Raw genomic sequence first — 57,671 nt, 5'->3', positions numbered from 1 at the left:
AGGTCCTTCATTGTTTTCTACTTTTACTTTCTTTTTAATAGCAATACTCTATCCCTACTTCTCTTTTACAGATATTTCTGAGTTTCGATAGCCATAGAAGGCATAGATGAGACTTCCCAGCGCTAGGGCAATTCCAAAGGCCTGCCAGGTTTCCTTGGTGTACTGAGTCATAAAGGATAGACAGATGACAATGGACAAGATTGGCGTCAGAGGTACTAGAGGTGTTTTGAATTCTCCAGCTTTGGGCATTCCTTTATCTTTCCGCAATTTCAAGACTGCCACAGCTAATAAAATCAGATAGGCCAAGGTGCAGATATTGAGGAAAGAGGCGATGCTAGCCAAGGGGAAGATACCAGCACAGACAGCTGAGGCAATCCCTACTAAAATCGTTGCATTCTTTGGCACCCGACTGGTCTCTGTCAATTTCTTGAAAGAACGAGGCAAAAGACCATCACGCGCAATACTGTAAATCATCCGCGACAGGGCGTAGGTCATGGAGATGCAGACTGTAATCAGTGTCAAAATAGCGACGACAGAGATATAGTTAGCTGCCCATCCAAGTCCGACGCTGCGCAGGGCAAAGGCCACCGCATCTGAGACATCCAGCTTGCTATAGTGGACAATCCCAGTCAAGACCAAGGTCACCAAAATATAGAGAATGGTCACAATGCTCAAGGACAAAACGATCCCGCGCGGAACATTCTTTTGGGGCTCTTTGATTTCATCAACTGCCATGGAAATAGACTCAAAGCCTAGAAAAGCAAAGAACATGAGTGAAGCCCCGGCCATGATACCGACCTTGCCGCCATAAATTTCTCCGAAGCCAAAAGGTGCAAAGTTAGACCAATTTTCTGGCTTGATGAAGAAAAATCCTGCAATGATAAAGAGTGCCAAGGCTGAGAATTTCAAAACCACCAAGGCTGAGTTGAAGCGCAGGGCTGCCTTTGAGTTCAAAAGGACAACCCCTGTAACAAAGACCAAGACTAGAATAGGCAGCAAGTCCACGTAAGTACCTGCTTTTGGATTGAAAGTACCATTCAGAGCTGCTGGCAGCTGGATACCAAAGCCGCTCAGCAATCCTTTCAGATAAGAGCCCCAGCCAGAGGCAACACCTGAAATAGCCGTCATGAACTCCATGATGGTCAGCCAACCAGCCAGCCAAGCAGGAAATTCCCCCAGAACCGCATAAATATAACTGTAGGCTCCGCCATTGGCCGGAATCCGTGAGGCAAACTCAGCGTAAAAAAGTGCCGAAATACTCACACAAAGGGCTGAAATGACAATCGAAACGGTCAGAGCAGGCCCAGCATATTTGGCCGCTCCGGTCCCTGTGATGGTAAAAATCCCAGTTCCCACCATTGCTCCAATACCAAGCAAAATCAGATCTGGAATTTTTAAATGACGGCGCATGCCCGTTCTATCCTTGCTGGCATCTTTTTTTCTAAATATATTCATCTATTTCTACTCTCCTAATTGCATTAACGTCCTATTTTATCATATTTCCACGCTTTTAGGAATCTTTCTCAGAAAAATACCGAAAAGAAAGGCTGAGAGAAATCTCAGCCTAGGTTTTTAACATAGATGAAAGGTATATGAAGCCTGTCTCTGCTATCACATAGCCACAATTTTACGATAGCTGCGAGAAGTAATGAGAAAGACACCAACATATACTGCAATAAACAGAGCGCAGACGCCGAGAGTCACCACTAACATAAGACTTGCGTTGAGTACGCCCAACATCTGTAAAATGAGACTGAGCATGTGATAGGCAAAAGCCAAATGAAGGAAGGCAAATATTAGGGGCAGGAAGAAGACAGTCTGTACTTGTTTACGAATGGTCTTTCTAGTCTGCTGCTCGTCTAAGCCGACTTTCTGCAGGATGATGAAGCGGTCACGGTCTTCGTAACCTTCGGAAATTTGCTTGTAGTAGATAACCAGCACTGTTCCCATCATGAAGACAATAGAGAGGAAAATCCCTATAAAGAAGACACCACCCAGCATACCCTTAATCTCAAGTATGCCAATCACACCAGTCTGACCGTGGACACCTCCGGCACCTTCTGGCAGGGACTGGTTGTAGTCCGCCATTTTCTTTTGATAGATTGTATCCAGCTTAGCCTTTTCATCTTCTGAAGCTTCAATATCCAGACTACCATAGAGTACAGGATTAATAGCTTGCTGCTCCATCTGATGAGCTAAGAGTTGACTAGGATCCTTGGCTACTAGATACAGCCCTTTAGGAATGATGATATTATACTCATCTGGAATCTTGTGAAAGATAAAATCTTCAGACAGGACTTTCTTGATCGTCAAGTTTTGGCCAGCCAGCTGCAGAGGCTGCTTATAATCCAGATCCACTCCCTTGTTAAAGACAGCAATCTCATTTTCCTGCAAAGACAGATCCTTTCCTGTCAGCTTTTCGTAATCCTCGCTGGAAAACATCAAGATATAGGTATTGGGTGACACAGTCCATTGTCCCTTAGGATAAATATCTAGGCTGTTACCCTCTTTTTTCTTGACACCCATTGAATAAAACTGATAGGTCTCCTGTTGCTTGACCTTCAGCTGATTCTCTGCTACAAACTCTGTCAAGACCTGATCCAGCTGTTCTTTTTTTGCATTCACACCGCCATTGATAGAGAAATCATGCGGAAACATAAGTTTCTGCATAAATTCCGCGCCAGAATAGATGTTCATACCGGCAGAGAAGGTCACTAGAACCATTGTCGATAGGATGGAAATAGTAGCCAGCCCCACTGCATTTTTCTTCATCCGGTAAATAAGATTTGAGACGGAAATCATATTATTGGGCTGGTAGTAATACTTTTTGTTCTTTTGCAGAAGCTGCAAAAAGACTGTAATACCAGCGTTAAAGAGCAGGTAGGTTCCTAAAATGACCAAGAGGACTGCTCCAAAAAAGATGAAGATTGCTTCCATAGGATTACGCACGGTCTGAGCCAGATAGTAGCCGTAGAGCAGAGCTGCCAGACCAATAAAGGTCTGTGGCAGTAAAAATCGGCTCTTCTTCTCTCCGCTGGCCTTTTCCTTAGCCATCTTCAGAGAATCAAAACGCAGAATTCGCCAACCATTAACAAAGACCAAGCCTGCAAAAATAAAGCCATAGAAAATAAAAACAAGAATCAAGACCGGTAGCTGGAAAGTCGAAACCAGAACCACCTTGGTACCCATGAGCTTGAGCAAAAAGGCATAAATCAGCTGGTCAAAGAGAACACCAATAGTCAGCCCCAAGCTTACAGCCACTAACCCGAAAATCAGAAGCTCAATAAAGGTCATAACAAAGAGATGGCGTTTATTAAGACCTAGCATACCATAAAGCCCCAGCTCCTTGGAGCGATTCTTCATGACAAATTGATTGGCATAAAAGACAATAATTCCAGCTGTGATGTTCACAATAACAACCCCTAGAACCAAAACGAGGATAACAGAGCTGGCACCTGTCATTTTGGATAGATTGGGATTAAAAGCCAGGGAGTTGAAAATATAAGAAATGGCTACAGCCACACAGGTAGCCAGTGCAAAAGGATAATAGAGACGGCGGTTCTTAATCAGATTGGATACCGCCAATTTTGCTGCTAATCGAAACACTAGTCTTTCACCTCACTTGCCATAACTGTCAGAGTATCGGAAATCTCTTGGAACATCTGCCGCTCGGTCTTGTCTCCTCGGAAGATTTGATTATAAAGAATCCCATCCTTGATAAAGAGCACCCGCTTGGCGCGGCTAGCTGCTGCCGTTGAGTGGGTTACCATGAGAATGGTTTGACCGCGGGCATTGATGTCGTCAAAAACATCTAGCAGGGCTGCTGAAGACTTGGAATCCAAGGCTCCCGTCGGCTCGTCCGCCAGCAGAATCTCAGGGTCTGTGATGATGGCCCGAGCCACTGCAACCCGCTGCTTTTGACCACCGGAAATCTCATAAGGAAACTTCTCTTGCAGCTTGTTAATCCCCAGCTCATTGCAGGTCGTAACCAGCTTTTGCATCATCTCGGTAATGGGACGGCGAGATAGGACCAGTGGCAGGAGAATATTATCCTTGACTGATAGGGTGTCCAACAGATTAAAGTCCTGAAAGACAAAGCCTAATTTCTCTCGGCGGAAGCTGGAAGCCTGGCTGTTTTTGATGGTTGCTGTGTCAGTTCCGTTGAGAAAGACGCGGCCCTCAGTCGGCTTGTCCAGCATGGCTAGGATGTTGAGCAGGGTGGATTTCCCGGAGCCCGACTCCCCCATGATGGCGACATACTCGCCTTTTTCTACCGTAAAGTGAATGTCTTTCAGTGCCTCTACTTGGCTGCCCTGAAAGCGGGTTTTATAAATTTTTTTCACATGTTGTACGTCTAATAATGTCATACTCGAACCTCTTCTTTATTTAACTTGATACTACTATCATACCGGAAAGACAGACAAGTTTCCATAACCTAATCTTTCATTTTGCCTGCCAATCTTACATTTTTGTCATCTTGTGCTCCAAGTCGGATCAGAGAAAAGTCAACTGACCTTTCTCTTACCTTTGAATAACGGAATCTCTCAGTGACTGTACTGCAGCCAGAAATAATACTGACTGGAAGCACAGCCTAGGCTAGTCTTCTCGATTTCTTCCTTGGAAATCTTTTGAGCTTTAGGTTTACTTTGGCGATGGTTATAAAGATTGATTTTCATAGCGGGCCTCCTTCTTGAAATCTGATTATTAATTTGGAAGATAGTTATCTTCTTTTTCTTTACACTTATAGGATACCGAATTCCCAGGCTAGATGCCATAAGATAACCTTTCATTTTAGACTTTAAACTTACATTTTTGTCACTTAGAAAAATAGTTTTCGATTGCTCTTAAACTGCGTCAATAGCCATAAATTCAACGATGTATATTGGCTTCTTTCGTCAAGAATAAAAAACCGGAATTTGTTTCCGGTTTTCATGATATATTTCCTCAATTTAAAGATATAGTAGTTTTCTTCCCAGAGGAGGTTCAGGCTTCTGTCAATACTATCTTGAATAGGCTTAGGCTATTCTTACTGCCCTTCATCCCCAAATTTACCAGTATGAAGGTGGATAATAGTGTCATGACCAGGGAGAGGAGGCAGCCCGCCAGAGTCCTTACGGCTGAACACTTCAAGCAAGCCTGGTGTCAATTGAGAATTTTTCAACTGCTCAGGGCTAATCTCATGGACAATTTCTGCTCCTCGTCCCGTCTGTACTTTATAGCCAAACAGCGGGTCAATCAAGGTACCACGGCCGATTGCAACTAAATCAGCAGTCGTATCCTCAATAGCAGCTTCTGCATCTTCCTGACTAAAGACACCACCGATTGTAATCAGTTTGGTTTGCTCATCCATCACTTCCTTAAAATGATCTGCATAGCTCTTGTCTGATCCTGCAGGTTTTGAATCATAGCCAGCCAAAAGCGACAAATGGATGTAGTCTAGTTCGTGCTTGACCAGCTCCTTGACCAAAAGCTTGGCTTCTTCATAAGTATAGCCCACTTGATCTTCATGGATTTCATCTGGACTAATTCGATAGCCAATAATAAAATCTTCCGGCGCGTACTTGGCCGCAGCACGCTTCACTTCCTCGACTACTGCCAAAGGAAAGGCCATACGTTTTTCCAAAGTTCCGCCCCATCTGTCCTGACGAACATTGGATGTGCTAGAAAAGAATTGCTGCAGCAGATAGTGGTTGGCACCATGGATTTCTACTCCTGAAAAACCAGCTTGAACTGCACGTTTGACTGCCCGACCAAAATCCTTGATAATTTCAAGGATTTCTTCATCAGTCATTTCTCTCACTGGATATGGCAGGAAAGAAAAATCTAAGGCACTGGGAGCCAATACTTCCTCACCCTTCAAAGCACGGCCTGAAGCTGCTATCCCACCATGATGAAGCTGCAAAATCGCTTTATTGCCATCTTTTTGAAGGGCAGCAGCTAATTTTCTCTCCCCTTCGATGTGGTCATCAGAGTAAATACCTAATTGAACTGGATAGCCAGTCTGGTAACAAGGCCCTCCTGATGGACTGACATAATGAAATTCAGTAATCAAAAGACTGGCTGCCTGAGAGCGTGCTCCGTAGTATCGCAAAGTATCATCAGACACAAATCCTCCTTCTAAGCCACTGAAAGTATACATAGGGGAAAGCACCAAACGGTTGGTTAATTTGGCACCGTGACGCAATTGAATCGGGTCTACAATTTGTTTAGACATAGTAAAAATCTCCTTTCTTATTTGACAACTATTATAGAAGATTCAGAGGCAAAAACAAGGGCTTTTCAGTAAGTGGTATTAACCATCAGGTATCCGGTAAGAAAAGGATGGTCACCTGCATAAAAAAACAAGCGTCAATGTTCATTGACACTTGTTTTCTGTTTTATTTTTTGAAACGGATTCCGAAATAAACCCCACAACCAACTATGATAATCAAGCCTATAGCAAGTAGCGTAAAGCTGATTTCTGTACCTGTGAAAGGCAGAACTTTCTTCGAGTTCCCCTTATCTCCAGGTTTATCTTGATTTGATTTTTTCGGATCTGGTTCATCTGTTTTTTTAGACGGATCCTTGTCTGGGCCAATCGGTTTCGTTTGGTCAGTTACGACTAACGTCCCATCCTTGTATTCAACTGTATTTCCATCAGCATTTACAACTGTTACTGTGCCATCGAGATTCACTTGGAACACAATGTCGGTAACAGCTAGGTAACCGGTTGGGGCTGCAGCTTCATGGAAGGTATATACTCCAGGAGCTAATCCAAGCTCATGCGATGTATTTGCTTCTGAAGTCCATTTCGCTACAGGATTGCCAGTTGCCTCTTTGCCTTGGAAAATTTGAATCTCTGCACCAGCAATTTCAGTACCGCCAAGGTTGACCTTACTAAATGTCACCTTACGTGGAAGATCATCGTCCTTGTCGGTAATAGTCACTGTTGAGCCGTTGGTTACGACCTTGTTCTCTTCACCCTTGGAGTCTTTCTCTCCGACATTGGTCACTTCCACCGTTCCATCATGTTTGACTTGGAATGTGATGTCCGTTACTTTGAGGTAACCCGTTGGAGCCGCTTCCTCATGGAAGGTGTAAGTGCCAGGCGCCAAGTTGATATCCTTAGACTTACCAGCTTCAGAAGTCCAGCTTTCGACTGCTGTGCCTTCTGCCTTGTTGCCCTTGTAAATCTTGATTTCAGCACCGGCAATCTCAGTACCGCCTAGATTGACTTTACTGAAGGTTACCTTACGTGGAAGATCATCGTCTTTATCCGTTACTGTAACTTTAGAACCATCGGTTACAACCTTGTTTTCTTCACCCTTAGCATCTTTCTCGCCAACGTTCGTCACTTCCACTGTGCCGTCATGTTTGACTTGGAAAGTGATATCGGTCACTTTGAGGTAACCGGTTGGAGCTGCTTCTTCATGGAAGGTATAAGTGCCAGGTGCTAAGTTGATGTCCTTAGACTTGCCAGCTTCAGATGTCCAACTTTCGACGGCTTGACCTTCGGCTTTTTCGCCTTTGTAGATCTTGATCTCTGCACCAGCGATTTCTGTTCCGCCTAGGTTGACTTTACTGAAGGTAATCTTACGCGGTAGGTCATCGTCTTTATCCGTTACTGTAACAGTTGAGCCGTTGGTTACGACCTTGTTCTCTTCACCCTTGGAGTCTTTCTCACCAACATTTGTCACTTCTACTGTGCCGTCATGCTTGACTTGGAATGTGATGTCCGTTACTTTGAGGTAACCGGTTGGAGCTGCTTCCTCATGGAAGGTATAAGTTCCCGGAGTCAAGTTGATGTCCTTAGACTGATTAGCTTCAGATGTCCAGCTTTCGACTGCTTGACCTTCTGCCTTGTCGCCCTTAAAAATCTTGATTTGAGCTCCTGCGATTTCAGTTCCGCCTAGGTTAACCTTACTAAAGGTAATCTTACGCGGTAGGTCATCATCTTTGTCAGTCACCGTAACAGTTGAACCATTGGTCGCAACGGTGTTAGATTCACCCTTAGCGTCTTTCTCACCGACATTGATCACTTCCACTGTGCCGTCATGCTTCACTTGGAAAGTGATGTCGGTTACTTTGAGGTAACCCGTTGGAGCCGCTTCCTCATGGAAGGTATAAGTGCCAGGTACTAAGTTGATGTCCTTAGACTTACCAGCTTCGGATGTCCAGCTTTCGACTGCTGTGCCTTCTGCTTTATCGCCCTTGTAAATCTTAATCTGAGCACCGGCGATTTCTGTACCGCCTAGGTCGACCTTACTGAAAGTAATGGCTTTAGGACTGTCGTCGTCTTTATCCGTTACGGTCACTTTAGAACCAGCGGTCACAATCTTGTTGTCTTCACCCTTAGAGTCCTTTTCACCGACATTGGTTACTTCTACTGTTCCATCCGTTTTCACTTGGAAAGTGATATCTGTTACTTTAAGGTAACCGGTTGGCGCTACTTCCTCATGGAAGGTGTAAGTGCCTGGAGTCAAATTGATATCCTTAGACTTGCCAGCTTCAGATGTCCAGCTTTCTACAGCTGTGCCTTCTGCTTTATCGCCTTTGAAGATCTTGATCTCCGCACCTGCGATTTCTGTACCGCCTAGGTTGACCTTACTGAAAGTCACCTTACGCGGTAGGTCATCGTCTTTATCCGTTACAGTCAGAGTTGAACCGTTAGTTGCAACGGTGTTAGCTTCACCCTTAGCGTCCTTCTCGCCAACATTGGTCACTTCCACTGTGCCGTCATGGTTAACTTTGAAAGTGATGTCGGTCACTTTGAGGTAGCCGGTTGGAGCCGCTTCCTCATGGAAGGTGTAGGTGCCAGGTGCTAAGTTGATATCCTTAGACTTACCAGCTTCGGAAGTCCAGCTTTCTACTGCGTTTCCTTCGGCTTTCTCGCCCTTGTAAATCTTGATTTGAGCACCAGCAATTTCAGTTCCGCCAAGGTTGACTTTACTGAAGGTCACCTTACGCGGAAGGTCATCATCCTTATCGGTTACTGTAACAGTTGAGCCGTTAGTTACGACCTTGTTCTCTTCACCCTTAGCGTCTTTCTCTCCGACATTGGTCACTTCCACTGTGCTGTCATGTTTGACTTGGAATGTGATATCGGTTACTTTGAGGTAACCGATTGGGGCTGCCTCCTCATGGAAAGTGTAAGTGCCAGGTGCTAAGTTAATGTCCTTAGACTTGCCAGCTTCGGATGTCCAGCTTTCGACTGCTTGACCTTCTGCTTTCTCGCCCTTGTAAATCTTGATCTCAGCACCTGCGATTTCAGTACCGCCGAGGTTGACCTTACTGAAAGTAATGGCTTTCAGACTATTGTCCTCTTTATCGGTTACAGTAAGAACCAAGCCATTTGCTTCAACAGAATCTGTTGCTCCTTTAGCATCAACTGTAATGGTACCATCGGAATGAACTGTGAATTTAATATCTTCTACAGCTACAAACCCAGCAGGAGCATGACTTTCTTTCAGAGAATATGTCCCTGGAGCTAATTTTACTACTTTAGATGCGTTTGCTTCGGATGTCCACTCTGCAAGAGGTTTAGCTTCAGGACGAATCCGACTGCCTTTGTAGAGTTTCAGTTCCGCACCAGGAATCTCCTTCCCGTTTGGATCTACTTTTTTGATAGTCACATCACGTTCTGAGTCGTCATCCTTGTCTGTTACCTTCAAAGTTGCTCCGTCAGTCACAACCTTGTTGTTTTCACCTTTGGAGTCTTTTTCTCCGACATTGGTCACTTCCACCGTACCGTCATGTTTGACTTGGAAAGTGATGTCAGTTACTTTGAGGTAACCAGTTGGAGCCGCTTCCTCATGGAAGGTGTAAGTACCAGGCTCCAAATTGATTTCTTTAGACTGATTAGCTTCGGAAGTCCAGCTTTCAAGAGCTTGACCCTGAGCCTTGTTGCCTTTGAAAATCTTAATTTGAGCACCAGCAATTTCAGTACCGCCTAGGTTAACCTTGCTGAAGGTAATGGCTTTAGGACTATTGTCCTCCTTGTCGGTAATCGTCAGAATTGAACCCGCTGCTTGAACGGTATCTTCTGCTCCTTTTTTCACAAGAGTAACAGTACCATTAGCACCGACAGTAAATGTGATATCTTCTACATATTGATAACCAGCAGGAGCATTAGCTTCAGTCAGTGTATAGGTTCCTGGAGACAGTTTTATCACTTTAGAAGTATTTTCTTCTGAAGTCCAGTCTGCCACAGGAGCTTCTTCCTGATCAACATGATCACCTTTATAGATTTTCAGTTCCGCACCTGGAATTTCTTTCCCATTTGGATCTACTTTTTTGAAAGTCACATCCTGCTCGGTTACCGTCTTCTTATTGACGATCTCGCGCGATACAGATTTGTCTGTTCCAAAATCCTGGGAACCAATCTTAATTTCCTCAGTTAATTTATCATATCCTGTAGGAGGAGTCACTTCACGGATGGTATAATCATCACGCAACAAGTCACCCAAGTTGGCATTCCCGTTAGAATCTGTGGTTAATTTTCCGACAACTGCACCGCTCCGATCACGAACAACTTCAAATTCAGCACCTTGCAGATTCTCACCATTTTCATTCACCTTATGGAGCTTAATGGTGAAAACATAGCCTTCTCCAACACCGCCAGCAATCTGATAAGAACGATTTTCAGATGATGTCGTTGTTTGACCACCATTATAGGTCATGGTAGCACTGTTGGAAACGCGCTCACCATCAACAAGATCGTAATCTGCTTTTGTCTTATAGTCCAGCAAATACCCGAAACCATCCATGTCGCCAAGATCAATCGTGAATCCATCACCAGCGGCATTCTCCGTGATTTTTGATTGGAAATTAGCTGTCACGTCTTCTGTTGAATCCCGCACCCAATCTCCATTATTCCAACGCCAAGCAATTTTATAGACCCGAATTGAGTCTCTCATGATTTTAAAATTAGGCGAGGTAATCTTGTCAGTTATCGTTACATCGGTATAATGCTCCATATTGCGGTTAATCGCAATATTATAATGAACTTCATTCTTACCGTCTTCTGCTGCCTGATAAGAGCTCTTTTCAATTTTTGAGTCATATCTTTTGGGCGGTCCATTATAATGGACGATTCCCGGATACAACATCCGACCTCCTACGGTAAATCCACCATTCAAGTCACCTTCTTGTCTCACAACATCATGGTCAACTCGTGCATAGAAGAAGAATTCTCCTTGGACACCAGACTTTTGCTCAACATAATTTGTATAGGTCAAAGTAATGGTCTTGTTGGTTGAATCCAAAAATCCATTTGCCACTACGTTATCCGAGCTGTCCTTAAGTTCAATAGCTGAAGAGTTCCCAAAAGCATACTCAGAAGGCAAGGTGATTGTTGTCGTATCACCTTGATGTACTTGGTTATCCGGTAAGACAAACTTTGCGTAAACTCGAAAAGTTTCCCAAATATCAACCCCCTGCGTCAAATCACCACCTGAAGAATTCTTCAGACTCATCTCCGTGATAGCATTACCAATCTCAGCTGCTTGCACCTGAGTCAGTGGAGCCAAAGATGGTAGAATTACTCCTAAAAAAAGAATAATAAGGTGGAGCAATGCTCTAATCCTTTTGTTCATGCAATTTTCCTTTCTCACAATATTCAGTTTTAAATGTACAATGTAATTGTATACTAACTGAGCTTCCCCATCTTGTCAGTGCCCACTTTTTAAAAAGCGAACATTTATAGATACATTACATCTACATTTTATCATACTATAAGAAAAATGGCTATACACAAAAGGAGATTTTTTTAACATTTATTAACCTTTTTGTCATTTAGAAAAGGTGGAACTAATTGTCTGATGACTAGTGATAGAGAATCATCCAGACTACGGTTCTCATTATCGGCAATCCAAACAAATCGTTCTTGAATTTCAAATCCTGTACCCGCAGCATAACCCATCAGTAATATTAATGTTAGATTCTTACTGGAATAATGTAATAGGCGAAATCTACTAGAAGTTTAGCAGGCCCTTCGATAGATAGTTAGAAATCAAGGATCCTAAAACAAAAGTTCAAACTCCTTGGACATACTCATGGAAATATTCTATCCTTATTCAGGAAAGGATTTTCAAGAATATAAATTCTTATATCCACCACCATTGATAAAGTGACCAGTAAAGAATGTTGACCACGATGGTCATAGCAGATAGACTGGTCAAGGCTATCAGGAAGAGACGGCCTTTGCTCAATCCTTTTCTAGCCTTTGTCAGGAGTGGATAAACTGCACAGCCTGCCAAGACTAAACCTAGACCAGCAAAGACCATAAAACGCCAGCTAGCCAAAAAACTCACATCATTGACAGCTATTGCGCTGAAGAAAAGAGCGAAATTCACACCAAAAGCCAAAGCAGCCAAGGAGGTTAGATAGGTCCAAAGCCGGAGTCGTTTTGGAGTTTTAGACCGTTCTTTCCTGAATATTAAACGGAAGAAATCTAGAACACTACAAAATAAGAGTTGAAGCAGACTATAAACAACTGCAATTACCGCCAAAATCAGTATTACCTGCTCTTGCAGCACATCTGTATCCTCCACCTTGAAAGTGTCTGCGTAGGCCGTTGTCACTTTTTCTGTTTCCCCTTGATGACTGATAACCGCATATTTCTGTGCCAAAAGCGGGTTCTCCGCAGATTTCTCCGTAAATTGGGTATAGGATAGAGCTTTGGTAATGGAGAGAGGACCTGAAGCAAAATACCGTGCCGGTCTGTAATACCCAGCCTGAAATGTATCAAAAGTCGCTGCATCCGTCTCTTTCTTAGCACCAAAAACTAGTGTTGGCATATCATAGTTATACACTTGCTCATGATCTTGATTAGTCATAATAACCATGCCTATCCCGTTTTTTAAATCCAGAAGAAGTTGGGAAGAATAACCTATCGAATTACCACTATGACCCACGACCGTCGTGCTATACTCTTGAGTCCAAAAACCATGCATATTGAGTGGTGTATCTGTTCCTGGATAGACTGAAGTCGCTGTGTAAAGGGTCTCCCAAGTCTCAGGCCGCTGAAGGAGCTTTTCTTTTTTCAAAAGAGCCATGGCAAACTTCTGGAAATCCGCCATAGTAGAGACTGCCTGTCCCGTCGGATAGAGACCTAGATAAGAATAGGCTGTTCCCAACGATGTCTGTCCATCCGCATTGTACGAAACTTCTTCTAGCCGTTTCTGATAAACCTTAGAATTTTCTTTAAAGTCGGATGATAGAGCAGTATCCATCATACCCAATGGTTGGAAAATATGCTCATGGACATAGGCCGAAAAATCCTGACCAGATACTCGCTCAACAATATAAGCAGCTAAACCTGCACTAAAATTAGAATATGCCGTCATGGTACCTGGCTCATAGGATTGCTCAGGCTGATTTTTTGATAGAATCTCCTCAATGGATAAGCCTTTATCTTCCCTAACTCCATGAGTTGACTCGCTAAAACCTGCCTGATGATTCATGAGGTGGAGCATAGTGATGGGCTTGTCGTAGCGCAGTGTCTTGAGGAATCCCTCTGGCAGATAGGTTTGGATGTCTGCTTCCAAATCAATCTTGCCCTCTTCCCAAAGTTGCATAATCGATACCCAGATTGTTAGTTTACCGGTCGAACCCCACTCAAAGACGCTATCATTATCAACCTTTATTCCCTTCTCCTTATCCATATAACCAAAATTTCCCTGATAAATGTTTCCGTCCTTATCAAAAACAGCTGTTGACATACCAGCTGTGGTATCTTCATGTGCTTTGACAAAGTCCTCTATTTTCTGGCTGATTTGATTGCGCTCTGTGCCAGATGGCAGATTCTGCTCCTCAGCCAAGATAGTAGCCGGTTGAAATATGCCCCAGCTTGTCAACAGTAACAGAAAAATCGCAGTTATTTTTTTCATACAATATTCCTTTCTAAAAAGTATGATATTAGCCCTAAAATCATTTCTCTATTTGGAGAAAATCAAAAGGGCACCCCCTATTATGCAAAAAAGAAGATAGGCTTTCCATAACCTAACCTTTCATTTCAGCTTTTAAACTTACATTTTTGTCACTTAGCATGAAGGAATATTTTTCTAACAATTAAACTGTGCCGAATGTTTCTTTTATTCAGAATCAAAAAAACCGGAAACAAAATCCGGTTCTAATTATTTATTTCCTAAACGTCAGGGTATAAAATTTCCCATCCCAAAGGAGTTTTAACTCCTTATCCCTAACCCCTGCCGGTATAACGGCCTCTAAAAAGATGAGAATTTTTCAATTGTAATTCACCTGACTGCCTATCTATATCTTTTGCTAAACCATAGGCTTTATAGAGGACTAAAAGACTAAAAGCAAGCTCAAAAGCTAGAATTATCCGACCCCAATAAGTCTGATTCGCTGGCAGATTCCACAAGAAATGTAAAACAAAAGGCAGCATAACACAAAATAGGCCATAAGCAAATACAGATTGATTCTTCTTATGATAGTATAATATCAGTGCAAGACCGAAAGTAAGCAAAGATGTATATAGCCCGTGAGACATAAAAGCCGGAACTAAACGGCTTATGACTTGTGATAGAGAATCAGCCAAACCACGGTCTACATTATTAGCAATCCAAACAAATTGTTCTTGAATTTCAAATCCTGTACCCGCAGCATAGCCCAGCAGCAATATTGATTTTAGATTTTTTACTGGAACAAAGTAATAGGCGAAGACTACTGCTAGAAGTTTGGCAGGCTCCTCAATAGGCGGAGCAACAACAGAGTCCTGAATGATATTCACCCAGGAAGTCTTAGGAAAGTTACTTTCTAATAAATAAGTCAGTCCCCTATCAGCCGTACTAGATAGAAACTTCGACAGGAAAAGTCCGCCTATCAGTGCTAATAAAATAGCTGCCAAGGGGGTCTGCCATTTTTTAGCCAAAAGAAAGAGCAAAAGAAAGACTGGAACAATATAGAAAATTTCTAATAAACTAGCTACTCCCACTATCCCATAATCAGTACCTGACAAACTATAGGAGATATAAGGTTCTGTAACGACTCCTAGTCCAAGTATCACTAGAAAAAAGTAAATAAAAAGAATAAGTCTTTTCTTCATTCCTTTACCCCCATTCTGAAATCAAGGAAATGGTTGTTACCAATGTTTAAGTCTTGTTTTCGATCAAATTTTTTGGCAAAATGAAAAGCTTCGTAAAGAACAACTAAACTGAAAGAAACTTCAAAAGCAATCATAAGGGGACTGAAGGATAAGTGACCGTTTGGTAAATTCCATAGAAAATGCAAAACAAAAGGCAAAATGAAACAAAATATTCCTTTATAAAATACTGATTGATTCTTCTTATAATAAAGTAGCATGAGTATTAAGCCAAAAGCCGTTAAAGTTGTATAAAGCCCGTGAGAAGTCAAAGCTGCGAAAATTCTCCCCAGAGCCTGAGAAATGGAATAAGCCAATCCTTTATCTAAATTTTTAGCAATAAAAGTGAACTGCTCCCTAATCTCGAATCCTGTCCCTGCCGCATAGCCTAGCAACAGTATAGATTTTATATTTTTCACAGGCATAAAATATATTGCCCAAACAACAGCTAATAACTTGACTGGCTCCTCAATAAATGGGGCTACTAAAGAATCTTTAAAGATATTAAAGAATGAGTGGCTAGGAAAAGTTGACTTTAACCAAGCAAAAATGCTCTCATCACCAACTATAGCAAAAAAACTGGATAAAAATAAGCCACCTACAAAAGCTAGCCAAAGAGCAACAGAAGGTGTTCGCCATTTGCGAGCCAAATAGGCCAATAATATTATAATAGGAACAATATAGAAGAGTTCAAGCAGACTCACTACACCAACAATCCCATAATCTTTTGCAGACAAACTATAAGATAAGTAAGGATTCATGGATAATCCTAACCCAAGACAAATCAAGGATAGGTAGCTAAATAAGACAATATTTTTCCTCATAAAAAGCCTCCTTTTCAAGAAAAACTACAAAAAGACTTATTCGAAAACGAATGATTATCATTTTTTTGCTTAAAATTCATCGAATTTATCCTCTTGAAAATAATGTAGTTGACTGCTTGTAGATCAGATTCTTAAAATCAACCGTCAAAAATTTTTGAATGAAATAGTAAAACATATTACTAATTTCATTCTAGCAAAATATTAAAATTTTAATCTTACATAAATCTTACGTTCCAAACTTATAATCTTACAGTATTGTAAGATTGCAAACATAAGCAATTCTAATATAATCTGTCATTTCATTTCCGGTGTCAATTTATTGTAAAAAGTTTAAACTTTCTTTAATCCCTCATATTAAATATTCTAGAATACAAACATCAATTATTTTTCAAAAAATTTGCAGTTATTTTTTTCATACAATATTCCTTTCTAAAAAGTATGATATTAGCCCTAAAATCATTTCTCTATTTGGAGAAAATCAAAAGGGCACCCCCTATTATGCAAAAAAGAAGATAGGCTTTCCATAACCTAACCTTTCATTTCAGCTTTTAAACTTACATTTTTGTCACTTAGCATGAAGGAATATTTTTCTAACAATTAAACTGTGTCGAATGTTTCTTTTATTCAGAATCAAAAAAACCGGAAACAAAGTCCAGTTCTTCTGATTTATTTCCTAAACGTCAGGACATAAAATTTTCCGTCCCAGAGGAGTTTCAACTCCTTCTCCTTGACACCGGCCGGTATAGCGGCCTCAATTTCTCCCAAATCAACGGTAGCGTCCTTAAAATAGTCCTTGCTGAAGTGGTTCTTCTTATATTGCTGGTCCACATAGTCTGCCGTCTCGTCTGAAATCATAATCTTAGTTCCTGGCTTAGCCACCCGCAGCATTTCCTGCATAGCCTTGGCCTTATCGCTAAAGAAATTAATCCCACCGATATGATAAACGATGTCAAAGCTATTATCCGCAAAGGGCAGGTCCTCTGCACAAGCATGAAAGAGCTGCAGATTGGTCTTCTTGGCGCAGGATTTCTGGCATTTTTTCAGCATGCCTATGGAAATATCCGCCCCGACAAAGTCTAGGCTTTTCAGTTCAATATTCTTAGGGATGTAGCGCAGGTCGTGGCCTGTTCCGATAGAGACATAAAGAATTGACAAATGGTTCTTCCATTCTAATTCTGCCATCAGATCTCTTCTCAACTTGTCGACTGTCTTGCCATAGAGAAGGCCGCCAAGCCATTTCTCACTCATATCATACCAGCGAGCAAAACGATTGTACATGTTCATATACTTGGCATTGTCCCCTGAGACATAGTCCGGATTCAGCGCCAGATAGATGTCTCCGTCTTTTTGAAGATCCTCTAACTTCAATCTTGGCTTCAGCTTCTCTTGTATTTTTGTATCTGTCATATCTTCTGTCTCCTTTTTCTATTTGCCATTTATTATAGAGGATTCTGAGACAAAAACAAGAGGTTTTCCGTAAGTGGCTGCCCAGCATGAGTAACTGGAAGAAATTGCTAAGTAAGCTGCAAAAAAACTAGACAAAAAATGTGCAAACAAAAGAAGATAAAGCATTCTGCTCTATCTTCTCTTTATTTATTTGCTCAGTCGAGTCTTACGGTAAAGTCCTAAAAGAGTCAGAACTACCAGACCAGCAAGAACTAGTCCAAGGCTTTCAGCAGAGCCAGTCGCAGGAAGAACTTTTTTAGATTTTCCTTGACCGTCTGCTGCTTTATCAGAATCAGATGATTGATTTGGTTTAATACCGCCTTGAACTGCTTTATCAGGCGTACCAGGTTCAGCTGGTGCCACTTGGTCAGTAATGAACAACTTGCCATCTGTATATTCTACAGCATTGCTATTGGCGTCTAGAACTGTTACAGTGCCATCTTCATTGACTTGGAAGACAATATCAGTCACAGCCAGATAACCTGTCGGAGCCGCTTCCTCATGGAAGGTGTAAACACCTGGCTCTAGGTTAATTTCTTTAGATTTGTCAGCTTCTGAAGTCCAAGATGCGACAGGACTGCCCTTGCTTTCCCGCCCCTTGAAAATTTGAATCTGAGCACCGGCAATTTCCTCACCAGCTAGATTGACCTTACTGAACGTTACCTGTTTATCCGTTGGAGTTTGAATTTGCTTATTGACCACATTGACTGCAACCAATCTGCTATCTCCAGAATCTCCAGATGCCGGACTGCCTACGTTCAAAGTCTTACCAAAATCCGTCGGACTAATCGTAATATCCTCTGTCAGGCGGTCATAACCTGCTGGAGCAGTCGTTTCACGCAGGATATAAGTGTCGCGCAGAAGATTACCAACTTCCGCATTCCCATCCGCATCTGTCGTGATTGTGCCAACCACCTTATTGGTCGCTTTCCGCACCACTTCAAAGACTGCACCGCTCAGAGAAGCATTAGACTCATCTGTCTTGTGAACCTTAACCTTGAAGTTATAGCCTTCGGACTTTCCGCCAGCAATCTGATAAGAGTACTCGTTGGTGACAGACACTGTCTCGGTATTGTTGTAGTTCATGGTAGCCTTATTTCCTACAACCTCTCCATCAGCCAAATCATAGTCGGCCAGCGTCTTGTACTCAACTAGGTAGCCGAAGCCTTCTACATCTCCGAAGTTGATTGTCAAGCTATCGCCTTCAGCGCCAAAGGTCATCTTAGACTGGAAGTCTGCTGTTACATCTTCAGTCGAATCACGCGCCCAATCTCCATTATTCCAGCGCCAAGAAACCTTATACACTCGCACAGAATCTTGAACAATCTTAGCGTTTGTATCACCCAGCTTGTCCGTCACAGAGACATTTTTGTAGTTCCCCATGTTGCGGTTAATGGCTACATTGTAGCGGATTTCATTCTTAGCATCAGCGTCCCATTGAAAAGCACTTTTTTCTAGCAGGGACTCATACTTTTTCGGAGGTCCATTATAGTGAATGCTGCCGGCTGGAATCCTATTATTGCCTACCGTGAAAGTAGCTGGAATATCCCTTTCCTCTGTGACAACCTCGTGGTCAATCCGCGAATAAAAGAAAAACTCGCCTCTGACACTGGATTTCTGCTCCACATAGTCTGTGTATGTCAGTGTGATGGTCTTGGCATCGCTATCCAGGACTCCATTAGCTACCAGAGCTCCGTTTTCATCCTTAAGCTCAATAGCTGAGGAATTCCCAAAAGTAAATTCATTCGGCAAGCGGATCACTGTCGTATCACCCGCATGGGCTTGGTTGTCCGGCAGGGCAAACTTAGCATAGACACGGAAAGTCTGCCAGATATCAACACCATTGGTCAGCTGCTCACCAGAGTTAGTGGTGAGATGCATCTCAGTGATGACATCATTAAGTTCCGCCGCCTGAGCCTTAAGGGTTCCAGCTAGGAAAGGCAGGAACACGCCTAGACAGAGAATGATGAGCTGAAACCATACTCTCAGTTTTTTATTCATGCAATCTTCCTTTCTCACAAGTAAAATTTGTTTAAAAGCACAGCGTATTGGCAAGCCAGTCGAACAAGCCCTTTTCATGTTCTTCTGCCTTTTTGACAAACACTGGAAAGACAATACTAATTCATTGTACCATACTAACTATTAAAAAACTATAGGAATGCTCACAGGGTTTTATCATAAAAAGAGAGTGGGACAGATATCGGGAATTCGTTAGAATTCGATTTCGTCGTCCCACCTCCGCACAGTTGAGTAGGGCTGTAAAAGCTGATGAAATCAGCGTAGTAGAGCCCACTCAACCACTGCGTCTTGCTCGACAATCCAAAGACAATTGAGAGGCTAGGACTTTTGTTCCAGCCTCTATTGATACGTAAAACAGGCCAAAAGATGACCTAAAATCATTGAACAACTTCAGCTCTTCTATTTTGACAAAAAGTCAATCTTTCTGTGACGCACTGGAAGTTGCATCTATCTGATTCTGATCTGTTTCTTCTTGTTTGGAAGAATTTCTTTCCGTCTTATCTGAAGTGTCAGGCTCTTTCTGTACATGCCCGCAGGCCGTTAGGATAAAGACAGAAATCAGAGCCAGAAACAAGCTACCAATTTTCTTGAACCTAGACATACGAGTCCTCCATTTATGCGAAACTTGATGAGACTAGCACTTCGCCAAAAATGCCTGCACAGTCTTGACATCTTCTGGACTACCGCCTCGGTCAATATCACAGATATGCTGGAGCCCATATTTTTCAATAATCAAGGCAGTCGCCCCGCAGAAGGTCCGGCCATGTTTAACAGAGTCACCATTGTTAACAAAACCTCTAATCAGCCCAGGATGTTTCTTGATAAAGCGTTTGGTAGACCAGGGAATTTTCCCAGCACCAGCATTTCGAGTAATGAGAATACAGGGCTCTTCCAGTTTCTCCTTGATGGTCTGGGTCGGATAACCCAGTGATTCTGCAAATCGTTTACCAACACCAGTATTTGAATCATAAACTACAATCATCTTCATCACCTACTTTCTTAAAAAAAGGATAGCAAACCAAGCCGCAAAGCCTAAAACCACAACATCAGAGATGAGCATAAGCATGAACTCCAAATCTGGCATCATGTGAATATAAATCAGCAATGACAAAGCTGTCAAAGCCAGTGCTATCAGCTTAGCAACTACCGGCAAGCCCGGAATCAAAGCTGCTCCGATTAGGACAATGATGAGACCTCCGACTAAAAATGACTGAAAATCCACACTTAAACTAAAACCAACTGTCACACCGCCGTAGCCAATGATCAAAAGACCAATCGCGACTAGACAGATACCCAAAATAGCCATTCCACTCATGGCAAATCCTCCTTGCTTGTTCATTCTTTTCCTCACTTTCTATTTTTTTAAATGAACACTTCTAAATATTCATTCAAAACCTTCTGAAAAATAATTCACTTTATCTAATTAAGTTGCTTTCCATTTCCGAATCACAGGACATAACCCATCACCTCCTTTGTTCATGAATGAATGATTTTATAAATTCATTCGTACCTGCTTTTAAGAAAAGGAATTTCCTCTATTTGGAAAAAATCCCCTTAACAAAATATTTCACTAAAGTCTCAAGACTATCGAAGTAGCCTGAAAATTCCTGCTCTGTGACATGCATGTCTATGTAATAAATCAAGTCATAAACCTTCATAATCTCAGCTATTTTCTCCTTCGAAAAACCCTCTTCCTGCAAGCGCTGGCTGAAGGTCTGAATCAGAAACTGATGAAAGGCATTGGACGCTCGTCCGGAATCCTGATTATAGTAATCGTGCAGAAGCTGAGAAATGCCTGGCTTGTTCCACTCAGCCAGAATTTTATTGGGTGAAATCAACTCAAAAGTGACTGCAAAAAGCTGTTCAACGATTGCCTCGGGCTCGCCCTGCCAATCTACGCGTTGCATGATTCCCTCACGTATACGGTTATTTTCAGCTACATAAACCTCCAAGAAGATAGCTTCCTTGGACTCATAATACTTGTAAAAGGATCCGACAGCCATCTGACTTCTCTTAGCAATATCAGAAATTCCAGCTGCCTTATAGCCTTTTTCCGCAAAGACTTCCCTAGCCGCAGCCAGGAGCTCATTTTTTTTATCCATTTCTATGCCTCTTTCATGAATGAATTAAACATTCCATTCATTCATATTTTAACACATTCTTGCCATTTGTCAAGCATTTATGCTATACTATACAAAAAAGATAGTTTGCTAATCAAATTATTTTTTTATACTATATTTTAGAGGTTGAGCTATGCTCAAGGAAAGACGTAACCAGGGTACCATCGCCCTACTGGTAATTACTTTTATTTTTCTAGTTGTTGCTGCAGTAATGGGCTTTATCCAATACCAAAAGGTCAACACCAAGACCGCCTATGACCGAAATAGCGAGTCGGGAGCAGATTCAGCAGTCTATGCTGAAGTGTCATATATTTTCCCAGAGGCCCTGATTGAAGTAGAAGATAATACTCAAGTTTGGCTGGTTGCCTACCAAGACGGATATGTTGGTCTGCAGGCTAAAAAAGGGGACAAGCAGATTGCCCAGCTCTTGGAAAAAGAGAAAAAGGGTGAGCTGGAAAAAAATCCTGTCCGAATCGTTGGCTCCTACGTTAATGCTAACTCCCCTAAAAAAAATCAGGGATATATCTCTAATTATGGCAGCCTCGTTCGCGGTCTCCTAGCAGACAATCCCGAAGTCATCACAGTAATGTCAAGCAGCTCCTATATATCTATCACAGAATTTGAATCTGACAATCTTGCATCCATGTTCTACATTCTGTTTTTGCTTGGACTCTGTGTTGTCTTTGTCGTCATTGCAATCATCGGCCGCAAGAAAAATATCGCTGCCTACGAAGAAATCTATGCAGCCTATCCAGAGGCCAAGGACAATCTCAATATCCTGCTGGAGCAAGCTTCTTTCCACGACGATGTGCTGAAAATTGCTGTTTATAAAGACCATCTCATTACCTACTATCGAGGTTTCAAGGCAATTGATCTCAAACAGGTCGTCCATCTCTACCACCACATTCTCACCATGCATCGCGGCTTCGTTGCTTCAAACAGAAACTCAACCTTAGTTGCTATTCGAAACAATCAAAAGAAATACCAAATGCCTTTTAAGAATATTGGTAAAACAACAGACACCAAACTCCAGTCAACCTTTGACTATCTCTACAACCACTTCCCTCATATCCGATTGGGAGTGTAATATCACATAAAGAGGCTGGGACAAAAGTCCTAGCCTCTCAATTGTCTTTGGATTGTCGAGCAAGACGCAGTGGTTGAGTGGGCTCTACTACGCTGATTTCATCAGCTTTTACAGCCCTACTCAACTGTGCGGAGGTGGGACGACGAAATCGAATTCTAACGAATTACCGATTTCTGTCCCACTCTCTTTTTAGATACAAAAAGACAGGAGCAGGATACGATCCAGCTCCATTTATTTTTATGATATGCTTGTCAGAACATTTTTTAGTAGATTAGTTGCCTTCTTTTTCCTTTCTGCGCCTAGCCAAGGCGCTGTTAATCTTCTTGGTCTTAAGATTTGTATCCAAGTAACGAAAGAGCCATACAAAGAGATAAATCAGAATAAAATTAAACCAGAAATGCCAGTTGGCAATTAAAAATCCCCAGTTATTGTAGACCATGAAGCAGCATACCAAGACTGCGACAGCGACAAAATGCAGTAACATCGAGACTGAAAAAGAGAAGCGGTCTTCAAGAGTTTTTAACATTGAACTGATGAGTCCGATCAAGCCGCTCATCACCATGACACTGATGATATTACTTGTTGTGGGCGGATGTTTTTGAATAGAGAGAGCAAGGACAATCAGATAGACTGCACTCCCTGTCTGGATGCCCATCAATATAGCGTGTAGACATTTTTTTATACTCATCACTTACCTCCTAGATTCCCAGATATTCCATCAAGAGTTTGACATAGCGACGGCTGACTTCGGTTTTGATTTGATTGGTAAGCTTGGCCGTCATATTGCCAGAAAAGCTGTCAGACAAGGACTCCAAATGGTCAATATTGATGACAGCATGCCGGGAAACCTGGATAAAGTTCGAGCTGCTAATCCGCTGCTGAAAGCGAGTCAAGGTCTCTGTCGTCTGGTAAATGCCTTCTCTACTGTAAATCATCAGAGTTGTCTGGTTGATGTCTGCTAGGATAATATCTTCTGTCCTCAACATGACCAGTTTATCGTCCGACTTGATAGGCAGGACACCACTTGGCCCAGCCTTATACTGCTCTAAATAATCTAAGATGGCCTTGGCTTCTGCCCCTAGCTGGTCTGCCTTGACCACAACCAGCGGATCCTTGGATGAAATGGTTGGATCTGTTTCAAATTTTGCTTGCAAGAGGAAGCTCCCTATTCACATTCTATTGTAGTTTCAGCCGGCGGATGGCAATCATATTTTGCACCATCCAAATAAGCGCTATTGCAACTAAAACTATTCCAACTATATAGAAAGTTTCTGTCCTTGTCAAGAGCTCCTGCCATTCAATGCGAATTCCCATTGTTTTTTCAAAAGCTGCTTGTGACTGGCTGCTATTAGTAAAAGTATCTGCTAGACTTTCTTTCATAAGAACCTGTCTGAAAAGAGATGCCATGTAGTTAGAAGGCGTAAGCTTCATCAGGTTTTGCGCCATGTTCGGCAAGGTTCCAATGGGGATATAGGTACCCACTAGAAAACCAGAAGTTGCTCCGACTACTGTCGCCAATTTCCCTAAACTATCCACTGATTTGAAGCATTGAACAATCAGAGCATTTATCAGTGTAGCCAAGAGGCTGTTTAAGAGCATCAGAATAACCAGGTAAGGAAGGATTCCCCACTCAAAGGAAATGTTATCCGCCAGCGTAAAATAGCTGAGCATAAAGGCAAACATAATGACCTGCATCAAAAAGCCGATAATAACAGAGCTGACAAGATAACTAAGCTGCAAGCCCCATGGTCCCAAGTCTGTGATAAAGAGGTCGTCTGTCACCTTCCGCTCCCGGTCTTCGACCTGTCGGGAGAAAGCTGCCAATGTGGTCGTTAATCCTGTAACTGCCAACACGCCGCCAATCAGCCACATGTCCATCAGCTGGCTGGAATGGCCTTTGTAATTATTTTTCAAAAAAACGATATAAAGCACAAAGGGAATAATGGCTCCGAAGAGGGACAAAATTACCCCACTGCGGTTGCGGAAATAAAGTAAAAAATTACGTTTTATCAAAGCGAGCATATTAGCGTACCTCTCTTCCTGTCAGTGCCATAAAGGCATCGTCCATGGTTCCGGGTTGGAATTCAAATTGTTCAATATAGGGACCAGCCTGAGCCAATAAGGTCAGAGCTTCTTGAGTCGTTTTAGGGTGGAGGAAAAATTCCCCTTCCTTGACTTGCTCCCAAGCGCAGCCTCTTGGCAAGCTTTTCTCTAAACTTGCTACATCTTGACTCAAAATCCGCAAGACATTACGGGCGTAGTTTCCCTTAATCTGGTCTGCGGAGCCCTGAGCAATAACCTGACCATGGTCTACGATATAAATCTTATCCGCATCATCAGCTTCATTGAGATAGTGGGTTGTCAAGACAATGGTCATCTGCTCTTCTTTCTGAATTTGCTTGAGCAGGCTCCAGATACTCTCCCGAGTCTGGATATCCAAGCCTGTCGTCGGCTCATCCAGAAAGAGCAGGTCGGGACTATTGAGCAGGGCTCGCGCAATGTCCACCCGACGCTTTTGACCACCAGACAGCGTTCCATAAGGCTGCTTGGCAAAGGCTGATAAACCTAGCTGAGAGACCAAGCGCTCAATTCTACCTGACGGCATCTCCTTGTACTGCTTGGCTCTGATGGTCAGATTTTCCAAAACTGTCAGCCGGGCGTCCAACACACTGTTTTGGAAAACCACACCCAACTTAAGCTTTTCAGCATAGCAAATCTGCCCTGATGTCGGCCGCAAGAGACCTATCAGCATCTGGATAGTCGTAGACTTGCCTGCGCCATTAGGGCCTAGAATAGCTGTAAAACTGCCTCTCTCAATCTGAATATTCAGATCATTAACTGCCACCTTATCGCCATAAACCTTGCTAAGATTTTTCGTTTCTACTAACATGATCTTTTCTCCTTTTCTTTACTTCTGAGACTATGATAGCAAGTCTTTTTTGAAAAATCTCAACTTTTTGGACAAGCGGTAAAATGAGGGAGATGAGAGGTAAAAATCCAGACATCAAAAAATCCCCGACCAGAGGTCAGGGATTTGCTCTTAGCGGGCGACAATCTTGCGGTAGCTGCGTGAAGTCAGAAGAAAGACCAGAATATAGGTCAGGAGGAAGACTCCGCAAGTTGCAAGTGTTGTTTGGATTAAGAGAGGAAGATTGGTCACACCTAGTAGGGCAACTATCAAGCGCAACATATGAAAGACCGCTGCTACATGTAGAAAAGCAAAGATGAGAGGTAGGAAGAAGACAGTCAAGATTTGCTTTCGAATGGTACTTCTAGTCTGCTTTTCATCTAAACCAACCTTTTGCAAAATGATAAAGCCATCTCGGTCTTCATATCCTTCAGAGATTTGCTTGTAGTAAATCACGAGAACAGCTCCTAGAAGGAAGATAACGGAGAGGAAGACACCGATGAAGAGCAAAGTTCCAGTAAGTTCTTGATAGCTCTTTTCTGCGCTGTAACGGTCACTAGCCATTGCGAAGCTACCATCTTGAGCTTGTTCCTGATCCAAAGTGTCCCTCAACCCCAGTTGGACTTGCTCGACAAACTTTTTACTGCCCTTAGTCTCTGAAGCAACTCCAATGTAGTAGTAATGATCCACATCAAGATTGACCTCTTTGCTATCATTGACCACCATATAGAGCCCCTGTTCCATGGTCACATCGTTTGGATTAGGGATTTCCCCATGCGTGAAATTCGACGATAAAAGCTGCTTAATCTTCCAGTCTTTACCATTCACTCGGAGAGGCTTGTCCTTATTTAAGGAAATATTTTTCCCGTAAACTAAGGTTTCATCGTCTGCTAAGTCTATCTTTTCCCCTGTCATTTTTTCATAATCCTGACGATTGATGACCGTAATCGTGCCGGCAGACTTGGTCAAGATACTTGTATCCGACTCCAGCTCTCTTTGCATTGGAACTGTCACATCATTACCAGCCAGTTTCGTGATGAAGGCTGATTGGTAGAGATAGGTAGTATAGCTTGGCTTCTTCAGACCTGTGTCCTGAGCAACTTGCTGAACCTTGTCCAACAGAGCCTCCTTCTGATCGGTCGATTTCGGCAAGACGACGCTGACATTGTAATCCTTTGGATGCAAGGTAGTAATATAATCCTGACCTCCAACATAGATATTGATTGTACCAACCAGAGTCACTAAGAGCATGGTAGATAGAATGGAGATAGTTGCCAATCCTGCTGCATTTTTACGCATCCGCGAGATGAGATTGGAAACAGAAATGAAATTCTGCGTTTTATAGTAGTAACCTTTGCGCTTTTTGAGAAATTTCAATAGTGTAATTGAACCTGCATTAAAAAGCAGATAGGTTGCTAGGATAACCATGATCACGGCTATAAAGAAATTGCCGATAGCAGCGACAGGCTTGGTAACGGTCAAAGCCATATAATAAGCCACACCCATGAGCAGGAGACCCAGCAAGGTTTGCAGAAAAAGGAAGCGTCCCTTCTTCTCGCCAGCTTTCTTTTCTTTCATTAGGTTAAGAGAGCTATAGCGTAGAAGTCGGGTAGAGTTAAGCAACAAAATCACCGCAAAAGCGATACCTAGACTGATTAGAGTCATCCCGACGTTCTGCCATTGGAAGGTCGAGTCAAGAACTGCCGGCATTCCCATCAATTTCAAAAGGACTGCGTAGAGCATCTTATCTAAAGCTAGGCCAGACAAGATACCCAGACCAACTGTAGCCAGATAAAAGACACAGAGTTCAAAGAAGGTCATGACTAACAGATGCTTTTTCTCCATACCCAGCAGACTATAGACTCCCAACTCTCGGGAGCGGTTTTTCATGACGAAACTATTAGCATAGGTAATGAGGATAAGGACGGCAATCTGAATGACATGGATGCCAAACTGCAAGGTCATGCGAGCTGCCGAACCGCCATAAGAGGCCTCCATATTGGGGCTATAAGCCAGTGAGACAAAACTATACAAAATCGCTGTTGCCAGTACCGTCGCCAAAGCAAATGGATAATACAAACTGCGATTTTTAACCAGGTTTGACAAAGCTAGTTTACTCGTTAGTTTGAACATAATTGCCCACCTCACTTGCCATAACTGTCAGAGTATCAGAAATCTCTTGGAACATCTGCCGCTCGGTCTTGTCGCCGCGGAAGATTTGATTATAAAGAATCCCATCCTTGATAAAGAGCACCCGCTTGGCGCGGCTAGCCGCTGCCGTCGAGTGGGTTACCATGAGAATGGTCTGACCGCGGGCATTGATGTCGTCAAAGACATCCAGCAGAGCTGCCGAAGACTTAGAATCCAAGGCTCCCGTCGGCTCATCCGCCAGCAGAATCTCAGGATCTGTGATAATGGCCCGAGCCACTGCAACCCGCTGCTTCTGACCACCGGAAATCTCATAAGGAAACTTCTCTTGCAGCTTGTTAATTCCCAGCTCATTGCAGGTCGTAACCAGCTTTTGCATCATCTCGGTAATGGGACGACGAGAGAGAACCAGAGGCAGGAGAATATTATCCTTGACCGACAGGGTGTCTAGCAGATTGAAATCCTGAAATACAAAGCCTAATTTCTCTCGGCGGAAACTGGAAGCCTGGCTGTTTCTAATGGTTGCCGTGTCAGTTCCGTTGAGAAAGACACGGCCCTCAGTCGGCTTGTCCAACATGGCTAGGATGTTGAGCAGGGTGGATTTCCCAGAGCCTGACTCCCCCATGATGGCGACATATTCGCCTTTTTCTACCGTAAAGTGAATGTCCTTCAGTGCCTCTACTTGGTTTCCTTGAAAGCGGGTTTTATAAATCTTTTTCACGTGCTGTACGTCTAATAATGTCATCTTTAATCCTTTCTGTCTAGCAGGCACCTATCAAAGCCCTGCTTTTAGCAGTTTTATGAACTGCCTCCTAATTGATAAGTCTATTTTATCTCAATACCAACCGCCCTGCCATAACCTAAGCTTACATTTTAAAGTGCAATCTTACACTTTTGTAAGATGAGATGAGCTTTATTTTACCCAAAAGGCAATCAAAGCAATTAGCCAAAGGTGGGCTGGATAGAATATATAGAAGAAATATTTGCTCCACTTGCTGTTGGATCCTCGCTCACCATTGTAGAAGTGCAAGAGAGGAAGAACACTGATAAAGAGCCAGTCTGAGTTATAGAGCAGCATTGATAGCGTGTCCTGCAAGGTTGGATAAATTTGGATACTCATGGCAAAGAGAATTCCCGCCCAAACTACATAGGACAAGTTTCTGAAAAAGACTTGATTTCTAAAAAGGTAGGTCAAGAGCATGAATGGAAGCAGAGCCATGCCGCCTTCGCTAAAGAGAAGCCCAGCCAGCAAGACTAATACTCCTGCCGTCAGCCGCAAACCACGCTTCCTATCCTTAGCAGCTCCGCCATTGTCAGAAAAGCCAAAGAAAAGACTCAGCATGAGAATCCCGCAGGCCAAGGTCAGGAAGATATTGTGAGTGAGATAGATGCCCTTTTCCTGAAAGAGGAGCGTCAGGATACAGTTTCCTGTCTGCATCAGGGCCGCCCAAAAGAAGAGCCGCATATTGTAAGCCAGGCGGTTGCGAGTGTGGAGAAAACCTTCCACTGCCATGAAGGCAAATGCTACTCCGACACAGCGGGTTAGGGCATGCAAGACGCCATCCCAGCCGTCCGGCACTAGCCCTGGTATCTGGCTGATATGGTCAAAAACCATAAGAAATGCCATGAAGAGCTTCAACTGAAAAGCATTTATACCTTTTGATTTCATTTTTCTGTCTCCTTCTTATTTCTTGACTCTATGATAATAAAAAAGAAAGGCTGGTACCATAACCTAACCTTTCATTTGCTAGTTTTATTCTTACAATTTTGTCACTTTTAAAAATCTTGCAAAGCATCTACCTAAATAGCACAAAACCTAGTGGCTTTTATGAAAACTTTCTTCCGTCCGCAACTGTTCTAAAAAGGCTTTGACTGCTTGTCTGTCTGCTTCCGTTCCAGAACCCTCAATATTACGAATGTGGCGGAGGCCATACTGCTCCACTATCTTATCCGTTGCCCCGCAAAAGGTCCGCGGATAACGCTTCTGATTGCCATTGATGACAAAGCCTTTGATTAGATGTCTGTACTTTCTGATGAAGCGCTTGGTCGTCCACGGAATCTGGCCTGCTCCGCTATTTCTGCTGACTAAAATACAGGGTTCCTCCAGCTTTTTCCAGACTGACTGGCTAGGCATTTCCAGACTTTTAGCAAACTTTTTACCCAAACCAGTCAGACTATCATAAACCACTACTAGCAACTTTCTTCCTCCTACTCAAAGATCAATTTCTTCTCAGGAAAGGCGATGGAAACCGTCGTTCCCTGACCAACTTGAGAGTCTATAGCAATCTTGTGTCCCAGCTGGTCAGCAATTTTCTTGGACAGATAAAGACCTAAGCCTGATGACTGCTGGGTCAGACGACCGTTGTAGCCTGAGAAACCACGCTCAAAAACCCGCAGCAAATCAGCATTTTGAATGCCCAGACCTGTGTCCTTGATGTAGAGGCTGCCCTCATGAAAATAAATCTCTATGCTGCCTTCTTTGGTGTATTTAAGACTATTGGACAGGACCTGCTCCAAAATCACTAGAAACCACTTTTTATCAGTGACAATCGTGTGATCTAGGTCATGAAGATTGAGACTGAGTCCTTGCTGAATAAAGAAAAGAGCGTATTTCTTGACCACTTCCCTGACCAAATCAGCCAAATTTTCCTGCTTCAGAACTAAATCGTCATGGAAGCTTTCCAGACGGAGGTACTGGAGCACCAGATGAACGTAGGACTCGATCTTGAAGAGCTCCTGCTCCAACTGAGACTTGGCTTCCTTATCCTGCAAATCTCCAATCAAAAGTGAACTGGCAGCAATAGGAGTCTTGACTTGATGAACCCAAAGAGTGTAGTAGTCCAGTAAATCATTGTATTTTTCCTGCTCAACCAAGAGCTGATTCTTCTGTTCGTACTCCAGCTCCTCCACTCTTTCCTGCAAGAGCTTTTCTAGAGGAGTCTGAGCCTGAGCAGCGACCTGCAGCTTCTGGCTGCGATAGCCCTTAAAGGCCGTCCAAGCATCTGCTCCGATAAACAAGAAAGACAGAAAAGCCAGCAAGAGCGCGACATATTCCAGCAGACTGCGGTAAGTATCAAAGACAAAGGCAAAGAGCAGAATAAAGCCTAGCAGAAGAATTAGCAGAGCTAGAAAAAATCGCCGTGAATAAAGGTAAAATTTAAAAAAGAAAAATTTATCCTGTGTGTCCATTGATGAGACCGTATCCTATTCCTTTTTTGGTTTCGATGAAATTCTTCAGTCCGTGCTCTTCAAGCTTCTTACGCAGGCGAGCGACATTGACTGATAGGGTATTGTCATCGATGAAAAAGTCGCTGTTCCAGAGTTCCTTCATCAGATCATCACGCGCCACAATACCATCTGAATGCTCGAAGAGGACCCGCAAAATCTGAAATTCGTTCTTGGTCAAGGTCACCACTTTCCCATCAAAAACCAGATCTGTCGACTTGAGATTAAGAATGACACCTTGGTGCTCCAAGAGGCTCTGGTCGTTTCCAAACTCATAGGAACGGCGCAGCAAGCCCTGAACCTTAGCCAGAAAGACATTATTGTCAAAAGGCTTGGTCACATAGTCATCTGCCCCCATATTGATAGCCATGACAATGTCCATGGACTGATCGCGGGAAGACAGAAACATGATAGGCACTGTTGAAATCTTGCGGATTTCCTGACACCAATGATAACCGTTAAATAAGGGCAGGCCGATATCCATCAGCACCAGATGCGGCTCCTCTCGGACAAAGACAGTCAGCACATCCATAAAGTCCTCGACTGCCACTACCTGAAAGCCCCATTGTTCTAGCATTTTCTTAATCATTTGACGGATGACTGGATCATCTTCTACTAGTAAAATCTTGTGCATCTTTCCCTCCCGATTTCTTGCTAGTTACATTATACCAAAAAATGCGATTACTTGTTTATCATCCTCAGTCTAAGGTAGGATTTTTCTGAAAAAGAGAAATTCTATCAGAAAAATATGCTATACTAACTAGTAGAAATTGGAGATAAACCATGAGCAATATTTTTACTTACCTTGAAGAAGTCCAGCATGACAGCATTTATGATAGACCTTTCAATGAACTGGATCTGCTAATTCTGACAGAGCTAACCTACTTGCCTTTTGACCAACTAGTGCATGAAGACATGTCCCCCTACTGCGACTGCCGGCTGCTGGATTTGGCCGACCAAGTACCGCGCGACCTCTCCATGATGGTCAGCAAAAACCGACTGAAACTGCTAGATTTGGCCGCAGCCTCTACCCGCTTTAAAAATCTAAAGCTGATGGGCTACGTCAATGACGTTGACCAAGATATCCAGAAGCAATTCGCTGCCCTGATTTTCAAAATCAAGCCTGATACCTATGTCCTGGTCTTTCGCGGTACGGACGACTCCATTGTCGGCTGGAAGGAAGACTTCCACATGACCTATATGGATCAAATCCCTGCTCAGAAAATGGCTGCACGCTACCTGCAGAAGGCCTTAGAAAATCTGCCCGGTAACTTTATCCTAACCGGCCATTCCAAAGGAGGAAACCTGGCTTCCTATGCAGCCAGTCAGATGGAAGAATCGCTCCAAGACCGTATTGAAGCCATCTACAGCTATGACTCTCCCGGTCTCAATCACTCTGTCACCGAAAGCGATGGCTATCAGGCTATGGTTGAAAGGATGAAACGCTACCTGCCTCAGAACTCCATCGTCGGCATGATGCTGGAAACACCTAAGGAAGCTAGGATTGTCAAAAGCAGTGCCATCGGCGGCTTTGCCCAGCACGATACCTTTTCGTGGAAAATCAAGAGAGACTCTTTCCTATTGCTGGATACACTAGATGCAGAGAGCCTGCAGATAGACAAAACGTTTAAAAATTGGGTGAGCACCGTTTCAGATGAAGAACTTAAAGACTTTTTCGACCTCTTTTTCGGACTGATTTTGGATGCTGGCATCCAGTCTGTCGACGAACTGTCCAATGTTGAAAACTTTAACAAAGTTCTCGATATCCTGAAAAATGCTCAATCTCTAACAGACCAAGAACGTGACATGCTGCTGCGCTTGTCCAAGCTCTTGCTGGATATGCGTGTCCAAAGCTGGAAAGACTCCATTAGCTTTCCTAAGCCTACTGCCATTGGCAAGGATATCCGAGAAAACCTATCACGCTGGAGTAAGCAGTTGCCTTTCGGCCTGTCTGAGACTGACAAAAAGGAAGACACTGCCGCAGAGGTTCAAGAGTAAAATCACAAATCTCTTCTATAGCTTGGCTAAGGGAAATCTTGACCTATCATACCAAAAACAAAACAAGCTCTTATCTTGACAGCTTGTTTTTTCTTTGTTAGAATGTAACAAATCCATTTACAACTAAATAGTGATAAAAATCAGAAAGGAATCCATCATGAAATCTATCAAAGGAATCGCCCTTATTGCTGTTAGCATAATCCTGACCATCTATGCTTGGGCTTCGGCTGGAATGACCAACTTTATTGTACCCGGTCTGGCCTTGACCACCCTTTCGCTGACCTTTTTACTTGCGACTCGGAACGCACTTTTGGAAAAATGGTTCCATGGCATCGAAAAGATGTATGCTTATCATAAGTTTACAGCTATCTTTTCCGTCGTCCTGCTTGCTCTCCACAATGTTGCTATGGGTGGCAGTCTCTGGGGCTCTCATCTGGCAGCCCAGCTTGGGAACGTCGGCATCTATCTATTTGTCAGCATTGTTCTGGTGGCCTATCTCGGCAAGCACATCAAATATGAGGCTTGGCGCTGGATTCACCGCTTTGTTTATTTGGCCTATATCTTTGGTCTCTTCCACGCCTATATGCTGATGGGCGGTCGACTCCTAACACCGACCTTGCTAGGCTTCGTAGTCGGATTCTACGCTATCATCGGTTTAGCTTCTGGCTTTTATATCATCTTCCTCTATCAAAGTTTGGCCTTTCGCCATCTGGGAAAAATCATGCAGGTCAAACGCCTCAACCACGATACCGTGGAGTTGAAGATCCAACTCAGTCAAAAGCTAGACTATCAGTATGGGCAGTTTGCCTTTGTCAAGATTTTCCAAGAAGGATTTGAAAAAGCACCGCATCCCTTCTCTATCTCTGGCGGTCATGACAATATCGTCTACTTTACTATCAAGAACTCTGGAGACCACACTAAGACACTTTATGACAAGATCCAAGAGGGAACCAAGGTCACTATTGACCGAGCATACGGCCATATGATTCTTGAGCAAGGCCAGGAAAAGCAAATCTGGATTGCTGGTGGGATTGGCATTACTCCCTTCATCTCCTATATCCGTGAAAATCCTAATCTGAATCGTCCAGTCAGCTTCTACTACGCTTATACTGGAGCTGAAAATGCTGTTTACCTAGATCTCCTCAAAGACTATGCGGCCAAGAATCCGCAGTTTGACCTTCATTTGGTCGATAGCAAGGTCTCTGGCTATTTGGACTTCAAGAATTATCCTTTGGACGACAAAACTACCGTCTTCATGTGCGGACCTGTCAAGATGATGGATAAACTAGCCAACGAATTTAAAAAGACCAATCCTAAAGCAGATCTGGTCTATGAAGGTTTTAAGTTTAAATAAAGAAACCAAAAAGAGGAGTTCAATCCTCTTTTTTAGTCTATTTGGATTCAATAAATTTTGAAAAAGATAAAATTTCTATCACTCAATATCCAAAAATAGACTTTTTAAACTACAAGAATAGACGGAAAAAATTAATTCCAATCAGAATGAGCAAGAAAATAGAAAATCCGATAAACAAATATTTAAAATACTTTTCATTGCTGATGCAGCGCTCAACATACGCTTCTTCAGGATTCTTAGGATTATAGTAAACGGCCATATTTGAGCCGACGGGAAATATTTTTTCAAGTCTAGACTCCTATCCGAGCCGTAAACATAGTCACTTGAAAAGACATCTTTTTGGATTTTTCCTGAAGATGCAGGGATAAACTGTTTATACTCAAGTCTTTGTCGATATTGTTTTCCACGGACAGTATAATCTACAAGAGGCAAGGCTACCTGTGGTGGCTCACCATGGCGAGTATAGATGGAACTGTTATACCCTACTACTTTGCCTGATATTAAAGATGTAGATTTACTTCTAATAGAAATTTCTTTTCGATAGTGAAGATAGAGTGGAAAAACAATAACTAGCCATAGTAGCCCAAGCACCACAATCATAATCATAGGATTCATTACTATTTCCTTCGTTGCTTTGATATTCAATATATTGTAACAAAATTTTCACCGATACCAAATCCTCTATGATATCCTTTTGGTCTCAAAAAATATCGTTTTTCGATATATTTTTCTTGAAATACAATAAAAAATAGATTATAATAAGAATAAAAGGAAAAGAAAATCTACTGCCGGCTGATTTTCGATAGAGGTAAGCATCATGAAAAAGATTGAATTAAAAAATAATTCTTTACTCAAAGATATCGTTACTCTACTGAATCTTATCATAGTGGGTTATGCTGCTATTCTGGTCTTTCTTACTATCCTAAGTGTGATTTCTTACATCGGTCTTTCCGACAGGTTGGGAATAAAGCTCAATGTTCAATTTCTGCCCTCAGTTGATTTTTCAAATTGGTGGAGTATTCTAGCCTTTGTTATAAATCTTCTCACAGCTTCTTTGACTATTTATCTCATATATCTTGCTCGTAATTTTATCAAAAATTTGATTGGTGGAAAGATTTTTGATTCATCGAATACCCAACTAGCCAATCGGGCATGGAAAGTCTTTCTGGCTCTGACCTTTCTTTCCGTTAAAGTTGCTGCATCAGGCAATCCCATCACCCTCCCCTTCTCTTTTAACGCCAGTGTGAGCTTTACACCTCTCTTGGGCGCTCTGATTATTTGGCTGATGATGAAAATTCTAGAAAAGGGGATTGATATAGCTGAAGAAAATGAATTTACCATCTAGGAGGCTGCTATCATGATTATCGTTAATCTTGATGTCCAGCTGGCCAAGAAAAAGATGAAACTGGGTGAACTGGCCGATATCATCGGTATCACAAACGCCAACCTTTCCATTCTCAAAACGGGCAAGGCCAAGGCTATCCGATTTAGCACCCTCAATGCTATCTGTCAGGCCCTTGATTGCCAGCCTGGAGACATCCTAGAATTTACAGATGATGAAGAATAAAAAAACTCCCGTCCTAGCCGATTCCATTCTGCTAGGACGGGAGTTTTTATTTGCCTATTCAATCATTTGTGTTTCGGCTAGTTTCTTATACCAGTGAGCGGATTTCTTCGGATAGCGTTCCTGAGTTTCAAAGTCTACGTAGAATAAGCCGTAGCGTTTTTCATAACCGTTAGACCAAGAAAAGACATCCATCAGAGACCAGATAAAGTAGCCCTTGACATTAGCCCCGTCCGCAATCGCATCGGATAAAACTTCCAAATGCTGCTTGACGTAGTCAATCCGAGCATCGTCGTAAACCGTATTGTCCACAAATTCATCTTTATAACCCAGACCATTTTCTGTGATATAGATCTTCTTGTAGTTGGGATAATCTTTCTTAATCCGCATGATCTGGTCATAGAGACCTTGCGGATAGATAATCCAATCCCAATCAGTTTTCGGTATATGGACTGGAGATTCTCTGCGTCCGACACCCTTAATCTGGTACTTGGAACTTCCCTTTTCGCCTTTTCCGTTATGGATAATTTCTGTTTCACCGTCAAAGTCGCGCATCCAGTCACTCATATAGTAGTTGATGCCAAGGAAGTCATTAAGGTCTTTAGCTGCTTCTAAAGCCGCAAAGTCTTCATCTCGTAGATCCAGCTGACCACCATTGACCTTAAGGATATGATTCACTCCTGCCAGAGTTACATCTGAATAGTGACCCAGATACGTCGCATCTAGGATAAACTTGTTATGAATAATATCTTCCAACTCTGCTGCTCTGACATCTGCTGGATTTTCTGGATCGTAAGGATATTTTGTCGGAAGTGCATGAACAACACCAATTTCACCCTTGTAACCCTTATCCTTATAAAGCTTAACGGCACGGGCATGAGAGACCATCATGTTGTGATGGGATTGGAAAACCTTGGCCAAGTCATACTGAATACCTGGAGGGAATTTTCCTACTAAGTACTGACCATCACCAATGGGGCCAATTTCATTGAAAGTCGTCCAATAGCGAACTTCTGGAAATTCTTCAAAACAGAAGGCCGCATAGTCCACAAAGTGCTCAATATTCTCCCGATTGAGGAAATCTCCATTTGAATGAAGAGCCTCTGGTGTATCAAAGTGGTGAAGGGTCACAAAAGGTTCTACATGACGCTTGTGGCATTCTGCGAAAAGATTATGGTAAAATTCCACACCTTTTGGATTGACCTCGCCATAACCCGTCGGGAAAATCCGTGACCAAGCGATGGAGATTCGAATACCATTGACACCATACTCTTCAGCCAATTTCAGATCCACTGGGTATTTGTGGTAAAAGTCACTGGCAGGCTCCGCCGTGTACCAGTAGTTATCTTCTAGATACTTATCCCAAGCAACAGGTCCTTTTCCATCTGTGTGGGTTGCCCCCTCAGCTTGATAGGCCGCTGTTGCACCACCAAAAATAAAATCTTTAGGTAAGGTTTTTGTCATCTTATTTTCCTTTCAATAGCCTTTGAGGTGAAACAAGTAAGCAAATAGGTAAGTAACAGGGAAATTGAACTTTGCTTCACCTCAAATGGACTAACAAATTAGTTGTTAAATTGCTCCTGAACGAAGGCCAGTGCTCCTTTGCCATCACGGGTTAGTTTGATGTATTGGCCGCCCTCAGTCTTAGCTAGCTTGATACCCAATTTATCAGTTTCCGCCTTCATGTCTTCAAAGTTGGAAGCAACTTGAGGGGCCAGGATCACCAGGTCAAACTCAGGCAGCATTTCACGGTGAGCACCGTATCCACCCGCTGCTGCTTTGACAGGAACATTGTATTCAGCTGCTGCTTTATTCAAAGCGTTGGCCAGCAATCCGCTGGTACCACCACCTGCACAGAGCACCAGAACATTGGTTTCTTCGCTAATATTGTTTTGCGCCGGAGCTTCCTCATCTACACCTGCTTTTTCAAGGATAGCATCCGCTTTAGCAGTGTTAAAGTTAGCTGCTACTTTTTCTTTAAGAGCATCGTTAGCTTTACCAGAACGTTCCTCTTCTAGGATTTGTTCGTCGTAAACTTTGACAAATGGATAGTAAATAATCACATCCACCACTAACAGAAGGGCAGCAAGAACAAAGGACAGAAGCTGAAAGTTCGTACCCAGCACAATTCCCAGAGGTCCAGGTGTTACCCAAGGAAGGTTGGCTGAGAAGGAGTTCATGTTTAAGGTATCAACAAAGAATTTGAAAATCCATACATTTGCGATAGGTGCAAAGATAAATGGAATAAAGAAAATCGGATTCAGTACGATTGGAGCACCAAAGAGAATAGGCTCATTGACACCAAAGAAAGTTGGGACAACAGATGCCCGTCCAATTGCACGGTTACGCTCGGACTTACAGATCCACATGAAGAGGAATGGAACAATCAAGGTCGCACCAGTACCACCCATAGTAACGATAAACATTTGCGTACCAGAAGTGATGACCTTATCCGCATGCTGACCAGCTTGTACCAGAGCCAAGTTGGCATCGATATTGGCATAAGTAATGGCAGCAATGGCAGGCTCAACGATGGACGGACCGTGAATTCCAACGAACCAGAAGAAAGCATAAGCGCCAAAGATAAGAGTAATTCCCAGATAGCCGTCAGCTGCTGAGAAGAGCGGAGCAAGAAGCGTTCCAATGGATTCAGCAACGGTCACTCCCAGACTTGCTTTAACAAGCAGTTCCAAACCGTAGAGCAGAACGACTGAGACAGTAAATGGAATCAAGTCTTTAAATACTTGAGAAATATTTGGTGGAACTTCTTCTGGCATACGAATGGTGACATTATTTTTCACACAAACCTTGTAGACATTAACGGTCACAAAGGCAGCGATAAAGGCTGTCAAAAGACCTTTGGTTCCCATGAAGGCAGTTAGGAAGCCACCTTCCTTGGCAGGTTCAGCCGCCATGAGGAGGAAGCCGACCATAGAAGCCAGCATAGTAGACAAGAAGTTAATCTGGTTTGTCGCAGGCAGGTCGCGATTGACAGAGTCTGTCAGCGCCTTAGCAGTGGTCCCACCCACAAAGAAAGCCAGAATACCCATCGAATAGCTATAAGGGGTCATTAGGAAAGTTTCAATATCCTTAGACCAGTGGAAGCCCCAAGCATTTGGCACATAGGCAATCAAAATAAAGATAGATGAGAAGAGGATGACTGGCATACCAGCGATAAAGCCATCCCGAATAGCACGGAGATAGATATTCCGAGAAATCTTCTCAAAGAAAGGCTTCCCTTTCTCAATAAGTCCGATGAGTTTGTTCATTATTTTACTCCTCTTTTGTATAGTTCAATCAAATGGTGCATCATGTCTTTTAGCAAGATGGTAGTCATTAAGTGATCTTGGCCGTGCATCATGGTCACGCTGTAAGCCAAGTCCTCACCAGCAGCTTCTTTTGTCAAGAGACTGGTCTGAGCGTGGTGAGCTTCAGCGATGCAGCTATTGGCTTCTTCTACCAAGGCGTCTGCCTTAGAAAAATCCCCAGCTTCTGCGGCTTTCAAAGCTTCTAAGAGCTTGGAGCGAGCGTCACCAGCGTAGGCTACAATTTCAAAACCGAGCAATGTTACTTCTTCTCTATTCATGAGAGTTCCTCCTTGTATTCTTATGTAAAATGTTATTATTGTTTTCTATTTATAAAAGACGTTGAATATGCAGCACCAGATAGACCCGTTCGCTGCGGTAGAGATCAATTCCCGTCTTCTGGGCAATGATTTGGTAAATATCACTTCCGACCTGATAGGCTTGAGGGTAGGTCATCTGAATCTGACTTTCCATTTCCAGCAGGGAAACATTGTCATCACGGCTTCTGTCCAGATAGTCCAAAAAGTAGTTCAGGTGAATCATAAAACGGTCATAAAAGTTGCTGTTTTCTGCACTTCTTTTAATGCCATTTTTCTTCAGCTCTGCTTCAACTGCAGCCAGAATATCTTTTCGCTTGCCCAAGTGACTTTGCCCCTCGGGATTGGTCTCCCCTTCGGCATTGATAAAGTGATAGGCAATGCGATTGACCTCGTCGCTAGGGAAATGATCCAACAACCGCTCACGGTATATCGCTACTGCTTCCTGAGCAATCTGATAAGGAATCGGGTATTTGTCCGAAGCATCCGGCAGATCACTCTCCTTGTAGCGCCCCTGCTGCACAGCCTGATAAGAGCAGTAAATGTGATCCGTCAGCGTGACATAGATATACTCCTGGACAGGATAATCATACTTCTTAGAAAGGGTGTCAATCACATCATAGGTCACTGTGATAAAGTCCAGTGGAACATCTTTGAGCAAGGCCACAAAGTTTTCTTTAGACTCTTCCGTTCTTAGGCGAAAGATTTTCTCAATCTTACTTTCCAGAACGATATCACCCTTCTTTTTATTAAAAGCTATGCCACTGCCAATCAGAACAACCTCTTCACCATTTTCATGTTTGGCTAGAGCAACATTGTTGTTCATAGGATGTATGATTCGATACATATCTCCTCCTCTTCATTTTCTAGGGTTCTGGCAAAACAAAAAGACCACAAACAAACCGAGGCTATATCTTCCCTCAATTTATTTGTGGTCACGCCTAATCCAACTTAGTAACGCTCACCCTATTCAATTTCTGATTTCATTATAGCATATCAGTCTCAGAATGTAAACCCTTACTTTATTTATTTTTTAACAAATTTTAGGCTCTTTCTTTCCAAGAGGTAGCTGTTTTTTGAAGAACCTTGTTGAGCTCATCAATATTTTCAAATCCTGTTGTACGGAGCCACTTGCGAGCTGCTTCTTCACCTTGCTCAATGTAGTCTTTGACGCTGCCAGCCCAAGTCGCCCGTCCGCAAAGAACGCCGTTGAAGTTAGCACCTGACTCATGAGCAAACACAAGTGTTTCTTGGAAAAGTTTCGCAGATACACCCGCACTCAAGTAGATGTATGGCAGGTTAGTCGCCTCATCCTGTTCCTTGAAGAAAGCTGCAGCTTGTTCTTTAGTATGCACCACTTCACCGTCACCAAAACCTTCAACATATTTAACATTGACTGGAACTTCCACTTTCAAGACATCAATATTGAAACGTGGATCTGAGAAGACCTTCATGGCACCGATAACCTTGTGAGGTTTCACTTTTGCGTACTCAGCGCTGGAAGCATCCGCAATCTTTTCATCGTAAGCCAAGATTTCAAGGAAGAAAGGAATGTCTTCAGCCACACACTCAGAACCCACACGCTCGATATAAGCCTGCTTTTGCTGGTTGAGTTCTTCTGAGCTGTCTACGTCATAGTAAAGGAGGAATTTAACCGCATCCGCACCTTGTTCTTTGATGCGTTTTGCAGACCAAACATCCAGACAGTCTGGCAGGCGCTTGGTGCTAGAAGTATCGTAGCCTGTCTTTTCATAGGCCAATAGCAAGCCAGCATTCTTGTCCAAAGCCTTAGTAGCAGGCAGTCCATACTCAGGATCCAGCAACATAGATGAAGCATAAGGAGTTAACTCTTCTGCGACCAAAACTTTCAGTTCTTCCATTTGAGCTACTGTTGGTTCTGCTTCCTGGTGTTGAGCCATGAGGCGTTTCAAAGCACCGCGTTGGTCAAATGCCAAGGCAGAAATGATGCCATTCTCATCAGAGAGTTTTTCCATGTACTTGCGTTTTTGTTCTGTTAATACCATTCTTTATACCTCTTTTACTGTGATTTGATTGTATAGGCCGTCGTAGTTTTCAACATTGACATGGCCGGTCATTTTTTCTTGGGCATTGAGCATGCCAAGAACATTCGCTTTTTTGAGCAGAGAGACATCATCTTCTCGATGGCTCAAGGCTGACGAAATCCCTGCAACAGTTGAGTCGCCAGAACCAACTGGATTGACCACTTGGATTTTAGGAATATCCACTTTATAGAAAGTGTCCCAGTGTTTGGCAAAAGCGCCATCTGCACCGAGTGATACGATGATCCACTCGATTCCTTCAAATAGCGGTTCTGAAAGGACAGCTTTTAACTCATCCAAATCTTTTGAAACCTCGCGATCCAATAACTGAGAAAGTTCCTCGTTATTTGGTTTGATGGCAGTTGGTTTCACATCTGATTTGAGCACAGCTTCCAGAGCAGCTCCAGAGCAATCCAGCACCACCTTATTACCAGCTTGATTAGCAATTTCAATCAGCTGGATATAGTATTCTGTCGGCAGGCCCGCTGGCAGACTGCCCGAGATACTGACAACATCTGCCTCAGACATCAAAGACCGGAAGTGCTCTTGAAAATTCCTTGCCTCATCTGCTGTAATAGTCGGACCGGCTTCCAGGATTTCTGTTTGCTTACCTTCGTGTAAGATAGCAATGCAATTCCTCGTATCTCCCGAAATGTTATAAAATAATGGCTGCACATCTTGATGAAGATTCTGCAAGAGAAATTCACCATTTGTCCCACCAATCAGTCCCGTCGCAGCGACATTGTCTCCAATTTCCGCCAAGACCCTGGTTACGTTAAGGCCCTTGCCACCCGCTGTCTTACTGACTTCCGCAACACGATTAACAGTATCTATTTTCAATTCTTCTAAGGGATAGGAAATATCGATAGAAGGATTCATGGTCACTGTAAGAATCATCTAGCTACCTCTCTAATCGTGGTACTCTCCACGATCCCATTTTTCAAGAAATTCTGTAAAGAAGTTGGCATCTGTTTGATGAGCATTGTGAGTCTCAACATGCTCAATCTTAGCAATTAATTTTTTATTTTCTTCAGTCGGCTTGTACTCCGCATGGATGAAAGCTTCAATGATATCACACATGAGGAGCTCACCAGTGATTTTTCCGCCAAAACCGATAACATTGGCGTTGAGTTCTTCCTTAGCATAGAGAGCTGAAGTCATGTCACGTACCAAAGCTGAACGAACACCAGGAACTTTATTTACAGCGTTGTTGATACCGACACCTGTACCACAGATACAAACACCAAGATCAGCTTGTCCACTAACGACTGCCTCCCCTACTTTTTTACCAAAGATTGGGTAGTGAGTACGAGTATGGTCATAAGTACCAAAATCAAGAACTTCATAACCTTTTGATTTTAGAAAATCTGAGACTGCCATTTTTTCATTGGTAACGATATGGTCACATCCAATTGCAATTTTCATTTGATTTCTCCTTTTCTTAGCACATCTTGTTGAGCATGTCGACCCGGATTTGGTGGCGGCCGCCGTCATATTTCCCATTGACAAAGCCTTTGGCAATATTCTTAGCCAGACCTTCACCAACGATTTCCGCTCCCATCGTAATCATGCGAGAGTTGTTATGGCCACGAGTCATATAGGCAGAGCGTTCATCTGAGACTTCTGCCGCAACCATGCCTTTGATTTTGGTCGCTACCATGAATGGACCAGCTCCATAAGCATCGATAACAATACCAAGATTTTCCTCTTGCTTATTCACCTCAGCTGCAACTGCAAGGGTCACATCAACAAAATCCTGACCTTCTTTCGTCACATCCACCACTTCAAAGTTTTCTCCGACGAGAAAATCCTTGACCACATCTTTCAGCTTGCTTCCAGCAGCATCTGTTCCAATAATAATTGCCATGAGCATTCTCCTTTGTTTGATTTTTTGCACAGAATATTGTTTATAAAAAACACTTTCTGTTTCCTATAAGCATACTATACTCCTTTAAAAGTTATTTGTCAACAGATTTTTGTTTGTTTTAATCAAAATATTTTTCAAGATGATTAAAATAAACAAAAAAGCCCTAAAAAGAGCTTTCTGATAATTTTTTCATCCATTTAAAATAAACTAGGAAATAATCTTGGTATAAACCTCCAGTTCTTCCTGAGCATTTTCAGACATCTGGTCTGTGATAACAGCTGTAATATCAGCCAAAGGACAGATAGAAGTGAAGTCTTCCTTGCCAATCTTAGAAGAATCAATCAGTAGGTAGGTCTCTGTCGAGCGCTCCAAAGCTAGCTTCTGAGTATAGGCCTCTTCAAAAGAAGAGGTCATAATCTGCCCGTTTTTGATACCATTGCCACTGAAAAACATCTTAGTAAAGTACATCTTATCCATGATGGCATTGGTCATCTCGCCGACAAAGGCTTGAGTCGCTTCCCGCATCTCCCCACCAAGTAGAAATACTTTGAAGGTATCCGACTTCTTCTTCAAAAGATCGTGGAAAATCGGCAGACAGTTGGTAATCACGCGCAGATGCTGATTGCTGATTTCCTCAGCCAGCACTTCCACAGAAGTCCCCGGTCCAAGAAAAATAGTATCGCCATCTTCAATCAGCTCCACAGCCTTCTTGGCCACAGTCCGCTTGGCCTCGATATTCTGATAAAGCTTCTCTTCATGAGGGATTTCTCTATACTTGAGATGCTGATTACTTTTAGCCCCACCGTGAACACGAGTCAGCAGCCCTTTACTTTCCAGCTCAATCAAGTCCCGCCGAACCGTCATGTCTGAGACCTGCATACTCTCTACAATCTCAGCAACCGTTACTGTCCCAGCTCGATCAACCAGTTTAACTATTTCGTCCTGTCTCTGATTTTTACCCATATTTTAGCCCCTCTACACATTGGTTTTGTTTATTATAACTCATTTTTCTGTTTTTTTCCATATTTTTTGTTTGTTTTAAACAAAATTGAGGGTTTGCGATATGGTATAGGACATAAAAAAGCACCTTGCAATGATTTGCAAGATGCTTTCTCCAGCTGATAGAACGATATACTTCACTATATGCCAAACTGTATCACTATAAAGAAATTTTAATACCTATTGATTTACATTTTTAAAGGTTACTTTTGCCTCTGGATCAATGCTAGTCACGATATTTGTATAATAGTGTTCTGCCGATTCCGTAATGAGATTTTTATACTTCTTGATGTAGTCTTCCTGTTCTTCCTTGCTAAGATTTTTAGCAACATGCTCTCCAGTATCAATATTTTCTGTTGAACCGCTCAGCAGCTGTCCACTCATATCATAGAGTTTGTATCGATCTTTGGGATTATCCGAGACCTCTACACCTATAACTTCATATTTAGGTATAGTTAGCTCGTACTCATGTTCAGCAATTTTCTTAATCTTAATTCCTTCTTTAATTCCAAATTTAGCCGTATAATTAAGAATGATGATTGCTTTCTTAACAGAGAGTGGAATACTGATATTGGTACCAGGAATCTTCTTATCTTTCTCAATCGTTTCAACCTTTTGAATCCCTACATCCAAAAAGACACTTTCGTTGACTTTCTCCAAGCGAGTGATTTGCGTATAGATTTGGCTTCGCTCATCTGAAGCGTTTTTACCTTGGAAAAACCCAATGATATTATAAGTTTTCGCAACAACAAAAAAGATAGCAAGAACGGCTACCACAATCCAAACGTAAATCTTAGCCCCCAAAACTTTTTTTATGAAATCCTTAACTATTTTCATTATACTACTTCCTCCGAATCAAAAATGCTGTTCCAAGGCTAATAATAGCTAGAAAAGCTGCTAAATAAGGATTCAGCGGAAAGAGAATGACAATTAAAAGCAACAACAAAACAAGTGATGCAATTTTTACTATTTTCATAATATAACTCCTAAAACTTTTTCAATAAAAATTATATAAATATATATACCTTTTGTCAAGCGGTTTCAAAGAGAATATTTACATCAAAAATCCCCCAGCAGCCTCTTGCTGGGGGATTGTCATTAGATCAAAGATTGTTAGCCAATCAAACTTCCATTGGGGACTTTTTCGTCTACGGTAAGGAGAGTCAGTTGGTCACCATGCTCAGCTGATAGAATCATACCCTGGCTGATGCGGCCCATCATTTTACGTGGTTTGAGGTTGGCTACGATTTGGACTTTCTTACCGACCAACTCTTGCTCGTTTGGATAGTATTTAGCAATACCAGAGAGGATTTGGCGGTCTTCACCGTCTCCTGCATCCAAGCGGAACTGGAGGAGCTTATCGGAACCTTCAACTTTAGAAACCTCTTTGACTTCTGCGACACGAATTTCTACCTTATCAAAGTCGTCAAACTTGATTTCCTTGCGGTTAAGTTTGAGCTCGACTTCTTCTGGATTCCATTCTTTTTCAACCACAGGTTTGTTGCCTTCCATTTGTTCTTTGATATAGGCAATTTCTTCTTCCATATCCAGACGAGGGAAGATTGGTGTCCCTTTCTCTACAACTGTCAGACCTGCTGGGAGCTGGTCAATTGCTAGATTTTCCAGAGAAGCAGCTTGAGGCAAGCCAAGTTGGCCGAGGACAGCCTGGCTCGTTTCCATCATGAAAGGCTCAATCATGTGGGCAACAACACGGAGGCTGGCTGCCAAGTGACTCATAACTGCTGCCAGTTCTTTGACCTTGGCTTCATCCTTAGCCAGAACCCAAGGTGCTGTTTCATCGATGTATTTATTGGTGCGGGAGATGAGCGTCCAGACTGCTTCCAGAGCACGTGGGTAGTCTACTGCATCCATGTGTTTGTAGTAGTCAGCGATGGATTCAGATGCCACCTGAGCCAGAGCTCCGTCAAAGTTTGTCACATTTTCTTCATAGGCTGGCACCTGACCGTCAAAGTACTTGTTAATCATAGAAACAGTACGGTTGAGCAAGTTTCCAAGGTCATTAGCTAACTCATAGTTGATACGACCTACATAGTCCTCAGGTGTGAATGTTCCATCAGATCCCACCGGAAGACTGCGCATGAGGTAATAACGCAGAGCATCCAAACCATAGCGCTCTACCAGCATTTCCGGATAGACCACATTGCCCTTAGACTTGGACATCTTGCCATCCTTCATGACAAACCAGCCGTGAGCAATCAAGCGGTCAGGCAGCTTAATATCCAGCATCATGAGCAGAATTGGCCAGTAGATAGAGTGGAAACGCAGAATGTCCTTGCCCACCATGTGGAAGACCGTTCCATTCCAGAATTTATCGTAGTTAGTATGATCATCCTGACCGTAGCCAAGTGCTGTCGCATAGTTGAGTAGGGCATCAATCCAGACATAAATAACGTGTTTAGGATTAGATGGTACCGGCACGCCCCAAGTAAAGGTTGTCCGAGATACCGCTAAATCTTCCAAACCTGGCTCGATGAAGTTACGCAACATTTCGTTAAGACGGCCATCAGGAGTGATAAAGTCAGGGTGAGATTTGAAAAATTCTACCAAGCGGTCTTGGTACTTGCTAAGGCGCAGGAAGTAAGACTCTTCTGATACCCACTCCACTTCATGTCCAGATGGCGCAATTCCTCCGGTTACCTTTCCATTTTCATCACGGAAGACTTCTGCCAGCTGGCTTTCAGTAAAGAATTCCTCATCAGATACAGAATACCAGCCTGAATATTCACCCAAGTAAATATCATCTTGGGCTAAGAGACGTTCAAAGACATCGGCTACAACCTTTTCATGGTAGTCATCGGTCGTCCGGATAAATTTATCGTAAGAAATATCCAGCAGTTTCCAGAGTTCCTTGACCCCAACCGCCATGCCATCGACATAAGCTTGAGGACTGATACCAGCTTCCTCAGCCTTAGCCTGAATCTTCTGTCCATGCTCGTCAAGACCAGTCAGATAGAAAACATCGTAGCCCATGAGACGCTTGTAGCGAGCCAAAACATCACAGGCAATAGTCGTATAGGCAGACCCGATATGGAGTTTGCCGCTCGGATAATAGATAGGGGTTGTAATATAAAAGTTCTTTTCAGACATGATTTCTCCTTAGGAGGCAAATGAGACCTCTTTTTATTCGGAAATTGCCATTTATCACGCAGATAAACCGCAAACTTCAACACTTTATTTTATCACCATTTGAAAAATAAAACAATGGATTGCCAACTTAGATGTATCTGCTCAGCGAGGGTGCAGAGGAATGTACCACTAAAAACAAAAATTAAATTGCAATATTTAGTGATTTATAATATAATAAGATAAATAAATTATTTAGGAGATTATTATGATTTATGCATATCTTGATTTTTGGCGGAGAGCTTTTGACTTCGCAGGCCGGTCTAATCGCCCAGATTATTGGTGGGCTATATTTGCCAATATGTTGATAGCTGTCTTATCTTTAATTTTCTTACTTATGGTTGGAGAGGAAGCAGCTCCTCTTCTATCACTAATTCAGATTTATGGTTTCCTTACTATCATTCCAAATCTATCTCTGTCCATACGCCGTCTGAGAGATGCTGGTTACCATTGGGCTTTTATCTTCGTGTCTTTTATTCCAGTTATTGGTAATTTCATTCTACTCTTCTTCCTCTGTCAACCCTCAGAATACTAAAAAATCAAGTTTCATCACTTTATAATGGTAGGACCAATCCAAACGGGTTGGTTTTTATCTTGCAATATTACATTAAATACCTAGTATTTTCTGAAAACTTGCAATCATAGGGCAAATATAGTACACTAAATAAAAAATAATAAAAGGAATTTTAATATGATTGATGCATATAAAAAGTTTTGGAAGGGATATGTTGACTTCACCGGTCGCTCAACTCGCCCAGATTTTTGGTGGCCCATTCTCTGCCATTTTTTAGTAATGATTCTAATACTTTGCATTGCTCTTGTGATTGAAACAGTTTTGAACTCTGAGACTGGAGGAGCCTTATCTAGCACCTTAGCAGGTCTAATGGTGGTCTATTTTATTGTAATTCTTCTTCCCTCTCTCGCTATTCAAGTCCGTCGCTTACGGGATGGTGGCTATCATTGGGCACTTATCTTATTGTACTTGGTCCCATTGGTGGGTCGTTTAATTCTGTTGGTGTTTTATTGCCAGCCTACTAAATATGAACCTGCTGTTAATAATTTCTATAACAATCAGAATTATCAAGAACAACAATTTGGCCAAAATTCTTATCAAAACCAGCAAAATTATCAAGGGCAGCAATTTGGTCAGAACTCCTATCAAAATCAGCCTAATCCTCAACAAAACTTTGCATCACCTGAAAACGAGCAAAGTCCATTTGAATAAAGCAAAAGCCATTCCAGAAGCGGAATGGCTTTATCTTTGCAAGATTTTCTCAATAGGTCACAACATTCAAGTTGCCACTTTCATACTCTGCGATGAAGATATTCGAAATATCGGTGTATCCGTCTTTAGCCAGTCTCTCCACCAGCCACTCTTCTGTTTTATCAATAGACTCCAGAATATCAATTTGGACAACACCATCTGTGATAAGGGGATATTTAGGATTCTCTTCACCAGCTTGTACAATAATCAGCTGGCCGTTTTGCTCTATAACCGCCCGTTTGACCTGCTTGAGCTGGAAAATACCTTGGCTGCGCAGCTTCAAAGCCACATCTGCTGCTGAAAGACCAACAGAACGGCAGGCTTCGGGACTCAGTTCTCCATGCTGAATCAACGTTGTCGGCTTGCCATCAATCAAATGCTTAACCGCACGGACATTGTTATTGAGCCATTTTAAAGTCAAGACCAGAATGGTCCATATGATAAGAATGACTGCATACTGAAGAATGTTAATGGAGCTATTATAAATCACCCCACCGATAATGCCACCAAGGACATAGTTTTGAATCTGATCGATTGCTGAATTGGGTGCCAGATTGCCTTTTCCGGTCACATTGATTACAAAAACCAGTGAGAAGAGTCCCAGTGCTAGCTTAATTAGGATTTCAAGAAAATTCAATGTCATTTTTCAACCTCCACTATTTCGATATCTGTTGTCTTATGCAAGTCAATTTTTTCAAGCAGATATTTATCCGGCTCACTACCGCTCATAGCCCGATAAAAGTTCTTTCCAACCTTCAAAATCGCTCCATCAGTTGCGGCTGAAGTATTGACATAGACCTCCGACTTATCCACGCCCAGGTCTTCTGAAATAACCTCAATGAAATGCAGAGAGGTTTGAAACTGGTTGTTAGAGTCTTGGTCAGTTTGAAAATTACTAATACCAATCAAGACCATAGCTACCAAGGCCAAAACAGAGATGATGGCTAGTTCCCGGAATTTTGAATCGCGCTTATTGCGATAGGCCTTAAAAGCAAAAAATCCTGTCACAAGCAACAGCAAGACAAAAAGCGCAACTGTCACCCAGTTTTGCTGGCTAATCTGACTCAAAACATAATCATAAGAATAGAATTTCATGGTTTCTTCCCTCTATTTTTCTAGGAACATTATAGAAAAATTTTCATTATTTTTCAAGATTCCTTACAATCACTTTGCTATAAATCATTCCTAAATTTTGTTATAATAAACTCAGTAAATTTTACTAGAAAAGGAAATTTTATGAAACTCATCTCTTGGAACATTGATTCTCTCAACGCTGCATTGACTAGTGATTCTGCCCGCGCTCAGCTTTCTCAAGCCGTCCTTCAAACCTTGCAAGCAGAAAATGCAGATATTATCGCCATTCAGGAAACAAAACTGTCTGCGTCTGGCCCGACAAAAAAACACTTGGAAATTTTGACAAATCTTTTCCCAGACTATGAAAACACTTGGCGCTCCTCCCAAGAGCCAGCCCGCAAGGGCTATGCAGGAACCATGTTCCTCTACAAAAAAGAACTGACGCCAACCGTAACCTTCCCTGAAATCGGCGCTCCGTCAACTATGGATGTTGAAGGCCGCATCATTACTCTGGAATTTGACGGTTTCTTTGTCACTCAGGTCTATACACCTAATGCTGGCGATGGACTCAAACGCTTGGATGACCGTCAAGTCTGGGATGCCAAATACGCTGAATACTTGGCAAGACTAGATGAACAAAAACCAGTCCTCGCTACTGGCGACTACAATGTGGCCCACAAGGAAATCGACTTGGCCAATCCAGCCAGCAACCGCCGTTCACCAGGCTTTACCGACGAAGAACGTGCTGGCTTCACCAACCTGCTGGCTAAAGGCTTTACCGATACCTTCCGCCACTTGCACGGCGATATTCCTAACCAATACACCTGGTGGGCGCAGCGCAGCAAGACTTCTAAAATCAACAACACAGGCTGGAGAATCGACTACTGGCTGACCAGCAACCGAGTAGCTGACAAGGTGACCAAGTCTGATATGATTGACTCCGGTGCGCGCCAAGATCACACACCCATTGTCATGGAGATTGAACTCTAAGGAGAAAACGAATGGACTATCAAGCTGTCATTCCTGAATTTGTAGTATCTGACATCGAAAAATCACGCCACTTCTACTGCGACTTGCTGGGATTCTCTGTCCAATACGAACGTCCAGAGGAGAAATTTCTCTTCCTCTCCCTTGAAGACTGCCAACTTATGCTAGAAGAAGGTAGCGCAGAAGAATTAGCCCAACTAACCTATCCTTTCGGGCGCGGTGTCAATATTTCCTTTGGCATTGAGGATGTCCCTCAGCTCCACCAAAAACTGCTAGAAGCTGACTATCCTATCCATCGTCCTCTGACAAAAAGAGAATTTCGAGTGGGAGATAGCTTTATTTATCCTCATGAATTTGCGATTTTGGATCCTGATGGTTATTTTTTAAGATTTAGTGAATAAGAAAAGGAGGCTGCTAGCCTCTTTTTCAGTAGGTAAACATGAATTGACAGACCTGTAAATCCAGTGGCAAAAACCTTTGCTAAATCCCATGAAATCAACATGTCAAAGAATTTTGATAGTCATTTTTTGTATAATTGAGTAGAATAAAATCAGAAAGCGAGGAAATCTTATGCAAGTCGGAAAACAAATCCAGCACTATCGTAAAGAGAAAAATTTATCTCAAGACGATTTAGCTGAAATAATCTTTGTCAGCCGTCAATCCATTTCCAACTGGGAACGCGGCGCAACCTATCCTGATATTCAAAATCTGCTCTTACTGAGCAAGGTCTTTGAAGTGTCATTGGACAAACTAGTCAAAGGAGATTTGGAAACCATGAAACAAATTATTCACGACCAAGAATTTATGCGCTATCAAAAAGATGGAGCGGTTTTTACCATTTTACTGATTGGCAGTCCTATAATAATGATTCCACTAATTCTTTATTTGGATTGGTTTGGTATCGCTATTAGTTGCTTGATTTTTGCTATCACAATGTTCTACGCCCTACGCATTGAAAAATTCAAGAAACAGCATAATCTTCGTACCTTTCGCCAGATTGTCGCCTATGATCAAGGACGCAGCCTGAGCGAGATTGAAGAAGCTGAGGAAAGGGGCAAGGCTCCTTACCAAAACATTATCCTTCCTGTTCTATTTAGCCTTGGAATTGGCGCTATTGCTCTGTTGTTTTCTTGGCTCTTACTTACTTTCTTCCCTATCAAGTAAAAGCGAAGTCATCAGACCTCGCTTTTTAAATGTCTTTAAAGTTATAGAGTTGCGGATAGTGATCGCACTCGGGATTTTTAGGATGGCAGATGGCACGTCCAAAGTAAATCATGGCCTGATGGGCTGGCAGCCAACGTTCCGGTGGAAGGACATCCATAACTCGCTTTTCTACTTCCAGTGGCGTTGCCGATTTTTTTACGATATCATGGTGCTTGCAGATGCGCTCCACATGGGTATCAACAGCAAAGGCTGGAATACCAAATCCCACACTCATGACTACATTGGCCGTCTTGCGACCAACTCCCGCTAAACTCTCCAATTCTGCCCGCGTTTGTGGTACTTGACCGTCAAAGTCGTCCAAAAGCTGCTGGGCACATTTCTTCAAAAACTTAGCCTTGTTTCGATAGAGACCCAGACGGGAGATGTATTTAGCAATATCTGCTTCACTAGCCGCAGCCATCTCCTGCGGACTTGAATAGGCTTCAAATAAAGCCGGCGTTGCCTTATTGACAGCAGCATCCGTCGTCTGAGCCGACAGCATGACCGCTACCAAAAGCTCAAAGTGATTGCGAAAATCCAGACTGGGCTTGGCGTCAGGGAAAAGAGCAATAATCTCTTCAATCACATGACGAGCCCGTTTTTTTGATAAAACCATGATTCTTCTTTCTAAGATTGAGATAGATTTATTATATCATGAAAGGAAGAAGCATCCAAAAAACATGATTGAGAAAGCAGCTGGTCTTAATATTTCACAAACCCAACTCTTCATACGCCTTTCGGTAGCCAATCTGCAAGATCTGGTTATCTCGAACCAGAAGCGGTCGTCTAATCAGCATGCCGTCTGTCGATAATAAATCTGCAGCTTCCTGAGCTGTCAAATGTGGCACCTGTTCTTTGAGTCCCAGTTCACGGTATTTGAGTCCGCTGGTATTGAAAAAGGCCTTGATCTCAAAGTCCGAGTTCTGAATCCAGTCTAGGAGCTGATCCCGGCTAGGTGTATTTTGGACAATATCCACCGCTTCAAAATCCACTCCTAATTGATTGAGCTCAGCCTTGGCCTTGCGGCAGGTAGAGCATTTTGGGTATTCGATAAATTGTAACATTGTTTTTCCTCCGTCCCTATGATAGCCCAGCTAGCTCCTTCTTGTCAAGCCGAGACTCATTAGAAAAAGCCGACAAGCGAAAGGCTTATCGGCAGGCACAGACGCATTCCATGAAGAAACACCTCTATTTTTTGTTATTTCTTAATCAAACGCACGCGCACAATATTGTCGCTATTCTCAAATTTATCAACCAGCTCCTGAATCTTGCTTTCATCCGATTCATCCAGATCCAGCAAAGTATAGGCATAATCCCCCTTGGAACGATTGATGATATTGTCAATATTGATATTCAAATCACTGACCGCTGTTGAAATTCGAGCCACAATATTCGGTACATTTTTGTTAATCAGGGTAATCCGATAAGGCGCTGAGAGAGCCTGACGGACATTAGGGAAATTCACTGAGTTGATAATCTCGCCTGTTTCCATGAAGCGTCGAATGGTTTTCCCAGCCATAATGGCACAGTTGAGCTCAGCTTCTTCGGTCGATCCGCCCAGATGCGGAAAGACTGTAATCTGCGGATGACGGAGCAGCTCTTCTACACCAAAGTCTGTGATATAGCGCTTGACTACACCAGCTTCTATGGCTTCAAAGAGGGCAGCATTATCCACCAGCTCGCCACGGGCAAAGTTGATGAGGGTTGTTCCCTTTTGCATAAGACCAAAAGCAGCCTGATCAAAAGTAGCGCGTGTATCCTCAGTCAGAGGGACGTGGATAGTGATATAATCACTCTTCTCAAAGATTTCCTTAATGTCTGCTACCCGTTTGACATGGCTAGAGATATTCCAAGCTGTTTCAATGGATACATAAGGGTCATAACCAAGGACATTCATTCCCAGACGATAGGCATCGTTAGCAATACGGCCACCGATTGCTCCTAACCCAATGACTCCCAAAGTCTTCTCTGCAATCTCTGTCCCAGCAAACTGCTTCTTACCAGCTTCCACTTGCTTGGGAACATCATCACCAGAAAGGCCATTAGCCCAACTGTTAGCTCCGATATAGTCACGGGCAGATAAGAGAATAGAAGCCAAGACAGCTTCTTTCACCGCATTGGCATTAGCTCCTGGCGTATTGAAAACCACAATTCCCTGAGCTGTTGCCTGGTCAACAGGAATATTATTGGTTCCTGCACCTGCCCGCGCAATAGCTTTGAGCTTGCTTGGAAATTCCTGTCCATGCAGGTTTTGACTACGCAGGATATAAGCATCTGGATTGTCAGACTTATCTCCGTCAATCTGAAAAGCATTGCCCAGCTCCTTAAGACCGATTTGATTGATATTGTTAAAGGTTTTGACACTAAAGACCATAATTTCCCTCTCTTAAGAATTTTCTTCTTCAAATTTCTGCATAAAGGCAATCAAGTCCTTGACACCTTGAAGCGGAAAAGCATTGTAGAGACTAGCTCTCATGCCGCCTACGCTGCGGTGCCCCTTGATATTCTTGAATCCCGCTGCTGTAGCCTCTTTGTTAAATTTGGCGTCCAGCTCTGTACTAGGAGACACAAAGGGAATATTGGCTACTGAGCGCTGCTCCTTGTAACGGACTGGACTGCGATAAAAGTCAGACTGCTCAATGAAGTCGTACAAAAGGCCAGATTTTTCACGATTGCGCTTTTCCATTTCTGCTACACCACCTAGTTCCTTGACCCACTCAAAGACCAGTTTGGCCATATAGATGGCGAAAGTCGGTGGTGTATTGTAGAGAGAGCCATTGTCCGCCTGAATGCGGTAATCCAACATGCTAGATAGAACTGGCTCATCATCCAGCAGGTCTTCTCGGATGATAACAACTGTCACGCCGGCAGGTCCGATATTCTTCTGAGCCCCAGCATAAATCAAACCAAAATCCTCTACTCGGTATTGAGCAGCCAGGATATTAGAAGACATGTCCGCCACAATCGGAACGCCATTAGTCGCAGGAAGGTCATAAATAGCCGTTCCTTCGATGGTATTATTGGTTGTCAGATGCACATAAGCCGCCTGCGGATCAATCTCCTTTTCATCAAAAGAAGGAATTTCCGTGTAATTTAAATCCTCTGATGAAGCCAAAAGAATGGGCTCAAAAGGAATGAACTTAGACAGCTTGACTGCTTCGGTGTATGCTTTCTTTCCCCAAGATCCAGCCACTAGGTAATAGGCCTTGCCGCCTTGGGCTAGATTAAGGGGAATCATACTAAACTGAGTAGAAGCTCCACCCTGCAGAAAGAGCACGCGGTAATTGTCCGGAATATCCATGAGCTCACGCAGCAAGCTCTCAGCTTCTTTGATAATATCGTCAAATTCCTTGGATCGGTGGGACAGCTCCATCACACTCATGCCACTTTGGGCATAGTCTAAAAACTCAGCCTGAGCTTTTTTCAAGACTTCCTTGGGCAATACTGCCGGTCCAGCAGAAAAATTGTAAATCGTCATATCCTACCTCCAAAATTTATTTTGTATATCATATCACAAAGTTTAGAAAATATCTATTTTATTTTAGAAATCTAGCACTTTTTTAGCCAATTCCCGAACATTGTTGAAATATAGATAAGCAAAACCAACTGTCTAATCCAGATAACAAAAAAATCCTGAGTTTAGGTCAGGATTAGATAGTCTTACAAAAAAGCTGAGTTACGCTTTTTCTAATTTTAAAAGAGACTACTGGTTGTATTGAGAAATTTATGAGCTTCTATCAATCCTTATTTTCATGATAAACCGCATAGAGCTCGCTCTTGTTCTTGCCGTATTTCTTGGCCACTTCCTTGATGGCCTGATTTTTTTTGCTGCCAGCTTCAACTAAAAGATCAATTTCAGCTAGGATCTGCTCTTGAGATATGTCTTGAAGAGCATCTTCTTCCGCCCCAGCTACAATCAAGAGACACTCTCCTTTAGGCGGATGTTCAGCTGTATAGGCTAACAGCTCTGAAATCAGTCCTCGCTGATACTCCTCGTGAATCTTAGTCAACTCACGCACCAAGACTACTTGGCGGTCACCATAAACTGCCAGCATGTTTTCCAGCGTAGCCCGAACCCGATGAGGGGATTCGTAGAAAATCTGGGCCTCAGGATAGGATTTTTTGCTAGTGAAAAATTCTTTCTGCTGGCCAGCTTTTCTAGGCAGAAATCCATAGAAAATATGCGGTTGGGGAGCCAGTCCGCTGGCAATCAAGGCTGTTATTCCAGCACTAGGACCAGGAATTGGCACTACAGTAATTCCAGCTTCTAGCGCTGCCTGAACCAAATCATGTCCAGGATCAGAAATACTGGGCAGACCAGCATCTGAAACCTGGGCTATATCATTTCCGCTTTGAAGCATGTCCAAGAGAACCGGGATTTTCTCCTTGGCATTGTGCTCGTGAAAACTGATCTGTTTGGTCTCAATCTCAAAATGCTTGAGCAGAAGGCCCGTATTTCTCGTATCTTCAGCCGCAATCCTGTCAACCTCTTTCAGGGTATTGACCATACGGATGCTCATATCATCCAGATTGCCGATAGGAGTCGCGACCAAATAGAGCTTGCCGTAGGCAGTTTCGCCCTTAAAACTTTTTTGAACCTGCATCGCTACTCCCTAAATAACAATTCATCGCAGAACATACACTCTGCGTCATTCTCCCGGCGCTGACCATAGAAATCCGTACAGACATGAAAGCCGTCATAATAAAGCTTACGCAGATTATCCCGGTTTTTCTTGGTCTTGGTCGGAGCTTCCTTCTCCACCTCTCCCAAGCGCTCCCTCAACTTGTCATTTTCCAGATGCAGAGCAATATTTTCCTCTACCACACTCTTGAGATTTTTCTTGACAGCCTCCACCTCAGCAAGGGTCACTAAAAGCGTCTGTGAAAAATCATCTAAGGCGTCAAATAAGTCTTTTTTATCCATTTTATACTCCTGTGCTGCCTCTTTTTACTTTCCCTTCAAAGTCATATATTCTAAAGCGTTTTGAAAAGATACATTGGCCCGCCACATCTTCCGAGCCAGCAAAAGCTGCTCCAAGGCCTGTCGACCGTTTTCTGTTGCTATCTCTTTATAAAATAACACTTCCAAGAGCTTGAAGACCTGTTCCTGCTTTTCCTTATCATCAGCCAGCTTTGCCAGACGCGAAACCTGCAGAAATGCCTGACTGGAGCGATTTTGAAAATCCTTGACAAAGCGCTCACATTCACTGACTAATTCAAAAAAGGCGTTATTATGAGCCAAGCTAGCCGCTTCTGACTGAGTCTGACTATAAGCAGCTAGTAGCTCTGCTCGACTTTTAATCAAGCCATCCTGCTCCAAACTGTGCTGCAGAGCAGCTGTATTTTTCAAGAAATGATAAACTTGAGTCCGACTCCGAATCGTTGGTAGAATTAACTGTTCATCAGCAGTCAGAAGAAAGATATAGATCTCACTCTGCGGTTCCTCAATGACTTTGAGTAAGGAATTGGCTGCATTGACATGCATCCGATCCGCATCGCAGATAATGAAAACCTGCCTACTGCCTTCTAAGCCACTTTGAGAGAAGTTTCGGACCAGCTCCCGAACTCGGTCAGTTTTGATAATGTTATTAACCGGTCGCACCACAGTTACATCAGAAAAATCTTCTTCAGCAATCAAACGGCAAGGACGACAGGACTGACAAGGCCAGACGCCTT

General features: G+C 42.7%; 58 protein-coding genes and 1 pseudogene (2 of these 59 running past the window's edge). 10 read left to right on the top strand and 49 right to left on the bottom strand.

The annotated features are described in order from the left end of the window. From RWX26_RS02145 to RWX26_RS02065, 17 genes and pseudogenes are all read right to left on the bottom strand, one after another. A protein-coding gene (locus RWX26_RS02145; RefSeq protein ID WP_314578723.1) for a hypothetical protein crosses the window boundary here: on the bottom strand, positions 1–11 show its start. Its footprint begins 259 nt before the window's first position; only the first 11 of its 270 coding nucleotides appear in the window; it begins with the start codon at positions 9–11; its stop codon lies beyond the left edge, outside the window. A 43-nt stretch (positions 12–54) separates the two neighbouring features. Then, positions 55–1,455, bottom strand: coding sequence for an amino acid permease (locus RWX26_RS02140; RefSeq protein WP_268701806.1), 1,401 nt, complete (start codon positions 1,453–1,455; stop codon positions 55–57). A 156-nt stretch (positions 1,456–1,611) separates the two neighbouring features. Next, positions 1,612–3,606, bottom strand: a complete 1,995-nt coding sequence (locus tag RWX26_RS02135; RefSeq protein WP_314578720.1) for an ABC transporter permease — start codon at positions 3,604–3,606, stop codon at positions 1,612–1,614. Beyond that, positions 3,606–4,367, bottom strand: coding sequence for an ABC transporter ATP-binding protein (locus tag RWX26_RS02130; RefSeq protein ID WP_002894797.1), 762 nt, complete (start codon positions 4,365–4,367; stop codon positions 3,606–3,608). The genes RWX26_RS02135 and RWX26_RS02130 overlap by 1 nt, the downstream gene beginning before the upstream one ends. A gap of 177 nt (positions 4,368–4,544) precedes the next feature. Next, on the bottom strand, positions 4,545–4,676 hold the full coding sequence (locus RWX26_RS02125; RefSeq protein WP_314578718.1) for a hypothetical protein: 132 nt from the start codon (positions 4,674–4,676) through the stop codon (positions 4,545–4,547). Between the two features lie 350 nt (positions 4,677–5,026). After that, positions 5,027–6,214 carry an NADH-dependent flavin oxidoreductase gene (locus RWX26_RS02120; RefSeq protein ID WP_314578716.1) on the bottom strand — a complete coding sequence of 396 codons (1,188 nt, stop codon included), beginning with the start codon at positions 6,212–6,214 and terminating at the stop codon, positions 5,027–5,029. Between the two features lie 163 nt (positions 6,215–6,377). Then, positions 6,378–11,573: a SpaA isopeptide-forming pilin-related protein gene (locus RWX26_RS02115; RefSeq protein WP_314578715.1), complete on the bottom strand. Its 5,196-nt coding sequence runs from the start codon at positions 11,571–11,573 to the stop codon at positions 6,378–6,380. 510 nt (positions 11,574–12,083) lie between these two features. Continuing rightward, positions 12,084–13,868: a serine hydrolase domain-containing protein gene (locus RWX26_RS02110; protein WP_314578714.1), complete on the bottom strand. Its 1,785-nt coding sequence runs from the start codon at positions 13,866–13,868 to the stop codon at positions 12,084–12,086. 250 nt (positions 13,869–14,118) lie between these two features. Next, positions 14,119–14,208 (bottom strand): annotated as a pseudogene (locus RWX26_RS02105) (SAM-dependent methyltransferase); the annotation flags it as partial. Next, positions 14,180–15,046, bottom strand: coding sequence for a PrsW family glutamic-type intramembrane protease (locus RWX26_RS02100; RefSeq protein ID WP_314578712.1), 867 nt, complete (start codon positions 15,044–15,046; stop codon positions 14,180–14,182). The pseudogene RWX26_RS02105 and the gene RWX26_RS02100, both read right to left, overlap by 29 nt. After that, positions 15,043–15,906: a PrsW family glutamic-type intramembrane protease gene (locus tag RWX26_RS02095; RefSeq protein ID WP_223322377.1), complete on the bottom strand. Its 864-nt coding sequence runs from the start codon at positions 15,904–15,906 to the stop codon at positions 15,043–15,045. The genes RWX26_RS02100 and RWX26_RS02095 overlap by 4 nt, the downstream gene beginning before the upstream one ends. A gap of 666 nt (positions 15,907–16,572) precedes the next feature. Next, complete coding sequence (locus tag RWX26_RS02090; RefSeq protein ID WP_223322376.1) at positions 16,573–17,313, bottom strand: class I SAM-dependent methyltransferase; 741 nt, start codon at positions 17,311–17,313, stop codon at positions 16,573–16,575. A gap of 186 nt (positions 17,314–17,499) precedes the next feature. After that, positions 17,500–19,353 (bottom strand): SpaA isopeptide-forming pilin-related protein, encoded by a 1,854-nt coding sequence (locus tag RWX26_RS02085; protein ID WP_314578708.1) that lies wholly within the window; start codon positions 19,351–19,353, stop codon positions 17,500–17,502. A gap of 433 nt (positions 19,354–19,786) precedes the next feature. After that, positions 19,787–19,972, bottom strand: a complete 186-nt coding sequence (locus RWX26_RS02080; RefSeq protein WP_314578706.1) for a hypothetical protein — start codon at positions 19,970–19,972, stop codon at positions 19,787–19,789. 33 nt (positions 19,973–20,005) lie between these two features. Next, entirely contained in the window at positions 20,006–20,362 is a 357-nt protein-coding gene (locus RWX26_RS02075) for a class Ib ribonucleoside-diphosphate reductase assembly flavoprotein NrdI (protein ID WP_314578704.1), read from the bottom strand. Further along, the gene (locus tag RWX26_RS02070; protein ID WP_314578702.1) at positions 20,363–20,710 is read right to left on the bottom strand and encodes a hypothetical protein; all 348 of its coding nucleotides are present in this window, start codon (positions 20,708–20,710) and stop codon (positions 20,363–20,365) included. 196 nt (positions 20,711–20,906) lie between these two features. Beyond that, on the bottom strand, positions 20,907–21,473 hold the full coding sequence (locus RWX26_RS02065) for a TetR/AcrR family transcriptional regulator (RefSeq protein WP_314578701.1): 567 nt from the start codon (positions 21,471–21,473) through the stop codon (positions 20,907–20,909). Between the two features lie 151 nt (positions 21,474–21,624). On the opposite strand from RWX26_RS02065, the gene RWX26_RS02060 reads away from it, so the two are divergent. Next, positions 21,625–22,578 (top strand): hypothetical protein, encoded by a 954-nt coding sequence (locus RWX26_RS02060; RefSeq protein ID WP_314578699.1) that lies wholly within the window; start codon positions 21,625–21,627, stop codon positions 22,576–22,578. Between the two features lie 271 nt (positions 22,579–22,849). On the opposite strand, the gene RWX26_RS02055 is transcribed toward RWX26_RS02060, so the two are convergent. From RWX26_RS02055 to RWX26_RS02010, 10 genes are all read right to left on the bottom strand, one after another. Next, complete coding sequence (locus tag RWX26_RS02055) at positions 22,850–23,266, bottom strand: DUF3021 domain-containing protein (protein ID WP_314578697.1); 417 nt, start codon at positions 23,264–23,266, stop codon at positions 22,850–22,852. Between the two features lie 10 nt (positions 23,267–23,276). Then, entirely contained in the window at positions 23,277–23,732 is a 456-nt protein-coding gene (locus tag RWX26_RS02050) for a LytTR family DNA-binding domain-containing protein (protein WP_002905056.1), read from the bottom strand. A gap of 22 nt (positions 23,733–23,754) precedes the next feature. Then, a complete protein-coding gene (locus tag RWX26_RS02045; protein WP_314578694.1) occupies positions 23,755–24,600 on the bottom strand; it encodes an ABC transporter permease in 846 nt (281 codons plus the stop codon). A 1-nt stretch (position 24,601) separates the two neighbouring features. Next, a complete protein-coding gene (locus tag RWX26_RS02040; protein WP_314578693.1) occupies positions 24,602–25,468 on the bottom strand; it encodes an ABC transporter ATP-binding protein in 867 nt (288 codons plus the stop codon). A 150-nt stretch (positions 25,469–25,618) separates the two neighbouring features. After that, positions 25,619–27,619: an ABC transporter permease gene (locus tag RWX26_RS02035; RefSeq protein ID WP_314578691.1), complete on the bottom strand. Its 2,001-nt coding sequence runs from the start codon at positions 27,617–27,619 to the stop codon at positions 25,619–25,621. Then, entirely contained in the window at positions 27,600–28,379 is a 780-nt protein-coding gene (locus tag RWX26_RS02030) for an ABC transporter ATP-binding protein (protein WP_314578689.1), read from the bottom strand. Before RWX26_RS02030 ends, RWX26_RS02035 begins: the two co-directional genes overlap by 20 nt. Before the next feature lie 168 nt (positions 28,380–28,547). Further along, complete coding sequence (locus RWX26_RS02025; protein ID WP_314578687.1) at positions 28,548–29,303, bottom strand: TraX family protein; 756 nt, start codon at positions 29,301–29,303, stop codon at positions 28,548–28,550. 147 nt (positions 29,304–29,450) lie between these two features. Further along, a complete protein-coding gene (locus RWX26_RS02020) occupies positions 29,451–29,831 on the bottom strand; it encodes a class Ib ribonucleoside-diphosphate reductase assembly flavoprotein NrdI (protein ID WP_314578684.1) in 381 nt (126 codons plus the stop codon). Positions 29,832–29,842: 11 nt separating this feature from the next. Next, positions 29,843–30,823, bottom strand: coding sequence for a sensor histidine kinase (locus tag RWX26_RS02015; RefSeq protein ID WP_314578682.1), 981 nt, complete (start codon positions 30,821–30,823; stop codon positions 29,843–29,845). Beyond that, on the bottom strand, positions 30,807–31,493 hold the full coding sequence (locus tag RWX26_RS02010; protein WP_009659088.1) for a response regulator transcription factor: 687 nt from the start codon (positions 31,491–31,493) through the stop codon (positions 30,807–30,809). Before RWX26_RS02010 ends, RWX26_RS02015 begins: the two co-directional genes overlap by 17 nt. 149 nt (positions 31,494–31,642) lie before the next feature. Between RWX26_RS02010 and RWX26_RS02005 the strand changes: the two genes are divergently transcribed. Both RWX26_RS02005 and RWX26_RS02000 read left to right on the top strand, forming a co-directional pair. After that, on the top strand, positions 31,643–32,857 hold the full coding sequence (locus RWX26_RS02005) for a DUF2974 domain-containing protein (RefSeq protein ID WP_314578679.1): 1,215 nt from the start codon (positions 31,643–31,645) through the stop codon (positions 32,855–32,857). Between the two features lie 157 nt (positions 32,858–33,014). Then, positions 33,015–34,211 (top strand): ferric reductase-like transmembrane domain-containing protein, encoded by a 1,197-nt coding sequence (locus tag RWX26_RS02000; protein WP_314578677.1) that lies wholly within the window; start codon positions 33,015–33,017, stop codon positions 34,209–34,211. A 109-nt stretch (positions 34,212–34,320) separates the two neighbouring features. Here RWX26_RS02000 and RWX26_RS11190 read toward each other — a convergent pair whose 3' ends face one another. After that, entirely contained in the window at positions 34,321–34,470 is a 150-nt protein-coding gene (locus RWX26_RS11190) for a hypothetical protein (protein ID WP_185776886.1), read from the bottom strand. 558 nt (positions 34,471–35,028) lie between these two features. Between RWX26_RS11190 and RWX26_RS01990 the strand changes: the two genes are divergently transcribed. Beyond that, a complete protein-coding gene (locus tag RWX26_RS01990; protein ID WP_314578674.1) occupies positions 35,029–35,556 on the top strand; it encodes a DUF2975 domain-containing protein in 528 nt (175 codons plus the stop codon). Positions 35,557–35,568: 12 nt separating this feature from the next. Then, positions 35,569–35,778 (top strand): helix-turn-helix transcriptional regulator, encoded by a 210-nt coding sequence (locus tag RWX26_RS01985; RefSeq protein WP_002894739.1) that lies wholly within the window; start codon positions 35,569–35,571, stop codon positions 35,776–35,778. 54 nt (positions 35,779–35,832) lie between these two features. Here the strand turns inward: RWX26_RS01985 and lacG are convergent, their stop codons facing one another. The 12 genes from lacG to metG all read right to left on the bottom strand — a co-directional run bounded on the left by lacG (position 35,833) and on the right by metG (position 47,431). Beyond that, positions 35,833–37,239, bottom strand: a complete 1,407-nt coding sequence (gene lacG / locus RWX26_RS01980) for a 6-phospho-beta-galactosidase (RefSeq protein ID WP_314578672.1) — start codon at positions 37,237–37,239, stop codon at positions 35,833–35,835. Positions 37,240–37,337: 98 nt separating this feature from the next. After that, positions 37,338–39,044 carry a lactose-specific PTS transporter subunit EIIC gene (locus tag RWX26_RS01975; RefSeq protein WP_314578670.1) on the bottom strand — a complete coding sequence of 569 codons (1,707 nt, stop codon included), beginning with the start codon at positions 39,042–39,044 and terminating at the stop codon, positions 37,338–37,340. Next, positions 39,044–39,361 carry a PTS lactose/cellobiose transporter subunit IIA gene (locus tag RWX26_RS01970; RefSeq protein WP_314578669.1) on the bottom strand — a complete coding sequence of 106 codons (318 nt, stop codon included), beginning with the start codon at positions 39,359–39,361 and terminating at the stop codon, positions 39,044–39,046. The genes RWX26_RS01975 and RWX26_RS01970 overlap by 1 nt, the downstream gene beginning before the upstream one ends. Positions 39,362–39,410: 49 nt before the next feature. Then, entirely contained in the window at positions 39,411–40,244 is an 834-nt protein-coding gene (locus RWX26_RS01965; RefSeq protein ID WP_314578666.1) for a PRD domain-containing protein, read from the bottom strand. A gap of 196 nt (positions 40,245–40,440) precedes the next feature. After that, entirely contained in the window at positions 40,441–41,421 is a 981-nt protein-coding gene (lacD, locus tag RWX26_RS01960) for a tagatose-bisphosphate aldolase (protein ID WP_002894728.1), read from the bottom strand. A gap of 3 nt (positions 41,422–41,424) precedes the next feature. Continuing rightward, on the bottom strand, positions 41,425–42,354 hold the full coding sequence (locus tag RWX26_RS01955; protein ID WP_314578664.1) for a tagatose-6-phosphate kinase: 930 nt from the start codon (positions 42,352–42,354) through the stop codon (positions 41,425–41,427). 12 nt (positions 42,355–42,366) lie between these two features. Then, entirely contained in the window at positions 42,367–42,882 is a 516-nt protein-coding gene (lacB, locus tag RWX26_RS01950) for a galactose-6-phosphate isomerase subunit LacB (RefSeq protein ID WP_002894723.1), read from the bottom strand. A gap of 16 nt (positions 42,883–42,898) precedes the next feature. After that, positions 42,899–43,324, bottom strand: a complete 426-nt coding sequence (gene lacA / locus RWX26_RS01945) for a galactose-6-phosphate isomerase subunit LacA (RefSeq protein ID WP_314578659.1) — start codon at positions 43,322–43,324, stop codon at positions 42,899–42,901. Between the two features lie 207 nt (positions 43,325–43,531). Continuing rightward, positions 43,532–44,287 carry a DeoR/GlpR family DNA-binding transcription regulator gene (locus RWX26_RS01940; protein WP_314578657.1) on the bottom strand — a complete coding sequence of 252 codons (756 nt, stop codon included), beginning with the start codon at positions 44,285–44,287 and terminating at the stop codon, positions 43,532–43,534. Between the two features lie 216 nt (positions 44,288–44,503). Then, positions 44,504–45,160, bottom strand: coding sequence for a DUF4230 domain-containing protein (locus RWX26_RS01935; RefSeq protein ID WP_314578655.1), 657 nt, complete (start codon positions 45,158–45,160; stop codon positions 44,504–44,506). 4 nt (positions 45,161–45,164) lie between these two features. Next, the gene (locus RWX26_RS01930; RefSeq protein WP_002903218.1) at positions 45,165–45,299 is read right to left on the bottom strand and encodes a hypothetical protein; all 135 of its coding nucleotides are present in this window, start codon (positions 45,297–45,299) and stop codon (positions 45,165–45,167) included. Between the two features lie 137 nt (positions 45,300–45,436). Beyond that, positions 45,437–47,431: a methionine--tRNA ligase gene (metG, locus tag RWX26_RS01925; protein WP_314578652.1), complete on the bottom strand. Its 1,995-nt coding sequence runs from the start codon at positions 47,429–47,431 to the stop codon at positions 45,437–45,439. 244 nt (positions 47,432–47,675) lie between these two features. Here metG and RWX26_RS01920 point away from each other — a divergent pair, with 244 nt between their 5' ends. Beyond that, positions 47,676–48,002, top strand: a complete 327-nt coding sequence (locus RWX26_RS01920) for a DUF805 domain-containing protein (protein WP_314578649.1) — start codon at positions 47,676–47,678, stop codon at positions 48,000–48,002. 156 nt (positions 48,003–48,158) lie between these two features. Next, on the top strand, positions 48,159–48,692 hold the full coding sequence (locus RWX26_RS01915) for a DUF805 domain-containing protein (protein WP_314578647.1): 534 nt from the start codon (positions 48,159–48,161) through the stop codon (positions 48,690–48,692). Between the two features lie 49 nt (positions 48,693–48,741). On the opposite strand, the gene RWX26_RS01910 is transcribed toward RWX26_RS01915, so the two are convergent. After that, positions 48,742–49,374, bottom strand: coding sequence for a DUF421 domain-containing protein (locus RWX26_RS01910; protein ID WP_314578646.1), 633 nt, complete (start codon positions 49,372–49,374; stop codon positions 48,742–48,744). Further along, positions 49,371–49,826, bottom strand: coding sequence for a DUF3290 family protein (locus RWX26_RS01905; protein ID WP_314578635.1), 456 nt, complete (start codon positions 49,824–49,826; stop codon positions 49,371–49,373). The genes RWX26_RS01910 and RWX26_RS01905 overlap by 4 nt, the downstream gene beginning before the upstream one ends. A gap of 141 nt (positions 49,827–49,967) precedes the next feature. Here RWX26_RS01905 and RWX26_RS01900 point away from each other — a divergent pair, with 141 nt between their 5' ends. From RWX26_RS01900 to RWX26_RS01890, 3 genes are all read left to right on the top strand, one after another. After that, positions 49,968–50,795: an exodeoxyribonuclease III gene (locus RWX26_RS01900; protein ID WP_314578633.1), complete on the top strand. Its 828-nt coding sequence runs from the start codon at positions 49,968–49,970 to the stop codon at positions 50,793–50,795. A gap of 11 nt (positions 50,796–50,806) precedes the next feature. Next, positions 50,807–51,193, top strand: a complete 387-nt coding sequence (locus RWX26_RS01895) for a VOC family protein (RefSeq protein WP_314578629.1) — start codon at positions 50,807–50,809, stop codon at positions 51,191–51,193. 169 nt (positions 51,194–51,362) lie between these two features. Further along, the gene (locus RWX26_RS01890) at positions 51,363–51,956 is read left to right on the top strand and encodes a helix-turn-helix domain-containing protein (RefSeq protein ID WP_011837300.1); all 594 of its coding nucleotides are present in this window, start codon (positions 51,363–51,365) and stop codon (positions 51,954–51,956) included. A gap of 25 nt (positions 51,957–51,981) precedes the next feature. On the opposite strand, the gene nth is transcribed toward RWX26_RS01890, so the two are convergent. From nth to RWX26_RS01855, 7 genes are all read right to left on the bottom strand, one after another. Then, positions 51,982–52,611, bottom strand: coding sequence for an endonuclease III (gene nth / locus RWX26_RS01885; RefSeq protein ID WP_314578623.1), 630 nt, complete (start codon positions 52,609–52,611; stop codon positions 51,982–51,984). Between the two features lie 94 nt (positions 52,612–52,705). Beyond that, positions 52,706–53,059 (bottom strand): arsenate reductase family protein, encoded by a 354-nt coding sequence (locus tag RWX26_RS01880; protein WP_314578620.1) that lies wholly within the window; start codon positions 53,057–53,059, stop codon positions 52,706–52,708. Between the two features lie 134 nt (positions 53,060–53,193). Further along, positions 53,194–54,369 carry a 3-phosphoglycerate dehydrogenase family protein gene (locus RWX26_RS01875; RefSeq protein ID WP_314578618.1) on the bottom strand — a complete coding sequence of 392 codons (1,176 nt, stop codon included), beginning with the start codon at positions 54,367–54,369 and terminating at the stop codon, positions 53,194–53,196. 12 nt (positions 54,370–54,381) lie between these two features. After that, the gene (gene serC, locus RWX26_RS01870) at positions 54,382–55,473 is read right to left on the bottom strand and encodes a 3-phosphoserine/phosphohydroxythreonine transaminase (protein WP_314578616.1); all 1,092 of its coding nucleotides are present in this window, start codon (positions 55,471–55,473) and stop codon (positions 54,382–54,384) included. Positions 55,474–55,732: 259 nt separating this feature from the next. Continuing rightward, a complete protein-coding gene (rsmI, locus tag RWX26_RS01865; RefSeq protein WP_314578613.1) occupies positions 55,733–56,599 on the bottom strand; it encodes a 16S rRNA (cytidine(1402)-2'-O)-methyltransferase in 867 nt (288 codons plus the stop codon). A gap of 2 nt (positions 56,600–56,601) precedes the next feature. Further along, on the bottom strand, positions 56,602–56,919 hold the full coding sequence (gene yabA / locus RWX26_RS01860) for a DNA replication initiation control protein YabA (RefSeq protein ID WP_002894690.1): 318 nt from the start codon (positions 56,917–56,919) through the stop codon (positions 56,602–56,604). 24 nt (positions 56,920–56,943) lie between these two features. Next, positions 56,944–57,671: the 3' portion of a DNA polymerase III subunit delta' gene (locus tag RWX26_RS01855; protein WP_314578609.1), read on the bottom strand. It continues 163 nt past the right edge of the window; the window shows 728 of its 891 coding nt (coding positions 164–891); its start codon lies off the right edge, out of view; it ends in the stop codon at positions 56,944–56,946.

The sequence above is a fragment of the uncultured Streptococcus sp. genome (genome assembly GCF_963536705.1).
Classification (GTDB): domain Bacteria; phylum Bacillota; class Bacilli; order Lactobacillales; family Streptococcaceae; genus Streptococcus.
Note: the sequence above shows the minus strand (reverse complement) of the source record. Positions and strands in the feature narration are given on the sequence as shown.

Excerpts from the sequence above, each read along its gene's own strand:
- RWX26_RS02140 (WP_268701806.1), bottom strand. The coding sequence starts at position 1,455 with ATGAATATATTTAGAAAAAAAGATGCCAGCAAGGATAGAACGGGCATG.
- RWX26_RS02130 (WP_002894797.1), bottom strand. The coding sequence starts at position 4,367 with ATGACATTATTAGACGTACAACATGTGAAAAAAATTTATAAAACCCGC.
- RWX26_RS02125 (WP_314578718.1), bottom strand. The coding sequence starts at position 4,676 with ATGAAAATCAATCTTTATAACCATCGCCAAAGTAAACCTAAAGCTCAA.
- RWX26_RS02120 (WP_314578716.1), bottom strand. The coding sequence starts at position 6,214 with ATGTCTAAACAAATTGTAGACCCGATTCAATTGCGTCACGGTGCCAAA.
- RWX26_RS02115 (WP_314578715.1), bottom strand. The coding sequence starts at position 11,573 with ATGAACAAAAGGATTAGAGCATTGCTCCACCTTATTATTCTTTTTTTA.
- RWX26_RS02110 (WP_314578714.1), bottom strand. The coding sequence starts at position 13,868 with ATGAAAAAAATAACTGCGATTTTTCTGTTACTGTTGACAAGCTGGGGC.
- RWX26_RS02100 (WP_314578712.1), bottom strand. The coding sequence starts at position 15,046 with ATGAAGAAAAGACTTATTCTTTTTATTTACTTTTTTCTAGTGATACTT.
- RWX26_RS02095 (WP_223322377.1), bottom strand. The coding sequence starts at position 15,906 with ATGAGGAAAAATATTGTCTTATTTAGCTACCTATCCTTGATTTGTCTT.
- RWX26_RS02090 (WP_223322376.1), bottom strand. The coding sequence starts at position 17,313 with ATGACAGATACAAAAATACAAGAGAAGCTGAAGCCAAGATTGAAGTTA.
- RWX26_RS02085 (WP_314578708.1), bottom strand. The coding sequence starts at position 19,353 with ATGAATAAAAAACTGAGAGTATGGTTTCAGCTCATCATTCTCTGTCTA.
- RWX26_RS02080 (WP_314578706.1), bottom strand. The coding sequence starts at position 19,972 with ATGTCTAGGTTCAAGAAAATTGGTAGCTTGTTTCTGGCTCTGATTTCT.
- RWX26_RS02070 (WP_314578702.1), bottom strand. The coding sequence starts at position 20,710 with ATGAACAAGCAAGGAGGATTTGCCATGAGTGGAATGGCTATTTTGGGT.
- RWX26_RS02065 (WP_314578701.1), bottom strand. The coding sequence starts at position 21,473 with ATGGATAAAAAAAATGAGCTCCTGGCTGCGGCTAGGGAAGTCTTTGCG.
- RWX26_RS02060 (WP_314578699.1), top strand. The coding sequence starts at position 21,625 with ATGCTCAAGGAAAGACGTAACCAGGGTACCATCGCCCTACTGGTAATT.
- RWX26_RS02055 (WP_314578697.1), bottom strand. The coding sequence starts at position 23,266 with ATGAGTATAAAAAAATGTCTACACGCTATATTGATGGGCATCCAGACA.
- RWX26_RS02045 (WP_314578694.1), bottom strand. The coding sequence starts at position 24,600 with ATGCTCGCTTTGATAAAACGTAATTTTTTACTTTATTTCCGCAACCGC.
- RWX26_RS02040 (WP_314578693.1), bottom strand. The coding sequence starts at position 25,468 with ATGTTAGTAGAAACGAAAAATCTTAGCAAGGTTTATGGCGATAAGGTG.
- RWX26_RS02035 (WP_314578691.1), bottom strand. The coding sequence starts at position 27,619 with ATGTTCAAACTAACGAGTAAACTAGCTTTGTCAAACCTGGTTAAAAAT.
- RWX26_RS02030 (WP_314578689.1), bottom strand. The coding sequence starts at position 28,379 with ATGACATTATTAGACGTACAGCACGTGAAAAAGATTTATAAAACCCGC.
- RWX26_RS02025 (WP_314578687.1), bottom strand. The coding sequence starts at position 29,303 with ATGAAATCAAAAGGTATAAATGCTTTTCAGTTGAAGCTCTTCATGGCA.
- RWX26_RS02015 (WP_314578682.1), bottom strand. The coding sequence starts at position 30,823 with ATGGACACACAGGATAAATTTTTCTTTTTTAAATTTTACCTTTATTCA.
- RWX26_RS02010 (WP_009659088.1), bottom strand. The coding sequence starts at position 31,493 with ATGCACAAGATTTTACTAGTAGAAGATGATCCAGTCATCCGTCAAATG.
- RWX26_RS02005 (WP_314578679.1), top strand. The coding sequence starts at position 31,643 with ATGAGCAATATTTTTACTTACCTTGAAGAAGTCCAGCATGACAGCATT.
- RWX26_RS02000 (WP_314578677.1), top strand. The coding sequence starts at position 33,015 with ATGAAATCTATCAAAGGAATCGCCCTTATTGCTGTTAGCATAATCCTG.
- RWX26_RS11190 (WP_185776886.1), bottom strand. The coding sequence starts at position 34,470 with ATGGCCGTTTACTATAATCCTAAGAATCCTGAAGAAGCGTATGTTGAG.
- RWX26_RS01990 (WP_314578674.1), top strand. The coding sequence starts at position 35,029 with ATGAAAAAGATTGAATTAAAAAATAATTCTTTACTCAAAGATATCGTT.
- RWX26_RS01985 (WP_002894739.1), top strand. The coding sequence starts at position 35,569 with ATGATTATCGTTAATCTTGATGTCCAGCTGGCCAAGAAAAAGATGAAA.
- lacG (WP_314578672.1), bottom strand. The coding sequence starts at position 37,239 with ATGACAAAAACCTTACCTAAAGATTTTATTTTTGGTGGTGCAACAGCG.
- RWX26_RS01975 (WP_314578670.1), bottom strand. The coding sequence starts at position 39,044 with ATGAACAAACTCATCGGACTTATTGAGAAAGGGAAGCCTTTCTTTGAG.
- RWX26_RS01970 (WP_314578669.1), bottom strand. The coding sequence starts at position 39,361 with ATGAATAGAGAAGAAGTAACATTGCTCGGTTTTGAAATTGTAGCCTAC.
- RWX26_RS01965 (WP_314578666.1), bottom strand. The coding sequence starts at position 40,244 with ATGTATCGAATCATACATCCTATGAACAACAATGTTGCTCTAGCCAAA.
- lacD (WP_002894728.1), bottom strand. The coding sequence starts at position 41,421 with ATGGTATTAACAGAACAAAAACGCAAGTACATGGAAAAACTCTCTGAT.
- RWX26_RS01955 (WP_314578664.1), bottom strand. The coding sequence starts at position 42,354 with ATGATTCTTACAGTGACCATGAATCCTTCTATCGATATTTCCTATCCC.
- lacB (WP_002894723.1), bottom strand. The coding sequence starts at position 42,882 with ATGAAAATTGCAATTGGATGTGACCATATCGTTACCAATGAAAAAATG.
- lacA (WP_314578659.1), bottom strand. The coding sequence starts at position 43,324 with ATGGCAATTATTATTGGAACAGATGCTGCTGGAAGCAAGCTGAAAGAT.
- RWX26_RS01940 (WP_314578657.1), bottom strand. The coding sequence starts at position 44,287 with ATGGGTAAAAATCAGAGACAGGACGAAATAGTTAAACTGGTTGATCGA.
- RWX26_RS01935 (WP_314578655.1), bottom strand. The coding sequence starts at position 45,160 with ATGAAAATAGTTAAGGATTTCATAAAAAAAGTTTTGGGGGCTAAGATT.
- RWX26_RS01930 (WP_002903218.1), bottom strand. The coding sequence starts at position 45,299 with ATGAAAATAGTAAAAATTGCATCACTTGTTTTGTTGTTGCTTTTAATT.
- metG (WP_314578652.1), bottom strand. The coding sequence starts at position 47,431 with ATGTCTGAAAAGAACTTTTATATTACAACCCCTATCTATTATCCGAGC.
- RWX26_RS01920 (WP_314578649.1), top strand. The coding sequence starts at position 47,676 with ATGATTTATGCATATCTTGATTTTTGGCGGAGAGCTTTTGACTTCGCA.
- RWX26_RS01915 (WP_314578647.1), top strand. The coding sequence starts at position 48,159 with ATGATTGATGCATATAAAAAGTTTTGGAAGGGATATGTTGACTTCACC.
- RWX26_RS01910 (WP_314578646.1), bottom strand. The coding sequence starts at position 49,374 with ATGACATTGAATTTTCTTGAAATCCTAATTAAGCTAGCACTGGGACTC.
- RWX26_RS01905 (WP_314578635.1), bottom strand. The coding sequence starts at position 49,826 with ATGAAATTCTATTCTTATGATTATGTTTTGAGTCAGATTAGCCAGCAA.
- RWX26_RS01900 (WP_314578633.1), top strand. The coding sequence starts at position 49,968 with ATGAAACTCATCTCTTGGAACATTGATTCTCTCAACGCTGCATTGACT.
- RWX26_RS01895 (WP_314578629.1), top strand. The coding sequence starts at position 50,807 with ATGGACTATCAAGCTGTCATTCCTGAATTTGTAGTATCTGACATCGAA.
- RWX26_RS01890 (WP_011837300.1), top strand. The coding sequence starts at position 51,363 with ATGCAAGTCGGAAAACAAATCCAGCACTATCGTAAAGAGAAAAATTTA.
- nth (WP_314578623.1), bottom strand. The coding sequence starts at position 52,611 with ATGGTTTTATCAAAAAAACGGGCTCGTCATGTGATTGAAGAGATTATT.
- RWX26_RS01880 (WP_314578620.1), bottom strand. The coding sequence starts at position 53,059 with ATGTTACAATTTATCGAATACCCAAAATGCTCTACCTGCCGCAAGGCC.
- RWX26_RS01875 (WP_314578618.1), bottom strand. The coding sequence starts at position 54,369 with ATGGTCTTTAGTGTCAAAACCTTTAACAATATCAATCAAATCGGTCTT.
- serC (WP_314578616.1), bottom strand. The coding sequence starts at position 55,473 with ATGACGATTTACAATTTTTCTGCTGGACCGGCAGTATTGCCCAAGGAA.
- rsmI (WP_314578613.1), bottom strand. The coding sequence starts at position 56,599 with ATGCAGGTTCAAAAAAGTTTTAAGGGCGAAACTGCCTACGGCAAGCTC.
- yabA (WP_002894690.1), bottom strand. The coding sequence starts at position 56,919 with ATGGATAAAAAAGACTTATTTGACGCCTTAGATGATTTTTCACAGACG.